General features: G+C 30.2%; 56 protein-coding genes and 2 pseudogenes. 22 read left to right on the forward strand and 36 right to left on the reverse strand.

Annotated features, from left to right (window positions below; all coding sequences use genetic code 11):
* The 6 genes and pseudogenes from F7B34_RS04540 to mtnA form a co-directional block, all read right to left on the reverse strand.
* A pseudogene (locus F7B34_RS04540) lies at nucleotides 1–185 on the reverse strand (RNA-guided endonuclease TnpB family protein); the annotation flags it as partial.
* A gap of 55 nt (nucleotides 186–240) precedes the next feature.
* Nucleotides 241–393, reverse strand: a complete 153-nt coding sequence (locus tag F7B34_RS04545) for a zinc ribbon domain-containing protein (RefSeq protein ID WP_367116343.1) — start codon at nucleotides 391–393, stop codon at nucleotides 241–243.
* 40 nt (nucleotides 394–433) lie between these two features.
* Entirely contained in the window at nucleotides 434–1,117 is a 684-nt protein-coding gene (locus F7B34_RS04550) for a transposase (protein ID WP_292460653.1), read from the reverse strand.
* Complete coding sequence (locus F7B34_RS04555) at nucleotides 1,114–1,386, reverse strand: helix-turn-helix domain-containing protein (RefSeq protein ID WP_292460654.1); 273 nt, start codon at nucleotides 1,384–1,386, stop codon at nucleotides 1,114–1,116. The genes F7B34_RS04550 and F7B34_RS04555 overlap by 4 nt, the downstream gene beginning before the upstream one ends.
* 210 nt (nucleotides 1,387–1,596) lie before the next feature.
* Nucleotides 1,597–2,913: an aspartate--tRNA(Asn) ligase gene (aspS, locus tag F7B34_RS04560; RefSeq protein WP_292460655.1), complete on the reverse strand. Its 1,317-nt coding sequence runs from the start codon at nucleotides 2,911–2,913 to the stop codon at nucleotides 1,597–1,599.
* Nucleotides 2,914–3,070: 157 nt separating this feature from the next.
* Nucleotides 3,071–4,045 carry an S-methyl-5-thioribose-1-phosphate isomerase gene (gene mtnA / locus F7B34_RS04565; RefSeq protein WP_292460656.1) on the reverse strand — a complete coding sequence of 325 codons (975 nt, stop codon included), beginning with the start codon at nucleotides 4,043–4,045 and terminating at the stop codon, nucleotides 3,071–3,073.
* A gap of 178 nt (nucleotides 4,046–4,223) precedes the next feature.
* On the opposite strand from mtnA, the gene F7B34_RS04570 reads away from it, so the two are divergent.
* Nucleotides 4,224–4,682, forward strand: coding sequence for a methanogenesis marker 9 domain-containing protein (locus tag F7B34_RS04570; RefSeq protein WP_292460657.1), 459 nt, complete (start codon nucleotides 4,224–4,226; stop codon nucleotides 4,680–4,682).
* Between the two features lie 17 nt (nucleotides 4,683–4,699).
* Here F7B34_RS04570 and F7B34_RS04575 read toward each other — a convergent pair whose 3' ends face one another.
* From F7B34_RS04575 to F7B34_RS04590, 4 genes are all read right to left on the reverse strand, one after another.
* Nucleotides 4,700–5,623: an aldolase gene (locus tag F7B34_RS04575; RefSeq protein WP_292460658.1), complete on the reverse strand. Its 924-nt coding sequence runs from the start codon at nucleotides 5,621–5,623 to the stop codon at nucleotides 4,700–4,702.
* 86 nt (nucleotides 5,624–5,709) lie between these two features.
* Nucleotides 5,710–6,834: a chorismate synthase gene (gene aroC, locus F7B34_RS04580; RefSeq protein ID WP_292460659.1), complete on the reverse strand. Its 1,125-nt coding sequence runs from the start codon at nucleotides 6,832–6,834 to the stop codon at nucleotides 5,710–5,712.
* A gap of 50 nt (nucleotides 6,835–6,884) precedes the next feature.
* Nucleotides 6,885–8,234, reverse strand: coding sequence for a pyruvate kinase (gene pyk / locus F7B34_RS04585; protein ID WP_292460660.1), 1,350 nt, complete (start codon nucleotides 8,232–8,234; stop codon nucleotides 6,885–6,887).
* A 323-nt stretch (nucleotides 8,235–8,557) separates the two neighbouring features.
* Nucleotides 8,558–10,855, reverse strand: coding sequence for a DEAD/DEAH box helicase (locus tag F7B34_RS04590; protein WP_292460661.1), 2,298 nt, complete (start codon nucleotides 10,853–10,855; stop codon nucleotides 8,558–8,560).
* Nucleotides 10,856–11,058: 203 nt separating this feature from the next.
* Between F7B34_RS04590 and cbiM the strand changes: the two genes are divergently transcribed.
* From cbiM to F7B34_RS04620, 6 genes are all read left to right on the forward strand, one after another.
* Nucleotides 11,059–11,730 (forward strand): cobalt transporter CbiM, encoded by a 672-nt coding sequence (cbiM, locus tag F7B34_RS04595; protein WP_292460662.1) that lies wholly within the window; start codon nucleotides 11,059–11,061, stop codon nucleotides 11,728–11,730.
* On the forward strand, nucleotides 11,720–12,070 hold the full coding sequence (locus tag F7B34_RS04600) for a PDGLE domain-containing protein (RefSeq protein WP_292460663.1): 351 nt from the start codon (nucleotides 11,720–11,722) through the stop codon (nucleotides 12,068–12,070). The genes cbiM and F7B34_RS04600 overlap by 11 nt, the downstream gene beginning before the upstream one ends.
* A 131-nt stretch (nucleotides 12,071–12,201) precedes the next feature.
* Entirely contained in the window at nucleotides 12,202–13,023 is an 822-nt protein-coding gene (gene cbiQ, locus F7B34_RS04605) for a cobalt ECF transporter T component CbiQ (protein WP_292460664.1), read from the forward strand.
* On the forward strand, nucleotides 13,020–13,955 hold the full coding sequence (locus F7B34_RS04610) for an energy-coupling factor ABC transporter ATP-binding protein (protein ID WP_292460665.1): 936 nt from the start codon (nucleotides 13,020–13,022) through the stop codon (nucleotides 13,953–13,955). Before cbiQ ends, F7B34_RS04610 begins: the two co-directional genes overlap by 4 nt.
* Before the next feature lie 420 nt (nucleotides 13,956–14,375).
* Complete coding sequence (locus F7B34_RS04615) at nucleotides 14,376–14,873, forward strand: hypothetical protein (protein WP_292460666.1); 498 nt, start codon at nucleotides 14,376–14,378, stop codon at nucleotides 14,871–14,873.
* An 88-nt stretch (nucleotides 14,874–14,961) separates the two neighbouring features.
* Nucleotides 14,962–15,894: a hypothetical protein gene (locus F7B34_RS04620; RefSeq protein WP_292460667.1), complete on the forward strand. Its 933-nt coding sequence runs from the start codon at nucleotides 14,962–14,964 to the stop codon at nucleotides 15,892–15,894.
* Here F7B34_RS04620 and F7B34_RS04625 read toward each other — a convergent pair.
* On the reverse strand, nucleotides 15,891–16,772 hold the full coding sequence (locus tag F7B34_RS04625) for an AIR synthase related protein (protein WP_292460668.1): 882 nt from the start codon (nucleotides 16,770–16,772) through the stop codon (nucleotides 15,891–15,893). The two genes, F7B34_RS04620 and F7B34_RS04625, sit on opposite strands and share 4 nt — an antisense overlap.
* A gap of 182 nt (nucleotides 16,773–16,954) precedes the next feature.
* On the opposite strand from F7B34_RS04625, the gene aksF reads away from it, so the two are divergent.
* The 3 genes from aksF to F7B34_RS04640 all read left to right on the forward strand — a co-directional run bounded on the left by aksF (nucleotide 16,955) and on the right by F7B34_RS04640 (nucleotide 20,476).
* On the forward strand, nucleotides 16,955–17,965 hold the full coding sequence (gene aksF, locus F7B34_RS04630) for a homoisocitrate dehydrogenase (RefSeq protein ID WP_292460669.1): 1,011 nt from the start codon (nucleotides 16,955–16,957) through the stop codon (nucleotides 17,963–17,965).
* A 159-nt stretch (nucleotides 17,966–18,124) separates the two neighbouring features.
* On the forward strand, nucleotides 18,125–19,681 hold the full coding sequence (gene serS, locus F7B34_RS04635; RefSeq protein ID WP_292460670.1) for a serine--tRNA ligase: 1,557 nt from the start codon (nucleotides 18,125–18,127) through the stop codon (nucleotides 19,679–19,681).
* Nucleotides 19,682–19,759: 78 nt separating this feature from the next.
* Nucleotides 19,760–20,476, forward strand: a complete 717-nt coding sequence (locus tag F7B34_RS04640) for a hypothetical protein (RefSeq protein ID WP_292460671.1) — start codon at nucleotides 19,760–19,762, stop codon at nucleotides 20,474–20,476.
* Nucleotides 20,477–20,504: 28 nt separating this feature from the next.
* On the opposite strand, the gene F7B34_RS04645 is transcribed toward F7B34_RS04640, so the two are convergent.
* The 23 genes and pseudogenes from F7B34_RS04645 to F7B34_RS04755 form a co-directional block, all read right to left on the reverse strand.
* The gene (locus F7B34_RS04645) at nucleotides 20,505–21,725 is read right to left on the reverse strand and encodes a SufD family Fe-S cluster assembly protein (protein ID WP_292460672.1); all 1,221 of its coding nucleotides are present in this window, start codon (nucleotides 21,723–21,725) and stop codon (nucleotides 20,505–20,507) included.
* Nucleotides 21,701–22,441 (reverse strand): Fe-S cluster assembly ATPase SufC, encoded by a 741-nt coding sequence (gene sufC / locus F7B34_RS04650; protein ID WP_292460673.1) that lies wholly within the window; start codon nucleotides 22,439–22,441, stop codon nucleotides 21,701–21,703. Before sufC ends, F7B34_RS04645 begins: the two co-directional genes overlap by 25 nt.
* A 13-nt stretch (nucleotides 22,442–22,454) precedes the next feature.
* Nucleotides 22,455–23,021 carry an archaeoflavoprotein AfpA gene (afpA, locus tag F7B34_RS04655; RefSeq protein WP_292460674.1) on the reverse strand — a complete coding sequence of 189 codons (567 nt, stop codon included), beginning with the start codon at nucleotides 23,019–23,021 and terminating at the stop codon, nucleotides 22,455–22,457.
* 78 nt (nucleotides 23,022–23,099) lie between these two features.
* Entirely contained in the window at nucleotides 23,100–23,687 is a 588-nt protein-coding gene (locus tag F7B34_RS04660; RefSeq protein ID WP_292460675.1) for a flavodoxin family protein, read from the reverse strand.
* A 68-nt stretch (nucleotides 23,688–23,755) separates the two neighbouring features.
* Nucleotides 23,756–24,043 (reverse strand): MTH865 family protein, encoded by a 288-nt coding sequence (locus tag F7B34_RS04665; protein ID WP_292460676.1) that lies wholly within the window; start codon nucleotides 24,041–24,043, stop codon nucleotides 23,756–23,758.
* Nucleotides 24,044–24,133: 90 nt separating this feature from the next.
* The gene (locus F7B34_RS04670) at nucleotides 24,134–25,312 is read right to left on the reverse strand and encodes an FprA family A-type flavoprotein (protein ID WP_292460677.1); all 1,179 of its coding nucleotides are present in this window, start codon (nucleotides 25,310–25,312) and stop codon (nucleotides 24,134–24,136) included.
* A gap of 9 nt (nucleotides 25,313–25,321) precedes the next feature.
* On the reverse strand, nucleotides 25,322–25,912 hold the full coding sequence (gene hdrC, locus F7B34_RS04675; RefSeq protein WP_394355312.1) for a CoB--CoM heterodisulfide reductase subunit C: 591 nt from the start codon (nucleotides 25,910–25,912) through the stop codon (nucleotides 25,322–25,324).
* Nucleotides 25,913–26,020: 108 nt separating this feature from the next.
* Entirely contained in the window at nucleotides 26,021–26,371 is a 351-nt protein-coding gene (locus tag F7B34_RS04680) for a DsrE family protein (RefSeq protein WP_292460678.1), read from the reverse strand.
* Between the two features lie 47 nt (nucleotides 26,372–26,418).
* On the reverse strand, nucleotides 26,419–27,006 hold the full coding sequence (gene rbr, locus F7B34_RS04685) for a rubrerythrin (RefSeq protein WP_292460679.1): 588 nt from the start codon (nucleotides 27,004–27,006) through the stop codon (nucleotides 26,419–26,421).
* An 8-nt stretch (nucleotides 27,007–27,014) separates the two neighbouring features.
* Nucleotides 27,015–27,247, reverse strand: a pseudogene (locus tag F7B34_RS04690) (rubredoxin).
* Nucleotides 27,248–27,288: 41 nt separating this feature from the next.
* Complete coding sequence (locus F7B34_RS04695) at nucleotides 27,289–27,969, reverse strand: peroxiredoxin (protein ID WP_292460680.1); 681 nt, start codon at nucleotides 27,967–27,969, stop codon at nucleotides 27,289–27,291.
* 56 nt (nucleotides 27,970–28,025) lie between these two features.
* Nucleotides 28,026–28,211 (reverse strand): rubredoxin-like domain-containing protein, encoded by a 186-nt coding sequence (locus F7B34_RS04700; protein ID WP_292460681.1) that lies wholly within the window; start codon nucleotides 28,209–28,211, stop codon nucleotides 28,026–28,028.
* A 26-nt stretch (nucleotides 28,212–28,237) separates the two neighbouring features.
* Nucleotides 28,238–28,753, reverse strand: coding sequence for a ferritin (locus tag F7B34_RS04705; RefSeq protein WP_292460682.1), 516 nt, complete (start codon nucleotides 28,751–28,753; stop codon nucleotides 28,238–28,240).
* Between the two features lie 3 nt (nucleotides 28,754–28,756).
* Nucleotides 28,757–29,014, reverse strand: a complete 258-nt coding sequence (locus tag F7B34_RS04710; RefSeq protein WP_292460683.1) for an MJ0307 family thioredoxin — start codon at nucleotides 29,012–29,014, stop codon at nucleotides 28,757–28,759.
* A gap of 15 nt (nucleotides 29,015–29,029) precedes the next feature.
* Nucleotides 29,030–29,185 carry a rubredoxin gene (locus tag F7B34_RS04715; RefSeq protein ID WP_292460684.1) on the reverse strand — a complete coding sequence of 52 codons (156 nt, stop codon included), beginning with the start codon at nucleotides 29,183–29,185 and terminating at the stop codon, nucleotides 29,030–29,032.
* A 98-nt stretch (nucleotides 29,186–29,283) separates the two neighbouring features.
* Nucleotides 29,284–29,640 carry a class II SORL domain-containing protein gene (locus tag F7B34_RS04720; RefSeq protein WP_292460685.1) on the reverse strand — a complete coding sequence of 119 codons (357 nt, stop codon included), beginning with the start codon at nucleotides 29,638–29,640 and terminating at the stop codon, nucleotides 29,284–29,286.
* Between the two features lie 118 nt (nucleotides 29,641–29,758).
* Nucleotides 29,759–30,073, reverse strand: a complete 315-nt coding sequence (locus F7B34_RS04725; RefSeq protein ID WP_292460686.1) for a carboxymuconolactone decarboxylase family protein — start codon at nucleotides 30,071–30,073, stop codon at nucleotides 29,759–29,761.
* A 181-nt stretch (nucleotides 30,074–30,254) separates the two neighbouring features.
* Entirely contained in the window at nucleotides 30,255–30,875 is a 621-nt protein-coding gene (locus F7B34_RS04730; RefSeq protein ID WP_292460687.1) for a hypothetical protein, read from the reverse strand.
* Between the two features lie 11 nt (nucleotides 30,876–30,886).
* Complete coding sequence (gene apgM, locus F7B34_RS04735) at nucleotides 30,887–32,185, reverse strand: 2,3-bisphosphoglycerate-independent phosphoglycerate mutase (protein WP_292460688.1); 1,299 nt, start codon at nucleotides 32,183–32,185, stop codon at nucleotides 30,887–30,889.
* 68 nt (nucleotides 32,186–32,253) lie between these two features.
* Nucleotides 32,254–33,009, reverse strand: coding sequence for a hypothetical protein (locus F7B34_RS04740; RefSeq protein WP_292460708.1), 756 nt, complete (start codon nucleotides 33,007–33,009; stop codon nucleotides 32,254–32,256).
* Nucleotides 33,010–33,139: 130 nt separating this feature from the next.
* Nucleotides 33,140–33,835: a sugar phosphate isomerase/epimerase gene (locus F7B34_RS04745; protein WP_292460689.1), complete on the reverse strand. Its 696-nt coding sequence runs from the start codon at nucleotides 33,833–33,835 to the stop codon at nucleotides 33,140–33,142.
* Nucleotides 33,836–33,963: 128 nt separating this feature from the next.
* Nucleotides 33,964–34,383, reverse strand: a complete 420-nt coding sequence (locus F7B34_RS04750) for a hypothetical protein (RefSeq protein ID WP_292460690.1) — start codon at nucleotides 34,381–34,383, stop codon at nucleotides 33,964–33,966.
* A gap of 168 nt (nucleotides 34,384–34,551) precedes the next feature.
* Entirely contained in the window at nucleotides 34,552–34,941 is a 390-nt protein-coding gene (locus F7B34_RS04755; protein ID WP_292460691.1) for a CopG family ribbon-helix-helix protein, read from the reverse strand.
* Nucleotides 34,942–35,112: 171 nt separating this feature from the next.
* On the opposite strand from F7B34_RS04755, the gene F7B34_RS04760 reads away from it, so the two are divergent.
* Complete coding sequence (locus F7B34_RS04760; RefSeq protein WP_292460692.1) at nucleotides 35,113–35,856, forward strand: UPF0280 family protein; 744 nt, start codon at nucleotides 35,113–35,115, stop codon at nucleotides 35,854–35,856.
* Nucleotides 35,857–35,881: 25 nt separating this feature from the next.
* Here the strand turns inward: F7B34_RS04760 and tmk are convergent, their stop codons facing one another.
* Together tmk and F7B34_RS04770 are read right to left on the reverse strand one after the other, a co-directional pair.
* Complete coding sequence (gene tmk / locus F7B34_RS04765) at nucleotides 35,882–36,469, reverse strand: dTMP kinase (protein WP_292460693.1); 588 nt, start codon at nucleotides 36,467–36,469, stop codon at nucleotides 35,882–35,884.
* 119 nt (nucleotides 36,470–36,588) lie between these two features.
* Nucleotides 36,589–38,511 carry a replication factor A gene (locus F7B34_RS04770; RefSeq protein WP_292460694.1) on the reverse strand — a complete coding sequence of 641 codons (1,923 nt, stop codon included), beginning with the start codon at nucleotides 38,509–38,511 and terminating at the stop codon, nucleotides 36,589–36,591.
* A gap of 306 nt (nucleotides 38,512–38,817) precedes the next feature.
* On the opposite strand from F7B34_RS04770, the gene thrC reads away from it, so the two are divergent.
* The 11 genes from thrC to cas6 all read left to right on the forward strand — a co-directional run bounded on the left by thrC (nucleotide 38,818) and on the right by cas6 (nucleotide 50,381).
* Complete coding sequence (gene thrC / locus F7B34_RS04775; protein ID WP_292460695.1) at nucleotides 38,818–40,032, forward strand: threonine synthase; 1,215 nt, start codon at nucleotides 38,818–38,820, stop codon at nucleotides 40,030–40,032.
* Nucleotides 40,033–40,087: 55 nt separating this feature from the next.
* Complete coding sequence (locus tag F7B34_RS04780) at nucleotides 40,088–40,594, forward strand: 3-isopropylmalate dehydratase small subunit (protein WP_292460696.1); 507 nt, start codon at nucleotides 40,088–40,090, stop codon at nucleotides 40,592–40,594.
* Between the two features lie 183 nt (nucleotides 40,595–40,777).
* On the forward strand, nucleotides 40,778–41,416 hold the full coding sequence (locus tag F7B34_RS04785; RefSeq protein ID WP_292460697.1) for an archaetidylserine decarboxylase: 639 nt from the start codon (nucleotides 40,778–40,780) through the stop codon (nucleotides 41,414–41,416).
* 146 nt (nucleotides 41,417–41,562) lie between these two features.
* Nucleotides 41,563–44,112: a hypothetical protein gene (locus tag F7B34_RS04790; RefSeq protein WP_292460698.1), complete on the forward strand. Its 2,550-nt coding sequence runs from the start codon at nucleotides 41,563–41,565 to the stop codon at nucleotides 44,110–44,112.
* A gap of 75 nt (nucleotides 44,113–44,187) precedes the next feature.
* The gene (gene cas7d, locus F7B34_RS04795) at nucleotides 44,188–45,219 is read left to right on the forward strand and encodes a type I-D CRISPR-associated protein Cas7/Csc2 (RefSeq protein ID WP_292460699.1); all 1,032 of its coding nucleotides are present in this window, start codon (nucleotides 44,188–44,190) and stop codon (nucleotides 45,217–45,219) included.
* A 1-nt stretch (nucleotide 45,220) separates the two neighbouring features.
* Nucleotides 45,221–45,853 (forward strand): type I-D CRISPR-associated protein Cas5/Csc1, encoded by a 633-nt coding sequence (gene cas5d, locus F7B34_RS04800; protein WP_292460700.1) that lies wholly within the window; start codon nucleotides 45,221–45,223, stop codon nucleotides 45,851–45,853.
* A gap of 44 nt (nucleotides 45,854–45,897) precedes the next feature.
* Nucleotides 45,898–47,883 carry a type I-D CRISPR-associated helicase Cas3' gene (gene cas3, locus F7B34_RS04805; RefSeq protein ID WP_292460701.1) on the forward strand — a complete coding sequence of 662 codons (1,986 nt, stop codon included), beginning with the start codon at nucleotides 45,898–45,900 and terminating at the stop codon, nucleotides 47,881–47,883.
* Between the two features lie 9 nt (nucleotides 47,884–47,892).
* The gene (gene cas4 / locus F7B34_RS04810) at nucleotides 47,893–48,411 is read left to right on the forward strand and encodes a CRISPR-associated protein Cas4 (RefSeq protein WP_292460702.1); all 519 of its coding nucleotides are present in this window, start codon (nucleotides 47,893–47,895) and stop codon (nucleotides 48,409–48,411) included.
* Between the two features lie 10 nt (nucleotides 48,412–48,421).
* On the forward strand, nucleotides 48,422–49,387 hold the full coding sequence (cas1b, locus tag F7B34_RS04815; protein ID WP_292460703.1) for a type I-B CRISPR-associated endonuclease Cas1b: 966 nt from the start codon (nucleotides 48,422–48,424) through the stop codon (nucleotides 49,385–49,387).
* A gap of 7 nt (nucleotides 49,388–49,394) precedes the next feature.
* Nucleotides 49,395–49,658 (forward strand): CRISPR-associated endonuclease Cas2, encoded by a 264-nt coding sequence (gene cas2 / locus F7B34_RS04820; RefSeq protein WP_292460704.1) that lies wholly within the window; start codon nucleotides 49,395–49,397, stop codon nucleotides 49,656–49,658.
* Between the two features lie 21 nt (nucleotides 49,659–49,679).
* A complete protein-coding gene (cas6, locus tag F7B34_RS04825; RefSeq protein ID WP_292460705.1) occupies nucleotides 49,680–50,381 on the forward strand; it encodes a CRISPR-associated endoribonuclease Cas6 in 702 nt (233 codons plus the stop codon).
* Nucleotides 50,382–50,784: the final 403 nt, after the last annotated feature.

Consider the following 50,784-nt stretch of genomic DNA (forward strand, 5'->3'; position numbering starts at 1 on the left):
GAACGAAAACCTTTCGGTTTTCGTAGCCCTCGCCCTTCGGGCAAGGCTTCCTGACTCATAGGGGATTCTAACCCAGAGATTACCTTTATATAAGGTATAACTCTGAGTGAATTACTCCCCTCCGTCTTAAAATGGACTTCGTCCATTTTGATATTTAGCGAATCTTCGATTCGCCAAACAGGCACAACGGACTCTCCCAGCCCTGATTTTAGTATATTTAGGGATGCGTTGTAATCCCTATCAATTTTCCAACCGCAGTTGGGACAAAAAAATTACCCTATCGGATAATTTTAATTTATCAACAACACAACCGCAGTTGGAACACTTTTTAGAAGTATAGGAAGGATTTACAAGTATTACTTCTCTACCAGCACCTTCCGCCTTTTGGCAAATCGGAGATTTGCTAAATCATAAAAATTTGCGCAGCAAATTTTTAGATGTAGAGAAGTAAGTTTATGAATTTTTTCCAAGAACTATCAAGAATATGACGGTTTAGAGTTTTCTGACCTTTTCTGTTTTCAATCATGGACTTAATTTTTAAGTCTTCCAATACTATTTTATCATAATTGTTTATGTAATACCTTGATAGTTTATGAAGGAAATCATTTTTCTGATTGTTTAGTTTATCATAAACCTTGATAAGTTTTAATTTGGTCTTTTTGTAGTTATTAGAACCTTTAATCTTTTTAGATAGGTTTTTCTGGACTTTCTTTATTTTATCCAAAGTTTTATCAATAAACTTTGGATTTTCAAACTTATTGCCATCTGAATCGATGGTATAGCCATCGATTCCTAAATCTATACCTACAACCTTATTGGTTTTAGGTAGTGGTTTAGGTTCTTCTTCCACTTGGAAGAATGCAAACCACTTACCAGTTGATTCTTTTTTTATGATTACTCCCTTAATTTCTCCTTTAATTTTTCTATGTAGTTTTATAGGAATTTCTCCTATTTTAGATAGGTAAAGTTTGTTATCCTTAATCTTAAAACCTGACTGGTTGTATTCTAATGTTTTGTAATGATTTTTAGATGATTTGAATCTTAATTTACCTACTTTATGTCCATTCTGTTTTAGTTTTCCTAATGCTTTGAGGTTGCTCCAAAGTTTATTATTCACCATTTTCGAGCGTAGCGAGAAAATCGTATAAAAATCTCGAAGAGATTTTTTGAGATTTGAAGGACTTTGGAATGGACTTTTTTAAGTTCAGGATTCTCCTTTTTATGCTCTGTGATTAGTTTTTGAGTATCTCCTTTGTTTAGTTCTGGGTTTTTATTTTTTTGTTCCAAAAGATAGTTATAGAGGTATCTACAAATATTTAGATGCTCTTCTATTGTTTTTCTGATTTTCCTGGATGGGCAAATCCTGAACTTGTAAGTCCTCATCATTGGTATCACAGTTTGATTACTTATAAATAGTAGTTTATGCTAAAACTATATAAATTTTGCCCGCATTTCCGAGCGAAGCGAAGGAAACCGTATAAATCCCGAAGGGATTTTGAGGATTCATCCCCCCGTAGCGAAGCGGAGGGCTACAAAATCCGAAGGATTTTGTTTAATCCCTTACGGAAGGGGACTTCTTGCGGAATAAGTTAAATATTATGGGGTTAATCTTTGCCTATCTCTTGGGAATAAGACGCACTCCCTAATATTTTCCTGACATGTGATTATCATCATAAATCTTTCTGCACCTAATCCCCAACCTGCATGTGGTGGCATACCGTATTTAAATGCTTCTAAGTAGGTTCCAAAGCCTTCTGGGTTGAGTCCCATTCTTTTTATGCCTTCAACAAGTAAGTCGTATTTGTGGTTTCTCTGAGCTCCGGATGAAATCTCCAAATCTTTATACATTAAGTCAAATGCCTTACAGAGTTTAGGGTCTTTTTGATTGGGAAGTGTATAGAATGGTCTTGTTTCAGTTGGCCAGTCTGTGATGAAATAGAATCCTTCCATGGAGTCTCCAAGTGCTTTTTCAGCGGCTCTTGAAAAGTCTTCACCCCATTCCATTTCTATTCCTTTTGAATTTACAATATCAACTGCTTCTGTGTAGGTTAATCTTGGGAATGGTGTTTCTTGAACAGTTAAATTTATACCCAATGTTTGGAACTCCTTCTGGTTATTTTCATAAAGGTCAGCAAACACATTATGGACTATCTTTTCAAGAACTTTCATTGCATCCTTTTCATCTGAGAATGACATTTCACAGTCAATTGATATAGCCTCGTTTAAGTGTCTTCTTGTGTTGTGTTCCTCTGCCCTGAATATAGGACCAATTTCAAACACTCTGTCAAATCCTGCTGCCATCATCATCTGCTTGTATAACTGCGGACTTTGACCTAAAAATGCCTCTCTCTCAAAGTAGGATATAGGAAATAATTCTGTTCCTCCCTCTGTTGCACTTGCCACAAGCTTTGGGGTATTTACTTCAATAAATCCACTGTCATAAAATGTATCCCTTACTGATTTGAACATTTCAGACCTTAATCTAAATAATGCCTGTATTTTTGGTCTTCTTAAATCCAAAAATCTTTTGTCCAATCTTGTGTCAATATCCGCAGGAACCTTCTCTGATGGGTCTAATGGAAGGGGGGTATCTGCCTTGTTCAATATTCTAATTTCAATTGGTATTACTTCATATCCTGCTGGTGCCTTTTCATTTGCCACAACCTTTCCTTTTATAGCGAGAACATCCTCTCTCCCTACGGATTTTGCAGTTGCAAATACCTCTTCGGATACCTTTTGCTTAGGAACTACTATTTGGACTGTACCCTCTCTATCTCTCAATATGATAAATACCAATTTTCCCAATTTTCTTATGGAATGAGCCCATCCCATAATAATAATTTCTTCATCGTTCATTTCTGGTGTTATTTCATTTGAAAAATGTGTTCTTCTCCAATCTCCTAATACATACATATTATCATCCTTTTTTATTTTTAAATGTATATTTTTGATTATGATGATAAGAATTAACATAATTTAAAAGTAATTTACATTATAAATAATTTTTCGTTAATTTTTATAATTTTATTTTTTATTTTTATTTTTTTACTTTATGCTCATATTTTTTTCATTATATTTTATTCCCATTGGGATAGATTATACCCTTCTCGGTAATTATTCCCGTAATTAATTCCGGCGGCGTGCTATCAAAGGCATAGTTATATGCCGAAACCCCTTCTGGAATTATTCTAACACCGTCTATATATATAACCTCATTTTCATCCCTTTCTTCAATTACAATATCATCTAAATCATTTTTGAAGTCAAATGTTGAATAAGGGACTGCCACATAAAAGGGTATGTTGTGGTATTTTGCAAGAACCGCAAGGGAATAAGTACCTATTTTATTAAATACAGTATAATCCTTTAAAACTCTATCTGCCCCAACTATAATTTTATCAACCATCCCCTTTTTCATTAAAAAACCCGCGGTATTGTCGGAAATTACTTTAACTGGAATACCTTCATAGTTAAGCTCAAATGCCGTTAACTTTGCACCTTGAAGTCTTGGTCTTGTTTCATCTGCTATAACATTGATTTTTTTGTTATTGTAGTGTGCAAACCTGATAACACTTAAAGCTGTCCCATATGCCGAAGTTGCAAGAGCTCCTGCATTGCAATGTGTTAAAATGGTATCTCCATCATCAATAATTTTTTCCCCGATTTTCCCTATTTTCCTACATACTTCAATATCTTCTTCGTGAATCTTTTTTGCTTCGTTCAATATGGATTTATTGCTTTTATATGCATCCATACACCTATCCAAAGCCCAAAACAAATTTACAGCAGTTGGTCGTGTGTTTTTTAACTCATTGTATGCCTTTTCCATATCGTCGTTATTTAATTCAGCAAGTGCCATACCGTATGCTGCGGACACCCCTATTGCAGGAGCTCCTCTTACAACCATATCCTTTATAGCAAATGCCACATCATTGTAATCTTTGCATGTGAAGTATTCCAATCTATTTGGGAGTTTTCTCTGGTCAATCAATATCAACTGGTTATTTTTGTCATCCCATATTATAGGTCTTAAATCTCTATCCATATAATCGCCTTTTTTATTTTTTTAATCGCTATGTTTATCTATTAATTATATTTTTAATTCATATATTCATGTATTTACATTTTTAATTTATCCTATATATCATATATTATATATTATGACTGATACTTTTATCTATATTTGTTATTTATAAATGAATATAATCTATGGAGGAAATAAAATGTGGGAAAATGCACCATCTCATATATGCAGAGGAGGAGATTTAAGAGGTCTTGCCTTTTGCTGCCCTCCTATAAAGGGCTGTCCAATTTATCGTGCATTAAATGTATTAAAAATGACCCCTAAAGAATTCATAAAAATAAAAGAGGATTTTGGAAAAAAAACACGACTTGGAAAAGGTAAAAACACCTGCTTTGGTAGTTTAGTGTGGTGCTGTAAAATAACAAAACCTTGCCCATTTAGAGATGCAGAACTTTTAAAAATTGGAATGGATAAAGAAGAATACATGGATTTAAAAAAAGATCTTGCTGAGGAAATTTTAAAAAATTCAAAATTCTTTGAGGAAGCCGTGGAATTTTTTGAAAAAAAAGGATTTAAAAAGGAAGACATTGAAAAGGCATTGCTTGAAACAGGTGATTTAAAAAAGACTTTTGATTTATTAAAAAAATTAAAAAAATAGAAATAGAAAATAAATAACTATCCATAATATATTTTTAAAGCCTCATCAACTGTTTTATTTTCAATAGTAATGGCATATATTGCATTACACATTCTTACAGCTTGTTCGTATGGTTTTTGATGGATATTTCTACCTGTTGCATTTCCCGCTGCACCACTTATATGTATTTGGTCATACAACCTCTGCAAAAATGCCTCTGGGTTTATGGAGCTTCCACCTGCACAAACTACCTTTGTTCTTCCTGCGGCTAAAACTGCCTCCTTAAATGCTTCGGCAGGATTTTCACATTCGGGATAATTGACCTTAACAAAATCTGCCCCTAAACATGCCCCAACACCTGTGGCTCCCGCTATTAAATGAGGGTCCTTTTCGTTTTTAACCGCCTTTCCTCTTGGGTATATCCACAATATAGCAATTAATCCATTTTTATGGGCGTTATATATTATTCTTGAAGCCTCAGAAAGCATCTCATGTTCAAATTCACTTCCTAAATATATTGTATATCCCACTCCTAAAATATTTAGTCCAGAGTTATTTTTAAACTCCACAACATCATTTAAATCAACCAATGCCTTACTTATAGGGTCTCTTTGGGATGTTTTAACAAGATTTGTTTTTGAATTTATTTTAACTACATAGTTTATATTTTTATAATCTACACCATATCTAGCTATTAATCCCAACTGAGTAGCAAATGCCCCTATTTTTGAATTTGAAGCTACTTTGAAAAAATGCTCAGGAGTGGCATCGTCCTTTGATATGCCTTCACCATAAAAATCATCATTTAAATGCTCTATTTTTTGGTCGCCTGCAAAAAGCATTAACCTTCCAGTATTTTTTGTTAATTCAAGGTAATTTTTTATATATTCTTCCTTTTTATTTGCCGGAACATCTGCTGGAATTAACACATCTTTTTTTGACAATATTTTGATATTTTCCATAAAACCCCTCTATATTTTTGAATTTATATATTATTATTGTTGTAGTTTAATATAAAGCTTTTACCTCTCCCACTATATATTTTTTTCTATTTTGATAATCTGCAAGGGTGAATAAAACCCCCTTTAATCATCAAATCTGAAAGTGTAATGGCAACCATAGATTCTAAAACAGGAATTGCCCTTGGAACAATTATTGGGTCATGCCTTCCACCAATTTTTATCTCTTGATTTTCACCTGTTTTTACATTAACAGTATTTTGGATTTTTGAAATTGATGGTGTTGGCTTAATTGCCACTCTTAAAACAAGTGGAGCTCCGCAACTTATGCCACCCAATATTCCACCGCAGTTATTTGTTTTTAGTTGTAGTTTTCCACCATCGTAATAATATTCATCGTTCATCTCGCTTCCATAGAGCTCTGCACTTTCAAAACCTCTTCCTATCTCCACGCCCTTAACTGCATTTATATTCATCATGGCACTTGCGAGCTCTCCACTGAGTTTTCCAAATATTGGATTGCCCACGCCTGCGGGAACATTTAATGCCACCAATTCCACAATTCCCCCAACGCTATCTTTGTTTTCCATGGCATCAAGTACATAATCCTTCATTTCATCAGAATTTGAAGATGGGCATCTCAATGGATTATTTTCGATTTTTTCAACTATATTGTCAATGTTATTTGGATTAAATATCTCGGGTTTTGAATAGTAGTTAAAATCTCCTTCAATTTTTCCAATTTTCACAGCATATCCTACTATTTTAATGTTGTAGGTATAATCTAAAAGTTTTTTTGCAACTGCACCGCCTATAACATGTCCTATTGTGGTTCTTCCACTGCTCCTTCCTCCTCCGCGATAGTCGTAATTTCCATATTTTACGCCGTAGGTAAAATCGGCATGCCCGGGTCTTGGTGTGTCCTTTATCTTACTGTAATCCTTTGATTTTTGATTTCTATTATAGACTAATGCTGAAATTGGAGTTCCCGTTGTTTTTCCTTCAAAAACTCCCGAAAGTAATTCAACTTCATCTGCCTCCTTTCGTGGTGTGGAAAAAAGACTGTATCCCGGTCTCCTTCTGTTGAGCTCCTTTTGTATATCCTCCTCTGTAAGAGGTAAATTTGATGGACATCCGTCAATTACCGCACCAAGTGCTTTTCCATGACTCTCTCCCCATGTCGTTACTCTAAACATCTTTCCAAATGTATTCATAATACCACCATAATTTATAATTATGTATAGTATAAATATTTTTTATTTTATTATCTTTTTATAACTTCAACCTTAATCACATTGGTCTTTTTCTTGCCAATTGGATGGCCCAGCGTGGTTATATATATGCCTTCGTCAATCATACTTTCTGCTACCTTCTTTGATATTTCCAATATATCATCCATATTATTTACTTCATCAACATGGTAAGGAACCACACCCCAAACAAGCCTTAATTTTTTAAATGTTTCCATCTTTGGAGTTAGAGCTATTATCGGAACATTTGGTCTAAACTTTGATATAAGCATGGCACTTTTTCCAGACCATGTTGGTGTCATTATTATCTTTGGATTTAATTTTGTGTAAAGGGTGTATGTAGCATGTGCTATGCCCGTTGAAATAGATGAGCACTCCAAATTAGTTTTTACAGCGAATTTTTCCATATTCTGTTCTGAAATTTTTGCAACCTTGTTCATAACTTTTATAGCCTCTATTGGATATTTTCCAATTGCCGTTTCATTGGATAGCATCAAACAATCCGTTCCGTCAAATATGGCATTTGCAATATCTGTTATCTCTGCCCTTGTAGGGTATGGATTAGACACCATTGAATCAAGCATTTGAGTGGCAGTTATTGTCAGTTTTCCCCATTTATTTGTAATATTTATTATATTTTTTTGTTCTATTGGTAGGTATTCAATAGGAATTTCGACACCTAAATCCCCCCTAGCAACCATGACGCCATCCGAATATTCTGCTATTTCAACTATATTTCTTAATCCCTCTTTCGTCTCTATTTTAGCTATTACGGAAGTATCTCCCCCATATTCATATATTATATTTCTTAAATTGATTATATCATTCTTGTTTCTAACAAAAGACAGTGCTATGTATTCAAAATCATGTTTAATGGCAAATTTTATGTTTTCTATATCTTCATTGGATATTATAGGCATTTTTAAATGAGTATCCGGCAGATTTACACCCATTCCCTCTTTTACAGTGCCACCAATTAATACCTCAGAATATATTAAATTATCTTTTATTTCTTTTACCCTTAATTTTATCTTTCCATCGTTTATAAGTATAAAATGTCCTTCTTCTGTTTCATCTACTGGATGGTATGTTAATATTATATCTTTTCCAATTACGAACTCATCCCCACTTTTTAGCTCTGACTTAAATGTCTTTTTTATTCTTATTTTGTTCCCCTTTAAATCCATTAGTTTTGCAATGTTGTTTTTCTCTAAAATATCCAGATATTTTTTAATATCTTCAACATTGGTATGAGACATGTTGAATCTAATACCATCTATCAGTTTAACTACATCTTTTAATTTATTTTCAATTGACGGTCCCATTGTTATCAATATTTTTGTTTTACGGTCCAAATTTTTCATTTTTAACCCCTCATATATTATAAAATGTCAGAATATCTTCAATTAATGGTAAATAAGATTATAATTAAAATATGTATATATAATTAAAATATAATTATTGTGGATAATTTAATAATTTAATAAATAATATAAAGAACATAATCTATAAAAAACAATGCAAATATATTATAATGATAAATTGTAATATATCCAATTTTTTTCATTAAACTGCAATGATGAGTGCCGACTTCACTGATTCGTGATGACAACGGGGACAGCTGAGCAGTTATTTTTTTATTTTAAATTAACATGTTGAGTATTTTAGTATATTTTAGTATTTTTAATTATATATTATACATTGAAAGTTTCATCTGACCAAATTTAACATCCACACCCAGTTCCTCTAAAATTTTCTTTGTTATTTTTTCTCCCAATAAATTAACAACTTTTTTATGATTATTAACAATATCTCCTACATTTTTTATACCGGAATTATATAATATTCGAGCTCTGACTCTACCAACATGTTTTATTTTTAGGAGCTCTATAATGTCCTGTTTTGCACCATATTCTATTCTTATCTCCAAATCATTTAAACAATCTCTTATGAATTTATTATCAATATCCAGTAAATTAAATATTTCCTTTGTGGAATGGACCATCCATTTTGACTGTTCCACCTTATATCTTAAAATCCCAGGTTCAATGTTATATCTCTCCAAAATTTTTTCCTCTGGAACTTCATTAATCCAATCATAGAACATTTTGGCATTTTTAAAATATTCTAAATTTTCCAAAGATATATCATCATTTATATCTATACCTATGTTTAAATTTATCATCTCATAAATTAAATCCTCCTCTTCAAATTTTTTTATTCTTAAAACTGGCTGCATTTCGGTGGTTTTTGAGATTATATATAGTATATGAAAAATATAGTAATCCATTGTTTTTGGATTCATTGAATTTAATGTTTTTTTGTGGAGCTCCTTCAATCCATCTATGATAATTTCTGCACTTAGTGGGTCTATGTAGAGCTCCGAGACTCTCTTTCCAAGGGGTGTGATGGTATAAGATATATTTTCCTCTTTATTCCTTGATTTAATGGTCAATGAATTATCATCCAATACAAGCATTTTTATATTACTGTTATTGTTATTATCATTTGAACCGTAATTTAACTGTATAAATCCATTTTTCTTTAAAAAATTGGTTATTTCATCAATATTTTCTAAAATTTTTTCAGTATTTTGGTATTGATGAGCATAGAATGTATTTTTTATAAATTCCTCTAAATCATTTTTGTTTTTAACCTCGCCTGTGGTAATTAACCCAAGTATATGAGTCCTTAAAACCTTCTGATTAGATAGCTTTGAGTAAATTTCCTCCATATTTCCAATTAAATAATTCTTTGCATTTTCAATGGTTTCCGGATTCTCCGTATTGCTTACATATATTATTCCTTCTCCATAGGGGTCTAAATTTGGTCTTCCCGCCCTACCAATACATTGATGGATTTCCATTTTTGGAATTGGAACCATACCCCTATTGGAAAATCTCCTTAAATCCCTTATAATCGCCCTTCTACATGGTGCGTTAATGCCTATGCTTAAAGTTGGAGTACAGCATATTACCTTTATAAGTTTTTTTCTGAACCCATCTTCAACAATTTTCCTCTGTTCATAGGTTAAACCTGCGTGGTGGAATGCTACGCCCTTTTCAATACATTCCGCAAGGGTTTTGCAGGTTTCTGTTGGTGGGTCAAGGGCACTTAGAACTTCCTCTTTTAAATTTCGGAGCTCCGATAATTCATCAGCTGATAAATATTTTTTTAAATTTAATTTTTTTGCCTCATTAACTGCTCCCCTCTTTGAATTGCAAAATATCAAACATGAGCCATCCTTTAAAATGCTGTCCACTACAAGATTAAACATGCTGTTTTTAGATGTTCCATTAATGATATACTCTTCTACCACATTGCCCTCATTATCAATGAACATGATTTTATCGTCATAACTTAATCCTTTTTTTAGTTCAACAGGTCTCCATTCGTCCATAATAAGTTCAGCATTTAACCATTTGGCAAACTCTTCGGGATTTCCTATGGTGGCAGATAGTCCAATTATTTGGGTATTGTATTTGTTTTTTAGTTTTGTAAGTAGAATTTCGAGGGTTCCTCCCCTCCCATCATCCCCTATTAAATGGATTTCATCCACAACTACAACAGATACATCCTTTATCCATTCAACCTTATGCCTTATAAGCGAGTCAAGTTTTTCCGCAGTGGTGATTATTAAATCATATTCCCTTAATTCATCTTTTTCGTCAAAATCTCCAATGGACAATGCTATTTTTAAACCATATTTTTCATATTTCTCTTTAAATTCCTCATATTTTTCACTTGCAAGTGCCTTTAATGGAACGATAAACAATCCCTTTTTATTTGTGGGATTTTTATTTTTATCCAAAAGATGATTTATAAATGCCATCTCACCGATAAGTGTTTTTCCACTTGCCGTCGGTATACAGATTAAAAAATTTTTATTTTTGTTTAATAACCCCCCTTCAATTACTTTTTTTTGTGGTGGCCTGAGCTCTGTAATACCATTTTCTTTTAAAACTTCCAATAGGGTATTTAACATATATTTACACCAAATTATTCTTTTTAAATTTTAATGTTTAGCATATATATAATTTTTTTGATAATACCATTTATAAAAATATATTTAATAATTATTACAAAAAAAATTTATAGAAAATTATATATATTACTTATTTGTGTATATGTATTATTGTATTACAAATATATAACTAAATATTAAAAAATATAAAAAAAGGTGAAAATATGCATATACCTGATGGGTATTTAGGCCCAATAACATGTGCAATATTTTATATTGTAATGCTGTTTATTTGGGCAATTGCAATTAAAAAGTTAAAAACCTTGCATCCAAAACAAATACCATTACTTGGGGTATTAACTGCATTTTCTTTTCTTGTAATGATGTACAACCTACCTGTACCAGATGGAACCACTGCCCATATGGTAGGTGGAACCTTAATTGCAATATTAATGGGTAATCCATGGATAGCAACAGTTGCTATTTCGATAGTATTGTTAATACAGGCATTATTTTTTGGAGATGGCGGTATAACTTCCTTTGGGACAAACTGTTTTAATATGGGAGTAGTTCTACCATTTGTTGGATATTACTGTTATAAAATATTAAAGGATAAAATTGGAGATGTTGCTGCAAGTGGTATTGGTGCGTATATTGGTATTGTTGTAGCTGCAATTTGTGCAGGATTTGAATTTGGAATCCAACCATTTATACAACCAGGTTATTGTCCTTACCCATTTACAGTATCAGTTCCAGCAATGGCATTGGCTCACTTAACAACCGCTGGACCAGCTGCTGCCATAGTAACTGCAATAGTGGTATGGTATATTAAAAAGTCAAGACCAGATTTATTTAATCTCTCAAAACTTGAAGGTGGTGAAAAAAATGAACTTTAACGACCCTCTGGTAAAAAAATTTTTTATAGTTATTGGTATTTTGGTGGTATTATCTCCACTGGGTATTTTACTAACATGGAATTACGGTGATGCTTGGGGAGAATGGGGAGTAGAAGATTTAAGCAGTAGTGTTCATGCCAATATTTCAGGTCTTGAATCTCTTTCAGATATTTGGAGCTATGCTCCCCTTCCAGATTATGATATTCCTGGATGGGATGACCCTGTTCATGCTTCCATAGGTTATATAATATCTGCAATAGTTGGGGTTATATTGGCTCTGGCTATATACTATGGCCTCATAAAAATAATAAAACCATCTTCATCCAACTACAATCAATAATATTTAATTAATATATTTCTATACATACTTTTTTAATTTTTTATAAATTATTTATATATTATTATTCAAAATTTTTAATATTTTATAATTAGGTAGCGTATTATTGGTAATAAATTTTAATTGGTGAGTTAATGAAATTATTTGATAAAACCATTGAAGGCGTTATTAAATATATAAATGAGGCAGTTTTTGCAGAAAAATATGCAAAAAGTAGGGGCATACTACAATCCATAAATCCTAAAATAAAATTGATAGTTATTCTTTCCTTTGTAGTTATAACTGTTCTTACGAAACATTTGGAGGTTATTTTTGGATTATATGTTTTATCCTTAATCTTTTGTTATTTTTCCAATGTTCCATTGAAACACTATTTAAAGAGAGTATGGTTTTTTATTCCAATATTTACAGGTATCATAGCCTTACCAATTATATTTATAACACCTGGAAAACCAATTTATGTTTTACTTAACAGTCCGTATATAGCCATAACATATGAGGGAATATATTATGCCACAATATTTACGCTGAGAGTTGCTACTGCTGTATCCTACGCAGTTTTGCTTACAATAACAACAACATGGAACGATATAACAAAATCATTAAATAAACTTGGGATTCCTGATATGGTAATTACCATAATGACAATAGCCTATCGTTATATTTTTCTTCTTATGAATACACTTATAGATTCCATGTATTCAAGAAAATCCAGATTATGCAAAAACTTGGGTATGAAGGAAAGTTGGATAGAAGCTGGAAAAAATATGGGGGCCTTGTTTATAAAAACGCATCAGATGGGTGAAGACCTATACTATGCCATGCTTTCAAGGGGTTATTTAAATGAACCTCAAACATATTCTGAATTTCACACTGAAACAAAAGATTACATATTTTTAATAATTTCAATTTTTATAATGGCAATTGCAATAATTATTGATAGGTGTATATTATGAGTGAAAATATAAATAATATCAGTAATAATATAGGCATAAATAATGATAATGTAAATAAAAATATAAATAAAGAGATAATCTTCAAATTAAAAAATGTATCCTATAAATATCCTGATGGAACATTGGCATTGGATAAGATTAATATGGAGGTTTATAGGGGTGAAATATTAGCAATAATTGGCTCAAATGGTGCTGGGAAAACTACATTGTTAAAAATTTTAAATGGCTTGGAATTTCCCAGCAATGGAGAAGTTTATTTTGAAGGAAAAAAATTAACTGAAAAAATTCTCACCAATAAAGAATCTATGAAATATTTTAGAAGTAGAGTGGGTTTTGTATTCCAAGACCCCGATATTATGCTTTTTAGTCCAACAGTATGGGACGATGTGGCTTTTGGACCATTGCATTTATATTCAAAAGAAAAAGCAATAAATTCCACAGATAAAACCCTTAAAGATATGAATATTTATAAATTAAAAGATAAACATCCCTATAATATAAGTGGTGGGGAAAAGAAAAAAGCATCAATAGCATCTGTTATGTCCATAGAGCCAGAGGTTATATTAATGGATGAACCAACATCATATTTAGACCCAAAGAGTAAAAAATACATCATTCAATTGATAAAAAAATTGAATAAAATGGGTAAAACAATAGTTTTTGTAAGCCACGATCCAAATCTAATATCTGTTGCAGATATGTGCTATGTTTTAAACAAAAAAATAATTTTTAGTGGATATCCAAGAGATGTTTTTTCCAATGTAGAATTACTTGAAAGAGAAAATTTAGATGTTCCTGAGATAACAAAACTTTTTAAAAAAATAAAGGATGATCTTGGCAATAATAATATCGATAAAATACCAATCAATATAGATGAAGGTTATGAATTGTTGAAATCCATATTGAATAATGTAAATAATAAAAAAGAATAAAAAATATATATTTTTAAGTAAGTGGATAATCAGAAACCCTTTTAAAATGTTAAATATACAAATAGGATACATATTGATAGTTATAGCGATAATAACAGTGAATTACATTAAAAACTTAATAAAATAGATAAGGAAAATGGAAAAATAAGAACCACATAAAACCAAAAAAAGAATATTTAATTCTAAATCTTAAATGAAGTTTTTTAATAAAGTTAAGTATTTTAACATTATAATCTTATTTAATAGATAATGAGACTTTAATAACTTTTAAAAAATAAATAAAAAAATAAATAATGAATGTTATTTTAAATATCTATAATTATCTATATTTGACTACAGGAAGACCCCATCATTACATATATAAAAATGTAAAATAATTATCGTAATATAAATAGGCAGGTTTAGTATAAAGGTGGAAGAATGAACCTAGAAAGATTGTATGTTATTCATGCATTGTGTGAATCCAAAATATTCGATAAGTTGAGAATCTTAATTGCAGAAAATGTTTCAAGAATCTATGATGTAAAAATTACAAATACATTAAATCACAACACCTATTTTTTAAAATTTATAGTAAAAACTACTGGGGAAAACTGTGCAAAACTCTGTGAAACTTTACAGAAATATAACATGATCATTATAAATTGTTATGAGTTGGTATTTCCATCGTATAAAATTAGAATAAAAGGAGATGCTGAGAAATGTCTTGTTATTCAAAGAGAATTATTAAATGCTTTTATATCTTGTGGTGCTGTTCCTTTAAAAACTGAAATTACATCTAATGACCTCATAACAGCAATTTTAGATATTATTGTAACCAACAAAGATCCCTCTACGTGTGTAAAATTTTTAGAGATTTTAAGAAAAAACGACGATTTATCTTACACGATAAACCCCATAGAATCATATGAATTTTAAAATAATAATATTTATTTAAATATTTAAAATATTTTAAGAATTTATTATTGGTTCAAATATAGGATATATTTAACTATTGGGTGGTTTAATGGACATCCCTTTTTTTAATTCAAAATCCCGTAAATTAAAAAAACTTTTAGAAGAAGGAAAACTTCGGGAAGCTCAAAAACTTATAGAAAACAATACATCCCTCCTAAACTCCCTTATAAACTACATACATTCAAACAATTCCAATGTGGTATCCAATGCAATATATATTGCAACAAAAATATTCTTAAAGTATAACCAAAATATTGAGCTCTTATTTCCATATATAAAAGAATGTTTAAAAAGTGATAATGAAAACCTTGTGCTTAATACTTTAATATCTTTGAAAATTATGCTTAATTCCAATCCAAAATATTACAATAGAGTGGAGGAAGAACTTTTAAATATAAATGAAAAATTTACAAATATGGAGATAAGAAATTATACTTGGGAATTGATTAAAAAATATGGTAAATTACTTAAATCAGAAAATGAAACCAGTCAAGTATATATACGTATCAAAAAATTGATAAATTCTACAAGACAGGAATCTTTGATTAAAAAATTATTTAATAAAGGAGCATGCATGTTAAATCTAAATAAAATAGAAAAATTAGACATCGCAAAAGAATTCAATTCATCAATAAAAAGGGATGATTTAAAAGGGAATTTGGAACTTATAAAAAATAATAATATTGAAAAATTAGCTCCATTGAATATTGCCTACTGTCTTTCCACAGTATCTACATTAAATGAAGAGGAGTTAGAGGAGGTTATTGGAAATATTTTAAAACTTTTATTCAATGAAAATGATATAGTTAGAAACATTGCACTGAATGCCATTTATGAGATTTCTAAACATCATCCGAGTATAATTTATAAAAATATATGTATTTTAAAAAGATATGGTAGTATATATGGCGAATCCATTGTATTCAATTTAATATTAAAAGAAATTTCAAAGAAATATAATTTAAAAGAAAAAAAATGTTAGTATTTGTAAGGGAACTCCTTTATAATATAGTTCATTTTTTCTTTATCAATATACATCTTATCACCTATTTTAAAGATTTTTTCATCGGTTATTTTTCCAAATGGAATAATAGGACATCTATTGTTAATTGCTATATTTATAGCATCATTTAAACTGTTTTTATCTATACAAACAAGGTATGTTCCCAAATATCTTGTAGCTCTTGGATAGGGAATTGCATTTATTTCAATGCCTTTTCTTGCCTTTGCAAGCATTTCAAGTATGTTGCAAAGCCATCCTCCCCTTGAAGCATCTTTACAGGCGTGGACTTCCACACCATTTTCCAAAATTTTTAGAAATGTTTCGTATTTGTTTTTTGCCTTTTGAACTCTTTCTCCAATATCGCCCTCCACGGGATGACCGAGCATAACTACCATGTCTCCAGCCTGAGATCCTCCATCTGTAATTAACCTATCATACATAAGCTCTCCAAATACTACCACACTAACACAGGATTTTAATTCTTTTTCTGTCTGTGTATTTCCACCTACAATAGGTATATTTAAACCCAGAGATTGCTTTTTTAATCCATCTACTGCCATTTTTATTTCTTCTTCATTCTGTGCCTGAATTGCATCCATGGCATACAATGGTTTTGCACCCATTGCCACAACATCGCATGATGTATGGATTAAGGCAGTTTTTGAACCTAGTTTTAAAGGATAGGGCCCTTCCATATTTATAACTTTTTTTCCGATTACTACTGCATCATCTCCTGCCCTAATTCCTCTTATTAACTCCGGAACTTTTGAATCCATATCCCATAATTTTTTTCTAGGGTAGTTTGTTTCCATCATATGTTCTATTGCATGTTTTATTTCATATTCTATACATTCCATGTTTTCATCTCATTTTATAATTTTATATATTTAAAATAAATAATTTTAAATGATTAGATTATAAAGGCATATTATAAAATCCATTTCATTTATATTTAATTAAAATATATCTAATTATCCTAGTGAATTATTATATCTTTAATTTATTATTAATTTTTTAATTTTTTTATATTGGTGATTTAATGAAAATATACAAAATATGCGTTATAGAAGGAGATGGGATAGGCAAGGAAGTAATACCTGAAACTGTAAGAATTTTAAATGAGCTCGGAGATTTTGAATTTATTAAAGAACATGCAGGCTATGAATGTTTTAAGAGATGCAATAGTGCCATACCAGATAGAACCCTTGAAACTGCCAAGGAGTGCGATGCAGTATTATTTGGTGCAGTAACTACGCCAAAGCCTGATGAATTAGAAAGGAAAATGTATAAAAGTCCTATATTAACACTACGAAAGGAGCTCGATTTATACGCAAATGTTAGACCAATTAATAATTTTGAGGATATTGATTTTGTAATTATAAGGGAAAATACCGAAGGATTATACGTTAATAGGGAATATTATGACGATGAAAAAGAAATAGCTGTTGCAGAAAGAATTATTTCTAAGAAGGGAAGCAGCAGGATAATTAAATTTGCATTTGATTATGCACTAAAACACCACAGGAAAAAAGTATCCTGCATACATAAGGCAAATATTTTGAGAATAACTGATGGTCTTTTTTTAAAAATATTTAATGAGATTGGAGAGCAATACAAAAAATTTAATATAGATAGTGATAATTATTTGGTTGATGCCACTGCCATGTATATTTTAAAAAATCCGCAGATGTTCGATGTTATAGTAACCACAAACTTGTTTGGAGACATACTATCTGATGAAGCATCTGGATTGCTTGGAGGTCTTGGGTTGGCACCCTCTGCAAACATCGGAGATAAACACGGATTATTTGAACCAGTTCATGGTTCAGCACCAGATATCGCAGGAAAGGGCATAGCAAATCCAATAGCTTCAATATTAAGTGCATCTATGATGCTTTATTATTTGGGAATGAAAGAAAAAAGTAGATTGTTAAGAGATTCCGTTAAATCAGTGTTGAAAAAAGGATATATGACTCCAGATTTAGGAGGAAATTTAAAAACCACTGAGCTCACAGACAAGATAATTGAGGAAATAAAAAATAGAAGTTAATATTAAATCCAAATTGATATTATTATATAATCATATAATAAATGTTAAATAAAATAACGAATATTCTATAAATGAATTTTTTAATTTTAGTTTTTAATTTTTTAACATAATCATAAGGCATAATAATTATAATTATATATTTATAAAAATGGTGAAATAATGAAGTTCGAATTAAATGGGAAAATTATATTTAACAAGGAATTGAACGAGGATGCACAAAAGGATATAATAGAAGTATTAAATAATAGTAGGGAAATATTTCTAAAAGGAGTTCCAAAAGGAAAGGAAGATGAAGCTTCAAAGATAATAAGCTACGATTTTGAGGGAAAAGAATTAAAATTAAACATCGTATCAGGAACTTATGCAAGAGCTCATGAGGCAATAATAAGACTGAAAAAACCCATCATGGAAAAAGTTGGAAGAAAGTATAAAACAGGTATAAGGGATATAGTCATAGAGCATTACGAAATAACGATACCTGCTGAAAAGGAAGTTCTTGAAAATATAAAGGGCATCAAAGTTCCAGAATGTGAAACAGAGATTGATTACAATAATAATACCGTAAAAATAATATTTGAAAACATCGGAGATAGTGAATTAAAGAGAAATATTGTAGATAGGGCAATAAAATTCATAAGAGATGAGCTTGAAAAGGAAGAAGAGAGAGATTTAACCTTTGATGTTTGTGCGATAGCTCCTGGAACAATAGTTAGCGAGTATAAAGCAAAAAGGACAATTACATTTGATAAAGACCCAACGGAAGTTGCTGAGAAACTTGGATGGGTTAAAAGATTTATTGGAAAGGGGCAGTGGTTCTATACTCCACCTATGACAAAATTATTTAGAGCATTTGAAGAACTTATAATTGATGAATGTGTCAATAAAATAGGATTTAATGAATGTTTGTTTCCTAAATTAATTCCATTGGAAGTCATGTATAAAATGAGGTATTTAGAGGGACTTCCTGAGGGAATGTATTATGTCTGTCCTCCAAAAAGAGACCCTGAAATGTTCAGAGAATTTGTAAATGAAATGATGATAAAAAAAGAGATACCTATTCATAAATTAAATGATTTATTGAGAAATCCAGGGTATGTTTTGGCACCAGCCCAATGTGAGCCATTCTATCAATTCTTTGACCATGAGCTCGTGGATATAGATAAACCTGTAAAGTTTGTAGATAGAAGTGGATGGACATACAGATGGGAAGGTGGCGGTGCAAAAGGACTTGATAGAGTTAATGAGTTTTTAAGGATAGAATGTGTAGAGATGGGAAGTCCAGAATTTGTTGAAAAAACCAGGGATAAAACATTAAAATATGCTGAAAAACTTGCTGAAAAACTTGATTTGGAATATTGGACAGAGGTTGGAGATGACCCCTTCTATCTTGAAGGTAGAAAAAAAGAGAATAGGCACATAGAGTTTCCAGAGGTCCCTAAGTATGAAATGAGATTATGGCTACCACATATAAGGGACGAAAGAAAAGGAGTAGCTGTAACCTCTGCAAATGTCCATGGAACTCATTTTGTTGAAGGATTTGGTATAAGAGATTACAGGGGAAGGAAAGTATGGACTGGATGCACAGGGTATGGTCTAACAAGATGGGTAATTGGGTTCTTGGCACAATATGGATTTAATTATGATGATTGGCCTGAAATGGTGCAAAAGAAAATAGGAAAAATGCCAGAAATTCCAAAGGCAATCACCTGGCCTTAATATATAAAATTTTTATAATTTTTTAAGATAATTATTTTTAAGAAATAAAATATATTATAATAGGTGTAGATGGTAGTTATGAAAAAATATATTACTTCAATAGGTGTAGATATTTCATCAAATGATGTAAAAACAAATCCCGTTGTAAATGAAAAAATAAACAGAGAACTGCCATTAGTTATACCTCCAAATGTAAAATCCTCACTTTCAAATGTTACAGGAGATGATATTGTAATTACCTCTTTTGTTCCTGAAAATTTAATTGAGGAGACTAACCAAAGTATTATAAAATTGTTAAGAAAACATGCCGAAGGTTTTGAGGATTTAGATGGAGTTTCAAAAAACTCCAATGATGCGGGGGAAGGCATATCCTATGCAGTGGCAAAGGCAGGTTCTAACTATGGTGATGCATTAATTATCTCCTTTGATACATATGGGGGGGAGGATATTGTAAATGAAATGGCATTGTTTGTTGAAGATATCGGAAGAAAATACGGCTTCGATGTAGATTCCAGTGTTTCAGATAAACCAAAAAAGATTCATGGTGTTGGGTATTCTGGCGTTGCTACGGATGACCCTGTTGTAATTATTACCTTTAAAGAATTGAAGGAACTATCAAAATTGGCAGGATTGATATTTGGCGGATTGTTAAGTTTTGATAACTTATACTTTGTTAAAAAAGGAACTGCCACAAATATATTACCCCCTGGAGTGATATATACAATGTCTGCCTTTTTAAATGGAAATGTAATAGATTTATACGATGGTATAAAAAGAAGATACAACATGCTTTAATTTTTTAAAAATATATAACGGAATTAATTTAGGATGCATCAAGGGTCATTTCCATTATCTGCTCAACAGACTTTGCAAGTTTTGGTGGAAGCCCCGATACATCCACATTTAAAAATCCTTTTATAATTAAAGAGACTGCCTCATCCTCAGTTAAACCTCTTGACATTAAATACATCAGCTGGTTTTCTGCAATTTTTCCAACAGCAGCCTCATGTGTTAAATCAAGATTTGTCCTTTTAGCCTCCAATTCTGGAACTGCATGAAGATGAGCATTGTCAGATAAAATTAAGCCCCTACATTCTAAATGTCCTTTCACATTTTCACTCTCCCCAACAAGATGTCCCCTTGCTATTATTTCAGCATTATCCACTACGATAGTCCTTGAAATCATGTCAGCACTGCTGTTTTTTCCAGATAAAACAACCCTTGAACCCAAATCCATTTTTGAATTTCCCTTTCCATAGGCTACTGTTTGAAATGTAACCTTTGAATTATCTCCTACGCAGTATGCGGTTGGATAACTCTGAATTGATTTTACCTCAGTCATAACTACATAGTTGCTTATGAATACTCCATTTTCTTCAATATACACACCAGTTCTTGGTCTAACATGGGTATTTTCGCCCCAATCATGTATCATAGTGTAGGTTAATTTTGCATCTTTTTTTACATAAAATTCAGAAACTCCAATATGTAGCCCTGATTTTACATGAGGTGAAGTAGCACATCCGGTAATTACATTTAATTCAGCCCCTTCTTCAACAATTATAATATTATGGACGTTTTGGGATGAGCTCTCCTCACCAATCAAAAGACATGTTTGAAGAGGTATTGTTTCCTTAACGCCCTTTGGAACTCTTATAAAAAATCCTTCGGTTAATTCCAATGCTGCTCTTGCTGTGTATTTGTCTTTAATTTCAACGAGATTCCATAGGTAATCATCCAAATTATATTTTTTAAGGGCTTCGGAAATTGGCATCATTTCAATTTTTGAGTCTGTTTTTGAATAAACTGCCTTATTGTTTATCTGCAAGTATGAACCTGCTGAGGTTTTCTCCTCAATATCTATACCAATGCTTTCAAGTTTGGATTTATACCCCTCATCAAGCTCCATCAATGAATCCACCGATATACCGCCTTTTTCTATTTTATATTCTTCAAGGTTTATATCCTCCCCATATGGTGCTGGAACATTTCTATATTTTTCAGCAATTTCCTTTATTTTTAGTGCTCTTTCTTTTGATAACATTCTACACACCTCTCATATCCATGTTTAATTATGTTATTAAGAATTTCTTCTGGATGACCTGAACAGGCTACAATTCCATTATAAAGAACATGAGCCCTATCTACATCCATAAAGTTTAATATATGACCCATGTGTGTAATTATTAAACCAGATTTTTTTCTATCACTTGGCATTTTGTTTTTATCAAGTAATTCATTTATAATGGTTCCAATTAATTCCACATTTTCTACATCTACACCACTATCTGGCTCATCGAACATTATAAAATCAGGATTTTGAGCATATATTTGGAGTATTTCAGACCTTTTTGCCTCACCGCCTGAGAATCCAACATTTACCTCCCTTTCAAGGAAATCTTTAAAATTTAATATTTCAGCCATTTTTTCAATTTCACTCCAATCTCTATTGGTGATTATCTCCAATAGATTTTTCAGTTTAACCCCCGGAATCGCTGGCGGACTTTGATAGGATATACCTATTCCAAGTTTTGCCCTTTCATACATTGGCATGTCTGTAATATCCTTTCCTTTAAAATAAATACTACCGCTTACAATTTCATATTTTGGATTTCCAAGTATTGTATTTATTAATGTTGATTTGCCTGCTCCATTTGGACCAAATAAAACATGAGTCTCACCACTATCGATGTATAAATGAATATCTTTTAAAATTTCTTTATCCCCTATTTTGACACATAAATCTTCAATACTTAGCATCTAATCACCTTATTTATAAATTTTTATTTTTTTCTTCACCAACATATCTCAAAATAACTTTTTTTATATCCTCTACACTATCCAAAATTGTTATACCGTCCATTTTTCTTAATTTATCAACATTTTCTACATCTTCCTTTCTAATATATAACTTTAAAGTTTTTCCACCGGGGATTATTGTTTCAATTTCTCCAATTTTGTTGTCTGGTGGATAAATATATGTCGGAACCCTAGCTTTAATGCCCTGAGCAATTGAGTTTGTAATGAGTGTATCTGCAATACAATGTGCCACCTTTGCAACGGTGTTTGCAGTTGTCGGAGCTACGATAAACATATCATATTTCCCAGTTTGCAGTTTTCCCGGTAAAAAGGGAGCATTTGCATTTACTTCCACCCTAATATCATAAAACTCATCCATCATCAAATCCCAGAGTTTATACCACTTTAAAACAACCCTGGCACTTTTTGATGCATATACATCTATATCCAAATTATGTTTATTTTTTAACTCAATCATCAATTGAACTATTTCCTCTATTTTATCTCCGCATCCTGTAATGCCCCATGCAATTTTAACCATAAAAGCACCTTTTTTATTTTATTTAATATTTCAAATTAACTATTATATTAAATTTTATATTAATATAATACATTTACTCTATTTTTTAGATATCCTATTTAAAAATTTATTTAAGGTTTTTCTTAAAACTCTTAATCCCTCATCATCTTCTATAATACCATCTCTTCCTTTATCCTTTGACCAGAATGTTGCACCTAAATTTGCACCAAATGAACCTCCGCCTACTGGAATCATTTCATTTATTATATAAAAGTCATGGATTGTTCTTAAAGCTATTTCCTGCCCGCCATTTCTATCTCCTCCAACTGCTATACCCATTCCAATCTTACCATTCAAAACCTTTGGATTTTTCGCAACTATTGCCCTGCATCTATCCATTATGGTTTTTAACTGTCCCGTAATGTTTCCCTGATAAATTGGTGTCCCCATTATTATGCCATCTGCCCATATTAAATTTTCATAAACTTCATTCATATCGTCCTTATGAATACAGCCCTCTTTTTTTCTTATGCAATAATCGCAGTGCATACAGAATTTTATTTCTTTTCGAGCAACTGAAAAATACTTAGTTTCACAACCCCTTTCTTTTAAATAATCCAATGCATAATTCACTGCATAATGAGTTCCCTGCAATCTTGGACTTCCACTTATACCAAAGATTTTCATTATTTCACCTTATTTAAATATATAAAAAAATGAATTAATTATTATATAAAAATAAATAAAAATATTAATTATATTTCTTCCTTTTCCTTCTTTTCAATTACACATTTGTTAGATAACTTTATAGCCAGATCTTCTGGATTTTTTATTGGAAAATCCGCATCAGTCATTAATTTAACCAACTCCCCTGCTTCAATATCCCCGCAAGGCAATGATAAACCACAAGGCAATGCGTTTGCTAACTCAACTTTGCTCTTTATGGGAAATACATCCTTGTCTTTAAAAAATTCAGCTATTTTTAATTTAAAATCTTGAATATCTTTTAATGCTTCATATAATGGATGATTTGTTGTTATCATATCAACACCTCATATTTAAATTAATTATTATTTTTTATAAATATTTTATATTAAATTTTATAATTTATATAGTTTATTTCAAATAGAAAATTATGGGGTTATTTTTGATAATTTTTTTCCAAATTCATAACATTTTTTAATATATTCTTCCTTTGGAACAAATCTGCATTTTAAGCATTCATCATCGATAACTTTAAAGTTTAATTTTTCAAAGGATTTTTTTATAATATCAGTTGCCATTTCCATCCATCCATAAGAACCAAATGCTACGGCTAATTTATTACTATCTGGTTTTAACCCTTCCATATATGCTAAAAACATTGCAACTGGTGGGTATATATTTGAATTTAATGTTGGGGAACCTATTAATATATATTTTGAATCTATTATTTCCCTCATTATAGTATTCATTGGGGTTTTAGATATATTGTATATCTTTACCTCAACACCTTCATCCGATAACCCCTTTCCTATGGCGTGTGCAATTTTTTTAGTGGAATTATACATGGTATCGTATGCTATTACTGCCTTATTTTTATAATTATCCGATGACCATTTCATATAATAATTTAATATCTCTTCCACTTTTTCTTTCCATATTATACCATGGGATGGACAAATATAATCAATATCTAAACCCTTCACTGCATTCACTGCATTAGGTATAAGCATTTTATAAGGCAATAATATATTCGCAAAATACTCCTTTGCATCATCAAAAAGCTCATCAGAGCTAACTTCATAATCAAATCGCTCTGATGTAGCTATGTGCTGTCCAAATGCATCATTGGAGAATAAAATTTTATCTTCAATGCAGTATGTGACCATATTATCCGGCCAATGAAGCATTGGGGTTTTTATAAATTTTAAAGTTCTTTTTCCAATATTAATCTCATCCCCTGTATCTACTATTATAAACTCCCAATCTTCTGTATTGAATTGTAAATTTAGGTCTTCTTTCCCTTTCTCATTTGTAATAACCTTTGCATCTGATAATTTAACAAGTTTACCAATACATCCGCTGTGGTCTTTTTCTGCATGATTTACTACAATATAATCAATATCTTTTGGGTCAATTACTGTTTTAATACCCTCTATTAACTCTTCAAACATATAATGTTTTGCGGAATCAATTAAAACATTTTTTTCATCCACTATTAAGTATGAATTATAAGAACTCCCTTTTAAAGTTTCATATCCATGGAATTCTCTAACTTCCCAGTCTACTGAACCAACCCAATATATATTATCTTTTATTTTAACTACCAATTAAATCACCTATTCACTTAAATCTTCCCATTTTATAGGTTTTAATTCTTTTAATTTTTTTGTTGTTGGACAAATTCCAACCTTGTCGCAGAGCCCCATATCATCCATCAAGCCTCTTACCTCATCTAATGCTTCGGGATACTTATGAGTTGTTGGAGGAACCTCAGATAATCCCAATTTCTTTCTAACTTTTTTTATTTCGTCATTTACTGGAACTGCATGACCGGTTAAATAAACATATAATGTGGTTTTTCTATGTGCCTCGGCTATCAATCCCATTTGACAAGCAACATTTCTCATTGATTTTATTATATCTGTTATTTTAACATTTCTTGGACATCTTTCATAACATGTATAGCAGGTTGTACATTTCCAAAGGTCTTCTCCACCTATACACTCTTTTAACCCCAACATTGCAGACCTTATTAATTTTCTTGTTCTAAATGCAGTTATTCTTCCACTTGGACAGGAACCTGTGCATGTTCCACATTGATAGCATCTTTGGAATGATTTTATGTGCTCTTCCCCTAATATATCTTTTCCAGCTTCAATAATCTTTTTAGATATTGTAGGATTGAAATCTTTTGAACTTCTCATAATAATCCCTCCAATTTATTTAAAATAATTATTATAAATTAAAAATATAAAATAAAAAATAAAAAATTAATAATAGAAAAATATGTCAAATAATAGTTAAGTTAGGTTAAATTAAATTTCAATTATATTATAACCTTCATCCAAGTACTTCTTTAAACTTATATGTCCAAATAAATCATTTTCAACATTTAATTTATCTTTTATATCATCCAATACGCCAAATATACTTGCACAGGCCTCACAAACTACAAAATTGTCTATTAATGGTTTAACGTGGTTTGAAAATGGATGTTCTTCATTTAACAAATCTTTAGCCCAATTAACACCTTCACCTTCGAATATTATTTTCACATCGTCCCCCTTTTCCTTCATCTCCTTTGCAAATAGCAACACATGCAACATTACTGGCATATTCGGTTTATCGTTGTGCATGTAGGAAAATACTAAAAATGCATTTTTCATAACATATCACCCCCTAATTAGACTTTATTTAATTGCAACAATAATTTTTAATATTTTTCACACAATATTTCAAAATACTTCCCTGGATGACTACAAGAAGGGCATTCCGCCGGTGGTTCATCCCCTTCATGAGTATATCCGCATTTCCTACATGTCCATTCAACCACTTCATTTTTCTTAAATACTGTTCCATTTTCAACTTCTTTTAATAATTTCTTAAATCTTCCCTCATGATGCTTCTCAGCAATTGCAATTGCCTTTAATCGTTCTGCAATGTCATTTAGTCCTTCTTTTTCTGCTATTTCGGCAAATTTTGGATACATTTCAGTATATTCGTAATGTTCCCCTTCGATTGAAGCCCTTAAATTTTCAGCAGTATTTCCTAAAACTACTGGAACTTCAATATCATCTACCTTTATTGAATCTCCATCGATATTGTATTTCTTTTTTAATTCGGTAATTAAATAAAACAGCCATTTAGCATGTTCCCTTTCATTTTCTGCTGTTAGTAAAAATATTTCTGAAATCTGTTCATATCCTTCACTTTTTGCTATCTTTGCATAGCAGGTATATCTGTTTCTAGCTAAACTTTCCCCGATGTATGCCCTTATTAAATTTGTAATTGTTTCTTTCATACTTCACCTCAGTCAAATTCTACTAATTCATCCAATGGTTCAAATGACTCTTTTACTTACCTCTGCAAATGGGAAATCCAATCATCCGGAAGCTCTTCAAATGGAGTTTTTGGGGAGATATTTTGGCTTGGGTCTTCTCCTTTTAACGGGTCATACAACCGCAAACTTTACACCTATACTTCCTATACTTTGGTTTTTCACAACTGTCATCTAATTTGCAGGCTAATTTAAGTTCTACTATTTTTATTCACCAAAAAAACAAAAAATTAAATAATGAATAATTTACTCTAATTTTTTACAGCAAAGCCACCAATCAAGGCATTCTATTTCTCCTTTTTCAGCCGCTTCTTTTCTACTATTCATTTCTTCAACTGTGGAAGCAGGTGGAACTATTACTTTATCCCCTATTATATCGTTGTTAGGCCAGTTTGCTGGAAGTGCCACTCCTTTATCGGATGTTTGAAGTGCTTTAACCAATCTTATTATTTCATCGATATTTCTTCCAGCCTCCTGTGGATAATACAATATTGCCCTAATAGCTCCCTTATCATCCACAATAAATACAGCCCTAACTGTGTTATTGCCTTTATATGGGCTTACCATGCCTAATCTTTCAGCCAATTTCCCCCTATCGTCTGCTATCACTGGAAATTCAATGTCAATGTTTAGATTGTCTTTTATCCACTCAATCCATTTTAAGTGGCTGAATACTTGGTCTATACTTAAACCTATCAATTCAGTATTTAACTCCCTAAATTGGTCATATCTCTTTTGAAATGCCACAAATTCCGTGGTGCAAACTGGGGTAAAATCAGCAGGATGGCTGAATAAAATAAACCATTTACCTTCAAAATGATTTGGCAATTTTATAATTCCTTGTGTAGTTTTAACTTCTACCTCAGGAAATTTCTCTCCTATTACTGGAATTCCATGTTTTTCAATGCAGCATATATCTTCACACATACATTATCCCTCCATATTTTTAATTTTTTTATTATTTTTATATTTATTTATTAAAATTAAAGTTTGCTTTCTTTATTTGGCGACCTTGCAACCAATTTTGGGTCATAACCTTTGAATCCACATTCAGGAGTATAGCAGGTTACATCATAAAAAGTGCATTTTTCTCCACAGTTTGGACATTTTTCAGGCACTTTATTAGACTCAAATACATATCCACAGTTGGAACATTTCCACCAAGTCATATTTTCACCATATATTAAATTTAATATTAATTTTGAGAAATTAATGGAACATAGGTGCGCTGTCCCAAATCTTTGTCGAGCATAAATAAACCTCTTTTATCCCCATCTAATAGTTTTAATTTATCCACAATTTCTAAAAACGAAGATTCCTCTTCAACCTGCTCATCTATGAACCATTGTAGCATATTCATTGTAGCATAATCCTTTTCAGAAACTGCTAAATCCATTAGATTATTAATAGATTCTGATATAAACTTCTCATGCTCGTATCCATCTTCAAAAACTTCCAATATTGATGACCATTCATTTTTTGGCTTGTTGATAGACTCCAATTCTATTTTTCCTCCCCGTTCTATTATATAATTATAAAATTTCATAGCGTGGTCGAGCTCCTCTTGATATTGAACTTTGAGCCACTGGGCAAATCCTTTTAATCCTATGGATTCGGCATAGGCAGACATAGATAGATATAGATATGCCGAAAAGAGCTCTTTATTTATCTGTTCATTTAAAGCTTTTAGCACTTTATCTTTAACTACCATAATTCACCTATTTAATTTTTCTCTTAGGTATTTTTCAAGTTCTTCACTTGAAGGAATCCCTACAAATGCTACCTCCCCATCTATGACAATAGTTGGAACTGCCATTATGTTGTATTTTTTCACAGTTCCAGGATCTTCTGTTGCATCGATATATTTTACTTCGATGTCATCACAGCTTACTTTCTTTACAACTTCTTCAACTACTCTTTTAGCAGTAGGACAGTGAGGGCATTGAGGAGATGTAATTACTTCGATTAACATAATATCACCAACATTTTATATTTTCCTAAATGCAGACTTAGGCAAACCGCATTGAGGACATTTAAATGTATCAGGTAAATCTTCAAACTTTGTTCCAGGAGCTATGCTTTGAGATGGTTCCCCTTCATCTTCATCATATATCCAACCACACATGCATTGATATTTAGCCATAATATCACCGGTTTTTATTTTTAGGTGATATTAATCTAAAAATCCCTGATTTTTAGCAGATAATATCACCAACTTATATATTTTAATTATTCATTTGTTTATTCTATTTTTATCTCTTTTTCATACTTCCAAATTCCATGCAAATTACAATACATATATGCAGTCAATTTCATAACGCTGCCCTCATGACCTTCGGATGGGGCTCTTATATAAAATACTACCTCTGGTTTAGCATATTGTGTTAAATCTACTCTTGCCAAAGGAATATCTCCTATCCTAAGTCCTATAAATTGTATAAAATGTCCATCTTCCATTGGATGTTCAACTCCTGCGGTGTGAATTTTAACCTCGAAAATTTCCCCCGCCTTTACTTTATCTTTACACTCAATCATTGGAGTGTGTTTCTTCTCAAAATCTGTTCCTTCTACTATGGTTTTTGCATCGGTACAACCCATATTATCACCTTTTTTGTCCTAACATATATATTACAATTATGCAATTACATATTTTGTAGTATATTTAATAAATATTTAACCCTTCGAATTTCGTCAAATTAATGCTAAAATACTACGATTATAATTCATACAATATTTTCATAGCTTTTGTGAATGCAGGCATACCTGATGTTAATAATACTACCCTTAAAACATCACATATTTCCTCTTTTGTAATGCCGAGCTCAGCCATTCCACTTGCCATCTGTTTTTTAGTTGCTTTTTCATCTCTTGTTGATGCTGCAATACCTATTGCTATCAACTTTTGGGTTTTGTAATCCAAAACCTTTCCAGAATATACTGCGTCGTTTAATTTAACAATTGCCTTATATAACTCTTGACAATCTTCTTTGACATACTTCATTCCTTCTCCTACAAAGACTTCATTTTTCATATTATTCCCCCTTATTTTTTATTTTAATTCTTTTATTATTTACAATATAAATTATTCTCATTTTAGTATATATATTTTTTTATATGACCATTATATTAATTTCTGAAATTCACAATACAAGAACGATTTTAAAGAAGGGGACGAAGTTTTATTTAATATCGAAAAAGATAATATTTTAAAATTAGCCCATAAGATTTAAAAACTCTTTTATCAGTTTTTCATATGTGTTATTTTTATTATTTTTATCATTAGGTTTAAGTTCATCATTTATACATCTTTTTTTCCATTCTTCACATAATTTTTTATTTATATTTAATTTTTTCAGCAAATCACAATTACCCTTTAAAATGTGTTTTTTAAAATAATTATAACCAATATCATATTTCTTTTTCAAAAAATAATCAAGATAATCATATATTTTTAAATTTTCTTCAAGGGATATGTTGTATTTTAACCGTATATTATACTTCCATAAGTTGTCGATTTTTATATGCAAGTCATAACCCAAACAAAAGGAATATTCTACTCTATTTTTTGGTTCAAAGAATTCAAAAACATTGTTGTCATAAAAATGCGTAATCCTCCTCTCCAAGTTAGAAATATGGTTTATATCTGGAATTATGCAGCCAAAATAAAAGTTGTCCAAATCAATATTATTTATTATTTTATTTATAATCTTTTTATTATTATTTACACTATCAAAATCTGTGATTTTATAATTTTCCAAAAATCTTCGATTTTTGTCTCCCAACGGTTCCAAAAATAACTTTTCAAAAATTAAATGGGCATATGCATTAGGCATTTTTTCACTTATTATTCTTTTAAATGCTCAATATCATCATCATTTGGAATATATTTTAGGATGGAGCTCCCACTTCTCAAACCATAAAGCAGAGCTCTGTCAGTATAGTTCAAAATAACATTCATCAAATCTTTTGAAAATATCCTTAAATGACCTTTTGAGCATGCTATTTCGTTAAATTCTTTAACATCATCAAATCGGACATTTTTTCCAACAACCACAATGGGAACGCTTTCCCCCGAATGAATAAGACTTCCAACAGAAGGTGTTGAGTGGTCGGCGGTAATTACTATTAAATTTTTATCCAAATTAATGTTTAATAGTGGGGCTAAATAATTATCAATTTTTTCAATTACTTTAACTTTATTCATAGGATTTTTTGTGTGTGCAGCTTCATCTGTTTCTTTTGTATGGATATGGACAAAATCATAATCTATTAACTTTATTCCAGTATTTACCGCAGTTTCAAAGTCCTCAATAGCCATATAATTCATTTTCAAAAGTTTCGACAGTCCTTTAAAAACAGCACTATTTGCTATAATAATCCCATTCATGCCCCATTTTTCTTTAAATGAAGGAATATTCTCATTATATTTTCCAGCCCATTTTGTCAGCAGAAAATTTGCAGGTTGTTTTTGTTTTCTCTTTCTTTTAATATTTATATCGTGGTTTTCAAGGATTTTATAACATTTTAGTAGATATTTATTTAATGCGTTGCATGTGCTCTCTGCTTTTCGATATTCCATGTCATTTTTGCATAATTCCTTTACAGGAAATACCTTCATCACATGCCTATCTTTATAGAATGGGTCAGAATCAGAAATTTTATCAGAAATCCATCCATTTTCTTCTTTTATTTTTAATATAAAATGCACATCATAAGAATATTTTAATTCAAATTCGTATCCATCAACAAAATTTGGCAGTGAATCTATTAATTTCTTTATTTCTTCCTTTGATATGTTTTTTGTTCGTCTATCCATTACATAATAACCCTTTTCATCAGATTTTACGAATCCAAGGGATGCCCTTAAATAGATGGCATTATTTTCCATCTCCATATTTTCTCCAAGTGCTTCAATAACCCCCCTTCCGGGAAAGTCCTCAATGGAATACCCCCATAGCAAAAAATGAGCAACCTCGGTTCCCAATGGAATACCCTCCCCATATGGCACCATAAGTCCAGTCATGCCTTTTTCCGCAAGTTTATCCAAATTTGGAGTTTTAGAATATTCAAGTGGTGTTTTTCCACCTAAAACTTCTGCGGTTCTATCCCCCAATCCATCAAGTAGTATCAAAATGGTTCTCATAATATCACCAAAATTAAAAAAATAACGTTAAAATATAAAATTAAAAAACATATAAAATATAACAGATGTTAAATAAAGTTTTTTACAATCTCAATATATCTAAAATCCCCTTCATAACCTTTTTTTACAATCTCAATTGATGATGGATATATAAATTCATTTAATATGCCCAATATATTTTCTTTATCAAAAATAACCTTCCCATCCTTATCTCTATAATTTCCACTGAATACGCATGAAAATTGATTTTTACCCTGATCCCATTTGTAGCCGATAATTTCTTTTATCTCATCCCCTTCTTTTACATCCTTTACAGATAGTATGAGCTCTACATCAAACTCAATACATAGTTTATGATATATCTCCAAAACTTCTCTAAACTGGTCTATTTTAAAATCACCGTTGTGGTGGATTCTTTCACCACTTATTATTTTCCCGCTCAACTGTTTTGCAAGAGGGATTCTTATAATTCTTAAATATGAATGACATCCAACACACGGCGTATAGTAATTATACTTCTTTGATATCGTCACTGCAAACCTACCATTCAATGCATTCCATAGTTTTGGTTCAAACATGAAGTGAAGTGGCAAAAGAGTTTTATTTTCATATAGTTGATTTATCCTTTTGTTTAGAAGTTTCCAATTTCTATAAAATATATTCATATCCCCATAATCTGTTCCAGTAAATGCCACTATTGGAAGAACAACATTTATATCATCATTTTCCATTGCCTTTATTATTGCTGCGGCACTATCTCTCCCTGAAAATTCTCCAATTACTATATCCTTTAAATTTATGCCTTCGTTATTAATTATGTCCATAGTTTCTTTTGAAAGTTCCAATTCTTTAAATGACCTTTTGAAATCGATAAAATTATCATTATATTTAATTATATTCAAGATTTCACCACTATTATATTTATGTATTTATATTTATATGTTTTTAGATATCTTATTTGTGGTTATTTAAATAATTTTTCAACAGATTTTTTGTATGTATAATTTCATCCAGTTTCATAAGTTCAATGAGCCAGAAATCGCATTTATTATCTAATAGTTTGTCCAAAACAGGCCTTAAATTATCCAAATTATCTGGTGCAATATGTCCTATTTTATCTCTTTCGAGCTCATACACATGGACGTTATATATTCTGTCGGAAAAAATATCAATGAATTCCTCCCTATCATTATAAGCCACATGACCGATATCAAAAGTTATATTACAGTCGCAAATATCTGCCATTTCAACTACATTGTTGGGATTTGATGAAAATCCCGTCCTTAAATTTTCAATACATAATGTTATATTGTTCCTTTTTGCATAGTTGCTTATTTCTGATAAATTATTTATTAAAGTATCCTTGTCAGGTTCCCTTCCATTATGCAAATGAATTGTTAGGTAATCATATCCCTTTATTTCATCGAGTATATTTTTTAAAGCCATTAAACAGGTTTTATTTTTATCTTTTGGATTTCCTAAATTAATTATTGGTGCGTGAAATCCTATGATAGACTCGTTTTTTATTATTTTTGGATAGTAATGAAGTCCCCAGTCAATATATTTAAAATTTGTATGGTTTTCAACTGGATTTTTAAAAGGTAATTTTGGTATTTTTCCTATTTTTGAACGCATGCAAATGCCGAGCATAAAATCACCATTTTAACAATATATGCTATTATCTATTAGATTATATAAACATTATCATTAAAAAAATTAATATATTATATTTAAATTTTTAAATTAAAAATAAAATAAAAAAGAAAAAAATTTATTATTTAATCTTTAATATTTGAAATAATGATTTTTGTTAATATCATACCCAAATAGGCAGCTCTCTTTGGTTTTACTATTATTGATGAATGTTTATCTTCTCTATGGAATCCTACCAATATAGATGCTGTTCTTTTTTCATCTGCTGGAAGTATTGCTATCGAAATTCTGCTACCTTCATTTGCAAAGCAAGTTCCAACATCCTGTATCTTTTGTAATTTTACTCCTTCTCTTTTGAATTTTTTATTTATATTTTCTGCGGTAATTACACCACTATTCAACAAAGTTATCAATAATGAGGTTGTTTCCTTATCCATATTTACGGATTCTATCTCTTCACCGTCTTCTTTTGACAGTGATAATATAATCAAACCATCTTCGTATTTAGGAACCAAAATCTTCCCCTGTGCGCCGGATATATACATTCCCTCACCTTTGAAATTTTATATGCCTTATTACATAATATACAATATAAAAAGATTATATAACTATATATAGGTTATGATTTTTATAAAAATCTATATTTTAAATATTATTTATACACCTAAATAAATAATTTATAATTTACTATTATGGATATAGTAGAGGAGGTTTTAATTTTTAAAACCAACTGTTGTTAATTTAGCATATTTTATATCATTGATACTTTTTAGATTCTCTGTTAATTTAATTATGTCTTCCTTTGGACCTTTTAAAACTATTACTCTTAAAAATTCATTATTTATTATATAATTAATTGAGGTTACTATAATATTTATGTATTTATTTTCAACATCCAAAACTTTTTTATGGACATTTAATGGATATACCAATGTGATTTCCCCAGCTCTTGAACCTATCTGATGAAGCCACTCATATTTTTTTATATAATCAATTAATGCATCTCTAATTACCTCGGACCTTGATTTATTTGATTCCTTAATGACGTCTTCCAAATCTTTCAAAAGACTTTTTTGAATAGTCATAGTTATTCTTTCAGCCATATAACCACCAATTTTAAATAATAGTATGTTATATAATTAATATAATATTATAATAATAAAAAACAGATAAATAGTATTATAATCTTTTTATTTATATAACTTATTATATTATTCCTTAAAATAAATTAAAATAAATATTTAATTTAATCTTTAAATTAAGGTGTCATTTTTATGTTCATGGTTAATGAAAAAATTTCAATAAAGGAGACCAATATAACTTTAAAAACAGAGGCAGAAAAATATATAAATCTTGCAAAAAAAACCATTTTAAGGGAAAGAATAAATCTTGAAAATTATATATTAAGGCATCCTGAATTCCTAACAAGCTATGTTCCAGTAAGGGTTGGTGTTGATGCACCGAAAATAGTTAAGATAATGGCAAGGGCAGGAGAAAATGCAGATGTTGGACCTATGGCATCTGTTGCAGGGACCATAAGTCAGATGGTAGTTGAAAATGCTGTAAAATATGGATGCAAAAATATAATATCGGAAAACGGTGGAGATATAGCACTAAGGGCTGAGAAAGATATTGTGGTTGGACTATATGCTGGAACATCTTCATTATCTGGTCAGATTGGATTTAAAATAGAAAAAGGGAAAATTTCAAAAGGATATGGTGTATGCACATCTTCGGGGACTGTTGGACATTCTGTAAGCCTTGGAAACGCTGATGCAGTTGTGGTTTTTGCAAAAGAAAGTAGCATAGCAGATGCCGCAGCTACGAGTATAGGAAACTTTGCCACCGGAGCTCCGGATGAAGCGGTGAATAAATGTTTGGAAAAGGCAGAAGATATTGATTATTTAGACGGTGTTTTTGTTGTTGTTGGGGAATATGCAGGCAAATCTGGAAAAATACCACAATTGGTTAAAACCGATAAAAAAGTTGCACTTGGAGAGTTTTTTGAGATGATATAAAATTATTAATATCATTACAAAATGTTTAGAATATATTTTTTTCTCGTAGTTCTTTTGTTATTTCATTATACACTTCTTCAATGGCTTTTCCAGTGGTATCTACTTGAATATATCCATATTTTGGTTCAAATAATCTTCTTTCAATGATTTCGTGATATTTTTTTCTTACCTTCTCCAACATTTCCCTATTTTCAAATATTTCTTTACTTCTTCCACCCATCCTTTTAAATGATTCTTCAATATCTACATCTAAAAATATTAAAACATCGGGTTTTTTGGCAAATTTATTGATATTCATGATAAAATCCAATTCAATCCCCTGAATAGACTGATAAACCACTGAAGAATAAATATATCTATCGCAAACAATGTGGGATTTTTTTAAATTTTGTTTTATCTCCTCTGTATGCTCTATCCTATCTGCTGCAAATAGAAGTGCAAGTGTTTCTTTTTCGCATTTTTTGCCATTTAATATATTCCGTATAAGCTTTCCAATCTCTCCATTTGTAGGTTCGAAGGTGTATTTTCCATTTATTTTTTCAGAAAGTAGTTTCGACTGGGTAGTTTTTCCGCTTCCATCTATGCCTTCAAACACTATGAATTTATTATCCATTTCTTCCACCAATATTATGCTGTATGTTATCCATAAAAAAAGAAAAAATATAATATAAATTATTATCAAAATATATATAATGAATAAAATCTAATAATGTAAAATGATAAATAATATATTTATAAATTCTTTAATAATTCAATTTCTTTATCTAAATCTGGTTTTCTTACGCTTTTTACTGAAAATTCAAGGTTTTCAAACCTTCTTTCTGCTAAACCGTAGAATACATATTCTTCACCAAGTAGTGACTCCAATAGCTCCAAATTAGCATCTTTTAATTTGTCCAGTGGAGTGTTGGTAATTCTTTCCACAGTTTTACCATATAATCTACAAGGAATATTACCTGTGCCATCATCTACAATTAATGTAGTTACTGCAACTTCTCTTGGTTCAACTTCTCCGCATTCCTCACAACGGTATTTGCCTTCAACCAACGCTACTTTTTTACCACAATTTGGGCACAAATGCAATATTAAATCCTGCTTCCTGTAATCTACAACTGCCCCTCTAATTTCAGCAGTTTCTCCTTCTTCAAGCTCTTTTATAAACTTTCTATTTACCTTTATATTTAAACCTTCGGGATTGACAACAATTCTTCCAAATCTACCCATGTTTAAATCAACAAATTCCCCATTATTCTTCACATATCCATGAATTATTTTTACAGTATCCCCCTCTTTTATATCGAGCTCAGTATCCTTATCCCACAACACCAATCTGATTTTTCCAGTTTCATCCTCTATCATCATATTTCTTACTTTTCCATTAGTTCCGTCGCCTCTTTCAAATTCATTAATATCGTATATAGTCAATACCCTTCCAACTGTTGTAATATCATTTTTTGATTCTTCATTTAGCTTGTAAATTTCACCTATTTTAATTATATTTTCAGTGTATTCAGGAGCTTCGATAGATTCGTCATTTATTACTTTTGAATCAGATTGTGCAGATAATGATATTATTTCATTTCCTTCAAAATCGGTGTAGGATTTAACCTTGAGTTTTGTGATTTTTACGGCATCTCCTTCTTTTATATCATTTAATACATTGGTATTTCTTCCCCAAAATGATATTCTAACCTTTCCTGTGTTATCCATTAAATAAATTTCCTGAACATCCACTTCCCTATCCTCGAATTTAACTATCCTTGGATTTGAAATGTTGGTAATTCTACCTTTTACAGTTACTACATCATCCTTGTAGTTTGGGAGCTCCGATATATTCACCTCTGGAACTTCTGCAACCTCCCCTTTATTCAATATTTTTATAGTATTGACAGTTATATCAAGTCCCCTTAATCCTTCCTTCACATAACCTTTTACCTCAGCAACATCTCCCTTATTTATCTCAATTTCTGCTAAATCATCCCAAAGGGTACCTCTTATTATTCCTGTATCGTCTTTTAGTATGAAGGATTTTACTCTTCCAATAGTTCCATCCCTTCTTGAAAATTCCCTCTTATCATAGACTGAGATAATTTCTCCCTTTATTGTAGCGGGCATATTTGGAGTGAGCTCTGAAATGGTATAATATTCCTTTACAACAGGATATTTAGATTCATCATAATTTTCAATTTTTTCAATGGTTAAATCAGAACCGCTGTTTAATTCAATCCTATTATTCCATTTTCTTGAAAATGCGTTTGTTATTTTAATAACATCTCCCTTTTTTAAATCATTTATTAATTCTATCTTATCATTCCAAAGTGTTAATCTAATGGAACCTGTATTGTCTGCAATAATTATGCTTCCTACTTTTCCCCTTGTTCCATCTTTTCTGCTAAATTCCTTTACCTCAGAAATATCCATAATTTTTCCAGTGATTTCTACATTTCTCTGACCTTCAGCTATATCCTCAATAGAAAAATCATATTCTTCATCACTATAGTCTAAGTTTAGTTTTAATTCATTGGCTATTAAAGATATTGCTGCCTTTTCATCCATTAACCCAGAGCTTTCGTTTATTACTTTATTAATTTTAGTTTCAAGTTCTTTTTTAGACATTTTTGTTAATATTTTTTGTTTTAATTTATCAATATCCATAATTTCACCATTGTAAAGTTTCCATTAATGATATATATAAAAAATTGTAAATTATATAAAATTATAAATTATAATTTACAAAATATCATACTCATACTTTTTATACCTTTATAAGATATTGAAATATAATTGAAATATAACAATAAAAAAATTAAGAGTAATAATATATATTTTAAAAATATCTAAATTATTTATATATATTAAAAAACTATAAACCTAAGGAATATATGACTTACCTAATATGTAAAAAAATAATAAATATAAAAAATAAAAAAATAAAAAAAAATTTAAAAAAGGATTGAGAAAATGATTCAAAAATGTATAGTATGTGGAAAAGAATACGACATTGATGATATGAGATATACCTGCGAATGTGGAGGTTTGTTAGAGGTCAAATATAACTATGAAGCTTTAAAGGAAAAAGTATCAATAGAAAATCTCAGAAAAAGAGAAATTGGAGTTTGGAGATATTTAGACTACCTTCCAGTAAAAGATCCAAAAAAAATAGTTTCACTTCATGAGGGAGGAACTCCATTATACAAATGTGATAACCTTGCCAAGGAGCTCGGTTTAAAGGAGCTCTATGTGAAAAATGAAGGGGCAAATCCAACAGGTAGCTTCAAAGACAGGGGAATGACTATGGGAGTTACACGAGCAAACGAATTAGGTGTGGATGTTGTTGGGTGTGCCTCCACTGGAAATACCTCTGCATCACTTGCAGCATACTCTGCTAAATCTAACAAAAAATGTATTGTATTATTACCCAGTGGAAATGTTGCACTTGGAAAACTTGCACAGGCAATGTTCTATGGTGCAAAAGTTATCCAAATAGACGGAAACTTTGATGATGCTCTTTTAATGGTAAGAAAACTTGCAGAAGAAGGAAAATTATATTTATTAAATTCAATAAACCCATTCAGATTAGAAGGTCAGAAAACCATAGGATTTGAAATTTGTGATCAGCTTGATTGGGAAGTTCCTGATAGAGTAATTCTTCCAGTAGGAAATGCAGGGAACATAAGTGCAATATGGAAAGGATTTAAAGAATTTAAGGAAACTGGCATAACTGACAAACTTCCAAAAATGACTGGTATCCAAGCGGAAGGTGCAAAACCAATAGTTGAAGCATTTAAAAAAGGATTAAAAACCATAGTTCCAGAAGAACATCCTGAAACAATAGCAACTGCTATAAGAATAGGAAACCCTGTAAATTATCCAAAAGCACTTGATGCAATATATTCATCAGGAGGTCTTGCAGAAAGTGTGAGTGATGAAGAGATAACAGCAGCTCAGAAACTTCTTGCAAGAAAAGAAGGAATATTTGTTGAGCCAGCATCAGCAGCATCAATAGCAGGACTCATAAAACTAATTGAGATGGATGCTATTGATAGGGATGAAAAAATTGTATGCGTTACAACAGGTCATGGATTAAAAGACCCTGACGCTGCAATAAGGGCTAGTGAAAGACCTATTGAAATTGAATGCGATATGGATATACTCCACAGCGTAATAACAGAATAAATAATAAAAAATAGAAACTAAAAATAAATAAAATTTTAAAGTAGGTGGTGAAATAATGGAAAAAACAATAGAAGGCAAAGCATGGGTTTTTGGAGATAATGTCGATACTGATGCCATACTTCCTGCAAGATATCTTATATATACCACAGAAGAGGAACTGGCAAGATATGCCATGACTGGAATAGACCCAGAATTTCCAGAAAAAGCAAATAAAGGAGACATTATTGTAGGTGGAAAAAATTTTGGTTCTGGAAGTTCAAGAGAACATGCGCCGATGGGATTAAAAGGATTGGGCATATCATTGGTAATTGCTGAAAGTTTCGCAAGAATATTTTACAGAAATTCCATAAATATCGGGCTTCCATTATTGGAATGTGAGGACATTACAAAACATGTTAAAGGAGGAGATGTTTTAAGGGTAGATTTGGATAAGGGAACAATAACAAACATTACAACAGGGGAAGAATTAAAAGGTCAAAAACTCCCAGATTTCATGATGGATATTTTAAGTGATGGGGGGTTAATGCCTCATTTAAAAAAGAAATTATCTGCTAATGAATAAAAAAGATAAAATAAAAAAATATAATAAAAATAGTATAATAATACATAAATTAAGGTTCTGCATATTATCCTGCAAAAAATGATAATATATATATATATTTTAACCTACTAATGAATAAAGGAATGTAAAAATTAACATGTAGTTTTTATTATTATTTTTTTCATTTTTTTTACTGGTGATTACATGGGAACTAAAAAAATTAAAACCTATCAAAAGCTTTTTGCTGTTGGAGTATGTTCAATTTTGTTATTTACTGTTTATTTTTACAGAGACCCAAACCGGACTATACCTAATGGAAATAACTTATGTGTTTCCCCAGCAGATGGAAATATATTATATATAGAAGAATACAACGGCCTTCCAAAAATTTACAAGGATGGGAATAGCTACATCTTAAAAGATATCGATAAATACTACAAAAACGGCTCCTATGTTATTGGTATATTTATGTCGCCATTTGATGTCCATGTTAATAGAGCTCCAGTTGGAGGAGAGGTAGTATATATAAAACATATAGATGGTGGATTTTATCCTGCGTTTATGGGTGATTTGTCCAAAAAAAATGAGCGAAATATAATTATTATTAAAAATGGGAGCGATTATATTGGAGTTATCCAGATTGCAGGTATTTTAGCAAGAAGAACTATATGCACTGTTAAAGATGGTCAGTGCATTTCCATGGGTCAGAGAATAGGTTCTATAAGGCTAGGCTCCCAAACCGCAGTCATACTTCCAAAGGACAAATATATTTTAAAAGTAAAGAAAAATGACAGAGTATATGCAGGAGAAACCATAATCGCAGAGAAAATAAAAAATAAATAAAAAACTAATTTTCTTTTTTTCTTTTTTAATATGGTTTAACCTATTGTCATTAACACACGATACTTAACCATTTTAGTTAATAGTTATGTTTATATATTATAATCCATCCAATAATATATTAAAGTTTTTTAAATTTGGGTGGCATGATGGTGAAAATAAAATCAAATGATGTGTTTAAATCAAAGGTTTTTAAGAGAGAATCGAAATCTTATTTTAATAATGTGTTTATAAAAATATTTAAAAAATATGGATTATATCCTGCAAAAGGAGGAAGAGCTTTTGAGCATAAAATTAAAAAAGGGGAGATAAATGCATTAGATTTACCAGATATGAGTTATCCTATGCATATTTTAAATGGAATAATTCCCTCTCTAAAAGTTTTAGAGAATATGTGGATAGATAAAGAATTAATAAATAAAGATAATGAAGATGACGACATAAAAATGCTTTTAAAGTGCCTATTAATTGCATTTACATTTCACGACATAAATAAACTGCACAATGAAATTGATTTAAAAATAGCAGTTGAGAAATATTTTAAAGATGATTTAAAGGATTTAGAAATTGAACTAAATGAAGAAGAAAAGGAGATTATAAAGTACCTTGTATTGGCAACAGAGGAAAGAACAAGATTTACAATTTCAGATGAAAAATTACCTGCAAGACGAGGTATTGATAGATTAATAAAAGATGATTTAATTGAAATTATCCATTTAGCAGATTCCATCTCTATTCCGATAAATGAATATGGGGATTTATTAAAAATTTGGAAAAAATTAAAAGAGCATGTAGATGTGAATATAATTTATTTTGATGAAATTCCCTACGAAGTTTTAGTAAGATTTATTGTTGAGATATTAAGAGAGACTATAGATTGTTATGTTATTTCTCCAAGAGGATTTATTTATAAAGGGAATTTAGAAATAGATGAAAAAATAAAGGAAATAGTAAAGGCAATAGAAAATGTAATAATTAAATATTCATCAGAACTTATCACAATTGATAACCAAAAAGCTCAATTGGATGTTTTTAGATTCGTAAGTCCTACAAAAGAAAATATTGAAAATCTCATTAATGATCTAATTAGTAAAGAAGAAAACCATAGAAAATTTTTAATATCAAAATTACCAACTGATAAAGAAATTAGAGATGAAATACTAAAAAAATTTGGGGATTTAGTATTAGATAGAGAAAAATTAGAAAGATTCGTATTATTAAAAATGATATTACTAATAAGTAAAAAAGGAGCTTCAAAGGAACTTTTAAAACTAAAAGAAAATTTAAGGAAAAAGTACATTCCAGAACATAAGGGGGCTATTACCTATCAGATATTAATAGAAAAAGCTAAGGAACAAATTCCAAAAGACGAATTAGTTAATGATTTGATTCTATTGATAACTGAAAGATACAGAAACGAGAATATAAATTTAGAAGAAATCATTTTGGAATTATTACAATATTCTAATTTAAGAAAAAATATCAATCTAAATTATGAAATAGGTTCAAAAAAGGATATTTGTGCGTTATGTGGTAAAAAAGCCACAACAACTGCAACAGAAAACTTATGTTTTGGATTTAGTTCTCAAGGATTTACTAATAGGGCAGTAGTTTCACTGAAAAATGAGAAAAAATATATTTGTCCTTTATGTTTAGTCGAAATTATTCTAAGAAAATTAATTTTTGGTAAAAATCATAAAAAGAAAGAAATAGGGGAGCTTAAGGCAGTATATATTGACGCTTATGATTACTTTGTTCCAATACTCGATGAAAAATTAACAAAATATGTGGAAGAAATATCTGAGAATTTAGGAAACTTCTTAAAAAAAGATATTGAGGATTATAAAAATTCCATAGTATATGGATTTGGAGTTAAAAGTGAGGAGGAACTGGCTCCATTTTTAATGGGCTTTGTAAATATATCAAATCAGGTTGAGTTTATAAGATTTTATAATCATATATTGAAATTTGTATATAAAACAGGTTTTAAAGTTTATTTAACTTATCCATTTAATCCAGATAGAATAAAAAAAGATACTATAATATTTGATTATGCTCCCAAATCATTCAAAAAACTAAAATGGGATAGGGTGAGAATCGATGAAATCGAAAATGTAAAAAAAGAGTTTGATTTGCTATGGAGATTAGGATATACAATAAAAGGCAGTTCTAAATCTGCAAATATTGTAGTTTCTCTTATTAATGATTATGCCGATAATCCAATGGCAATTTTTTACTACCTATTTAAATTAGACCATCCGACATCCTTTATAAATAAGGATGGTATTGAACTAGATCAGGTTATAAAACGAATTGGCGGTGAAAAAATGAATATTTTGGAAAAACTTGCAGATATGGCTTCCGAAATAGAATGGTCAAGTAGAAGTGCTTCCTCTAAAACTTCCATGATTAGAGAAAGTTTGGAGGTGTTGAAAACTGGCGTAAAAAAGGGATATAGTAAGGAAAATATAAAAGCATTGATGGCGGGGATGCTTTATCGAAAATATCCATATTCAAGCAAAAAAGAATTGATAGAGAGATTCTGTGATATGCTATATGATGAATTATTTGAAAGTGTTTGGAAAGGAAAAATCCCTTCTAAAAAGGAACAAAGGTATTGGATATACGGGTTTGGATTATATTATACTACAAAATCAGATGCAAAAAGAAATGAATATTACTCTAAAAAAGAAAACTAATACATTATTCATATTTATTTCCACATATATATTAAATGTTGAATATTTGCTTATAACGATCTATATGGTGATAATATGGCAAAAAAGAAAGAAACTGTTGAATTTAATATTCCATACAATAAAGAGATTGTAGATGAGTTTAGAAATAAAATATATTCTATAATTCCTGAAGAGTATTTCCAAGATAAATTTGATAAAAGAACTCCAAATGTAATAAAAGTAGCCACCATTAGAGAAACTACGGGATATTTCATAAACCGTTCTACCGAATCAGATGAGGTTATAAGCACATCCATAGGTAATAAAGAGCCTGTGGTTATTCCATCAAGAAAGTTGAAATCTAAGGAAAAACTTACAGGATTAATATTATGTAGAAAATACAAAGTAGTTCATCCAGAATTGGAGTATAATTTTATAAAAGAGTCAAAACAACTGGCAAATCCAAATTCAATAATATTTGGGGATTCAGTGACTCAATCTAATGATTCCACAGGCTTACCTGCAAGGGCAATATATGAATGGGCTTATTCAATAAGAGATAAGGATGAAATAACAGAAGAATTTACCCATAATGCATTAAGTGAAGAAGGAACAATGTGGGATAAAGATAAAGGTTCTCAAAGACAGAGCTTATATGAAATCCAATATATAAAACCAGGAACATATTTTCCACAGTTTTTAACATTTTACGACATTACTCCAGAGGGTTTTCTCCATGCAATAATATCCCATATAAAAACCATAAGATATGGAGCTCAGCAAAATGTGATGGATGCAAACATGAAAAATAACATTATAGCCATAGCATTAGATACATTTGAACCTGCTGTATCTTCCTATTTAATATCTAAGGAATATACAGGAGAAGTTAATTTTGAAAATATTAAAAACTTTGTTATTGATAAATTAAAAGAAAATTCATCGATAGTTATTGAAAATGAAAAATTAGAAGAGTTTAATTCCTTAATAAACGAATATTTAAATGATGACGAAAAACTTAGGCAACTATATTTAAAAATGTTAAACGACAGTTTAAATTATATGGCAATGTGCAAAATATTGAAAGAAAAAGAAGTGGAGAAATTAGTAAATGAATTAGGTGTCTAATATGCTTAAACACTATAAAATAACTCTTCTCTCTCCACTATTTTCATACAATAGGACAGAGGGAGGTGTGGCATCCACTGAGCCGTTCATAGGAGATATTGCACTGGATTATGCATTAAATTTTAATTTAGCCATGAAACGAGAATACACATATCAGATGAAAAATAAACCAAACTATGAAGAAATAAAAGAGTTTGGTTTTTTTTGGACTATTGGACGACCAATATTAGTTGAAAAAACACCAATATATGCTAGAAAGACATCTGAAATTTCCGATTACATGGTTAGAAAAAATATCATTGAGAAGATGGGAAAAAGTCTGTTTAAAAATTATTTTCACATACAGGGAATTAAAGAGGGCTCTATATTTGAAGCGTCATTGTGGATAAATGATAACTCCATTAATCTTCCAAAAAAATTCACACTAAGGATAGGAACTGGCAGAGAATGTTTGATACTGTTGGAAGAGAAAAATCGTCATGAATCGGAGCTCTGGTTAAATCTTTACACCATCAAAAAAATATTTGGAAAAGATATAAAATTGAGGGAAAATCAAAATATAAAATTTATTCTATCTAATTATATATTAATTACCAATTGTAAAGATGATGATGTTTTGAGATTATTTTCTTAATTTTTCCTTTTTATTTATTTTTATTCAGGTTGTTAAGTGGTATTATGGTGTGCGTAAACATTACTGTTTCTAAAAAATGCCTTCCTTTTGGAAATAAAACAATAGATAAATACAACATAAACCTTCACAAGTTTCAAGAGATTTTTTATTCTGATATTGCTGAATTAAATAATGTAAATTTTATCGCAGCTCCCACTGGAGCAGGTAAAACTTTTTCCTTTTCATTTCCAATTATTTATGCTGAGGATAATGGCTTTTTTACAAAACCTAGGGGTTTAATTGTGGTTCCCACAAATGCTTTGGTAAGTGATATTGAAAAGACTCTTAAAAATTTGGGGATAAAAACAGCAATATTAACTGGAAATTCTTTAACAAAAAAAGGTAGAAAAAGAGGGGAGGAATTAATTGAAATTACAAAAAATAATGAAATTATTATAACAAATCCAGATATAATAAATTACCTATTGCATAGTGGATATCATAGATTTGGACATGTGAAAAATTTCCCAGATTGGATTGAATTTTTTAATAAATTTGATTATATTATTTTTGATGAATATCACATATATGACGAGGAACAGCTTGGAACAATCTTAATTTTATTTTTATCTTTATGGAATTATTTTAAAAAAATAAAATGGTTTTTTGTTTCTGCCACTCCTGAGGAAAATTTAATAGAGCTCTTCAAAGAACATTCCATCACGCCAAATATAGTTATACAACCATTGGATAACAATAGTGGTGGAAGAACAATCCAAGGGGAGATAGATATCGAATTTATTAAAATCTCAAAGAATATTGAAAGAAGTTTATTTGGATATTTAATAACCAATGAAAAGCTAAATTACAATGTAAAAATGGAAATAATGTCGTCATTATCAAAAAATGAAAAGGTTTTGATAATATTCGATTCGTTAAGGGATGCCATGAACTTTAAATATATACTTAAAAGAGAATTGAAGGAAGACATCAATATATGGGTAGATACAGGATTACAAACAAAAGAAAAAAAGGAAAATAATAATCGTAACCAAATGGAAAATGCCGATATTATAATTACAACTTCAAAATCAGAAGTTGGTGTAAATTATCCTGTATCATTATGTTATATGGATTCTGGAATGTATTTTAGAAATTTTATGCAGAGGATTGGAAGAGTTGGTAGAGGCAAAGAAAAATGCAAAATATACTGCACCATAACTCCGAAAATATACAATAACTTGGTGGAAAATATTGATAATGATAATATTAAGATAAACTATTATGATTTTGTGGATTTAATGAAAAATGCCTTTGAAGATAGGGAATTTAAAAAAGATAAAGTTCCTAAATTCTGCGGAGCTATCCTATGGAGCGTCATAAACTCAATGGAAGAATATTTATATAAACCATCATACAATAGAAGAAAAATTTTAGAGAATTTAAAAGATAAATTTCAATACTATTGGGTATTTTATCACTTAAATAAAAAGATGAAAGCTATTGAAGATGATATTGATGAAGATATCGTTGATGAAGATGTGAGAGACAATCTATTAAAATGGTGGAAAACCATAAAAAATTCATTTAAAAGATTTAGAAATGACAGCATTATTTGGAAAGTAATCTATGATGGTGGAAAAGAAACAGAATATGATTTAATATGGCTCTTAAATAATGCATTTGTTAAGATAGATAAAGAAACTAAAACTATTTTTATTGAGGATTTTAGGGATAAACGGGAAAATGTAGTTGTAGGTATTGATACATATTCGTTATTAGAAGATGTCATATCTGCAGCAACTATTGGTGGAAAAAATAAAGCCGAATGGTTTAAGTTTATATATTCTGACTATATCGGAGACATATTCATGGAAAAATTTGAGATATGGAAAATTCATGCAAGAAAATATTTTAATGATAGGGAATTTTTTGAAAATTTGACAAAAGATATTGAAATGCTATCACCTATATATTCCAAAAAAAGGATTGAAATTTATGATTTAAAAGTTAATTTGATAGAGGTATTTAATGATGGCGATATTCTTTAAAGGGATATTATGGACTTAATAAATTCATTCAAGGAACTTAAAATAAGAGGAACTCAGATAAACTACTACTTCATCTGTAAAACAAAACTTTATCTTTTTTCAAAAAATATCCAGATGGAAAAAGAGAGCGACATTGTAGAGCTCGGCAATATCCTTCATAGGAGCTCATACAAAAATGAAAAAAGAGATGTGATTATCAACAGTATAGCCATAGATTTTATAAAGAATAATGAAGGAATTTTGGAAATTCACGAGGTCAAAAAATCCGACAGAATGAAAACAGCAGATAGATATCAGCTTCTCTATTATTTGTATTATCTAAAAAAATTAGGTATAGATGCTGTTGGAATATTAAATTATCCTTCGAAACATAAGGTAGAAAAAATAACATTAACTGAAAAGGGCGAAAAAGAAATTATAAAAATTATCGAAGATATTGAAAACATAATAAACCATAATGAACCTATAAAACCTGAAAGAAAGAGTTATTGCAAAAAATGTGCATATTATGAATTTTGCTATTCATAAGGGGGAAAATGTGAAATCGAATAAATACATTACAACTGATGGAAAACTTGTAAGAAAAGAAAATACAATATATTTTATAGATAAAAATGGGAAAAGAACGCCGATTCCAGTTGAAAAAATATATGCCATTTACAGCTACGGTGTAGTTTCATATACTTCAAAGGTTGTTGAATTATTGGCAAAATACAATGTTCCAATTCATTATTTTAATAGAAATGGTTGGTATGTGGGGAGCTTCTATCCAAAGGGGGAGCGATTTTCTGGAAATGTGGTTGTGCATCAATCCAGCCATTATTTAGATAAATACAAAAGAAACTATCTTGCAAAGAAATTCGTTGAAGGTAGTGCTAAAAATATTTATCGAAATCTAAGTAGATATAAGGTTGATTTTCCAATCGACGACATAATGAAGAGGTTGGATAATTCCAGTAATATAACTGATATAATGTCTGTTGAGGCTTTGATGAGGAATGAATACTATGGAAATTTTGATAAGATAATAAATCACTTTCAATTTGAAAAAAGAAGCAGGAGACCACCACACAATGAGATAAATGCCTTAATCAGTTTTGGTAACTCCCTTTTGTATGCCACAGTAATTACTGAAATATTCAATACCTATTTGCATCCAACAATATCCTACCTACACGAGCCGTCAGATAGAAGGTTTTCACTTGCTCTTGATATTGCCGATGTTTTTAAGCCGTTGTTGGTGGATAGGACAATATTTAATCTAATAAATAGGAAAATAATAAGGGAAGGACATTTTGAGAAAGATTTAAATTGCTGTCTGTTAAATAACGAGGGGAGAAAATTATTTTTAGGTTATTATAAAAAACAACTTGAAAATACGATAAAACATAGAAAACTAAGCAGAAAAGTATCGTATCAGAGGTTAATAAGATTGGAGTGCTACAAACTTCAAAAACATGTTTTAGGGATGGAAAAATACGAACCTTTTATAATTTGGTGGTGAGAATTATATGTATGTGATAATCGTTTATGATGTAGGGGTTGAGAGAGTAAATAAAATAAAAAAGTTTTTAAGGGTTTGGTTAAATTGGGTTCAAAATAGTGTGTTTGAAGGAGAATTAACTGAATCAGAGTTTATAAAAGTGGAACAAGGTATTAGGAATATAATAGACAAGGAACTTGACAGCGTAATAATATTTAAACTAAAAGATAGGAAGTTTATAGATAGAAATATCATAGGGGTTGATAAGAATGTTCAATCCGATATACTATAAAATAAAAAGAGGGAAGCAAGTATGAGGATAAAGTTAGAGCTCCGAACTGAAAAGGGAAAATTAATTCCATTTAATCATCAGTATCATTTGGCATCTGCGATATATGATGTGCTTTGTAATTCTAATCCAGAGTATTCAAAGAAACTTCATGATTATGATAGGCATAAATTTTTCACATTTTCGAGGTTGAATATTCCAAGAAGGATAATGGATAGAAATAATGGAATAATTACAAAAGATGGACGGGCATATATATACATCTCTTCACCAGATGATGAATTTATGAAAAATTTTATTGATGGGTTATTGAATTGTTATGGTGAGCTCGATGTTGGGGGAATTAAATTCATGCCAAATAATTTAATCGTTGAGAAAATTCCAGAGGAATTTAAAATATTAAAAACATTATCTCCTGTGTATTTAAGGATGGGGGATAAAGAAAATGATAAAATAATCGATATCCTTCCTGATGATGGTAGGTTTTACGAATACTTTAAAAATAACTTAATAAATAAGTATGAAAGATTTTACGGCAAATGCGATTATGATTTTGATTTTGAAATAAGAGCATTTAAAAAGAAAAGGGTTGAATTAAAAGGCATATACCATAGATGTTCTGAGCTCGTGTTTAAGGTTGAAGGAGATTATGAGTTAATTAAGTTTGGTTATGAATGCGGATTTGGTGAGAAAACCTCAATGGGCTTTGGAATGTGTAAGGTCTAATTCTAGCTATAATCTTTAATTTTTTAATAAAATCATTAAAACTTCCTCTATTTTTGAAAATAAGTATTTTAATCCTGTCGTAGATGAGTGTTATTTTTAGTATTATTAATATATTTAGATAAATTAAATTATGGAGATTTTTAAAGGATTTAAGATAAAATTGGTTTTTTTATATTGTTCCTTGTAGATTTTAAATATTTTAAAAAAATATTGATAAAATTTAGTTTATAGTGCAAAATATCCTTAAATCATCTGTCGTAAATCACCCTTAAAACTATATATACTTAAAAAATCAATGTGATTCGAGATTCGAAAGTTTTATATAGGAGAAATGCTAAGGTATTTTATGCAAAATAAGGAAAATTTTGAGCTGTTAAAATCAGACCATTGATGGATGGAAATA

The sequence above is a fragment of the Methanothermococcus sp. genome (assembly GCF_015523155.1).
Classification (GTDB): domain Archaea; phylum AGJL01; class Methanococci; order Methanococcales; family Methanococcaceae; genus Methanofervidicoccus.

Bases quoted from the DNA above. Each gene is read 5' to 3' on its own strand.
- F7B34_RS04725 (WP_292460686.1), bottom strand. From the start codon at position 30,073: ATGAAAAATGAAGTCTTTGTAGGAGAAGGAATGAAGTATGTCAAAGAA.
- F7B34_RS04780 (WP_292460696.1), top strand. From the start codon at position 40,088: ATGGAAAAAACAATAGAAGGCAAAGCATGGGTTTTTGGAGATAATGTC.
- cbiM (WP_292460662.1), top strand. From the start codon at position 11,059: ATGCATATACCTGATGGGTATTTAGGCCCAATAACATGTGCAATATTT.
- F7B34_RS04680 (WP_292460678.1), bottom strand. From the start codon at position 26,371: ATGAAAAATGCATTTTTAGTATTTTCCTACATGCACAACGATAAACCG.
- F7B34_RS04665 (WP_292460676.1), bottom strand. From the start codon at position 24,043: ATGATAACAACAAATCATCCATTATATGAAGCATTAAAAGATATTCAA.
- F7B34_RS04575 (WP_292460658.1), bottom strand. From the start codon at position 5,623: ATGGAAAATATCAAAATATTGTCAAAAAAAGATGTGTTAATTCCAGCA.
- F7B34_RS04610 (WP_292460665.1), top strand. From the start codon at position 13,020: ATGAGTGAAAATATAAATAATATCAGTAATAATATAGGCATAAATAAT.
- cas2 (WP_292460704.1), top strand. From the start codon at position 49,395: ATGTATGTGATAATCGTTTATGATGTAGGGGTTGAGAGAGTAAATAAA.
- F7B34_RS04555 (WP_292460654.1), bottom strand. From the start codon at position 1,386: ATGATGAGGACTTACAAGTTCAGGATTTGCCCATCCAGGAAAATCAGA.
- cas5d (WP_292460700.1), top strand. From the start codon at position 45,221: ATGCTTAAACACTATAAAATAACTCTTCTCTCTCCACTATTTTCATAC.
- F7B34_RS04695 (WP_292460680.1), bottom strand. From the start codon at position 27,969: ATGTGTGAAGATATATGCTGCATTGAAAAACATGGAATTCCAGTAATA.
- serS (WP_292460670.1), top strand. From the start codon at position 18,125: ATGAAGTTCGAATTAAATGGGAAAATTATATTTAACAAGGAATTGAAC.
- F7B34_RS04740 (WP_292460708.1), bottom strand. From the start codon at position 33,009: ATGGACATAATTAATAACGAAGGCATAAATTTAAAGGATATAGTAATT.
- F7B34_RS04705 (WP_292460682.1), bottom strand. From the start codon at position 28,753: ATGGTAGTTAAAGATAAAGTGCTAAAAGCTTTAAATGAACAGATAAAT.
- F7B34_RS04600 (WP_292460663.1), top strand. From the start codon at position 11,720: ATGAACTTTAACGACCCTCTGGTAAAAAAATTTTTTATAGTTATTGGT.
- aspS (WP_292460655.1), bottom strand. From the start codon at position 2,913: ATGTATGTATTAGGAGATTGGAGAAGAACACATTTTTCAAATGAAATA.
- rbr (WP_292460679.1), bottom strand. From the start codon at position 27,006: ATGAAAGAAACAATTACAAATTTAATAAGGGCATACATCGGGGAAAGT.
- tmk (WP_292460693.1), bottom strand. From the start codon at position 36,469: ATGGATAATAAATTCATAGTGTTTGAAGGCATAGATGGAAGCGGAAAA.
- F7B34_RS04615 (WP_292460666.1), top strand. From the start codon at position 14,376: ATGAACCTAGAAAGATTGTATGTTATTCATGCATTGTGTGAATCCAAA.
- F7B34_RS04755 (WP_292460691.1), bottom strand. From the start codon at position 34,941: ATGGCTGAAAGAATAACTATGACTATTCAAAAAAGTCTTTTGAAAGAT.
- F7B34_RS04590 (WP_292460661.1), bottom strand. From the start codon at position 10,855: ATGTTAAATACCCTATTGGAAGTTTTAAAAGAAAATGGTATTACAGAG.
- F7B34_RS04620 (WP_292460667.1), top strand. From the start codon at position 14,962: ATGGACATCCCTTTTTTTAATTCAAAATCCCGTAAATTAAAAAAACTT.
- afpA (WP_292460674.1), bottom strand. From the start codon at position 23,021: ATGGTTAAAATTGCATGGGGCATTACAGGATGCGGAGATAAAATAGAG.
- cas6 (WP_292460705.1), top strand. From the start codon at position 49,680: ATGAGGATAAAGTTAGAGCTCCGAACTGAAAAGGGAAAATTAATTCCA.
- F7B34_RS04715 (WP_292460684.1), bottom strand. From the start codon at position 29,185: ATGGCTAAATATCAATGCATGTGTGGTTGGATATATGATGAAGATGAA.
- F7B34_RS04570 (WP_292460657.1), top strand. From the start codon at position 4,224: ATGTGGGAAAATGCACCATCTCATATATGCAGAGGAGGAGATTTAAGA.
- apgM (WP_292460688.1), bottom strand. From the start codon at position 32,185: ATGAGAACCATTTTGATACTACTTGATGGATTGGGGGATAGAACCGCA.
- cbiQ (WP_292460664.1), top strand. From the start codon at position 12,202: ATGAAATTATTTGATAAAACCATTGAAGGCGTTATTAAATATATAAAT.
- F7B34_RS04760 (WP_292460692.1), top strand. From the start codon at position 35,113: ATGTTCATGGTTAATGAAAAAATTTCAATAAAGGAGACCAATATAACT.
- cas3 (WP_292460701.1), top strand. From the start codon at position 45,898: ATGGTGTGCGTAAACATTACTGTTTCTAAAAAATGCCTTCCTTTTGGA.
- F7B34_RS04625 (WP_292460668.1), bottom strand. From the start codon at position 16,772: ATGGAATGTATAGAATATGAAATAAAACATGCAATAGAACATATGATG.
- F7B34_RS04790 (WP_292460698.1), top strand. From the start codon at position 41,563: ATGGTGAAAATAAAATCAAATGATGTGTTTAAATCAAAGGTTTTTAAG.
- F7B34_RS04660 (WP_292460675.1), bottom strand. From the start codon at position 23,687: ATGAAAATCTTTGGTATAAGTGGAAGTCCAAGATTGCAGGGAACTCAT.
- F7B34_RS04750 (WP_292460690.1), bottom strand. From the start codon at position 34,383: ATGTATATATCCGGCGCACAGGGGAAGATTTTGGTTCCTAAATACGAA.
- F7B34_RS04700 (WP_292460681.1), bottom strand. From the start codon at position 28,211: ATGACTTGGTGGAAATGTTCCAACTGTGGATATGTATTTGAGTCTAAT.
- mtnA (WP_292460656.1), bottom strand. From the start codon at position 4,045: ATGGATAGAGATTTAAGACCTATAATATGGGATGACAAAAATAACCAG.
- cas7d (WP_292460699.1), top strand. From the start codon at position 44,188: ATGGCAAAAAAGAAAGAAACTGTTGAATTTAATATTCCATACAATAAA.
- F7B34_RS04730 (WP_292460687.1), bottom strand. From the start codon at position 30,875: ATGCCTAATGCATATGCCCATTTAATTTTTGAAAAGTTATTTTTGGAA.
- cas4 (WP_292460702.1), top strand. From the start codon at position 47,893: ATGGACTTAATAAATTCATTCAAGGAACTTAAAATAAGAGGAACTCAG.
- F7B34_RS04720 (WP_292460685.1), bottom strand. From the start codon at position 29,640: ATGGGTTGTACCGATGCAAAAACCATAGTAGAAGGAACAGATTTTGAG.
- sufC (WP_292460673.1), bottom strand. From the start codon at position 22,441: ATGCTAAGTATTGAAGATTTATGTGTCAAAATAGGGGATAAAGAAATT.
- F7B34_RS04645 (WP_292460672.1), bottom strand. From the start codon at position 21,725: ATGTTATCAAAAGAAAGAGCACTAAAAATAAAGGAAATTGCTGAAAAA.
- pyk (WP_292460660.1), bottom strand. From the start codon at position 8,234: ATGAAAAATTTGGACCGTAAAACAAAAATATTGATAACAATGGGACCG.
- thrC (WP_292460695.1), top strand. From the start codon at position 38,818: ATGATTCAAAAATGTATAGTATGTGGAAAAGAATACGACATTGATGAT.
- F7B34_RS04770 (WP_292460694.1), bottom strand. From the start codon at position 38,511: ATGGATATTGATAAATTAAAACAAAAAATATTAACAAAAATGTCTAAA.
- F7B34_RS04785 (WP_292460697.1), top strand. From the start codon at position 40,778: ATGGGAACTAAAAAAATTAAAACCTATCAAAAGCTTTTTGCTGTTGGA.
- aroC (WP_292460659.1), bottom strand. From the start codon at position 6,834: ATGAATACATTTGGAAAGATGTTTAGAGTAACGACATGGGGAGAGAGT.
- F7B34_RS04745 (WP_292460689.1), bottom strand. From the start codon at position 33,835: ATGCTCGGCATTTGCATGCGTTCAAAAATAGGAAAAATACCAAAATTA.
- F7B34_RS04640 (WP_292460671.1), top strand. From the start codon at position 19,760: ATGAAAAAATATATTACTTCAATAGGTGTAGATATTTCATCAAATGAT.
- aksF (WP_292460669.1), top strand. From the start codon at position 16,955: ATGAAAATATACAAAATATGCGTTATAGAAGGAGATGGGATAGGCAAG.
- F7B34_RS04710 (WP_292460683.1), bottom strand. From the start codon at position 29,014: ATGTTAATCGAAGTAATTACATCTCCTCAATGCCCTCACTGTCCTACT.